This is a genomic window from Desulfogranum mediterraneum DSM 13871, assembly GCF_000429965.1.
Classification (GTDB): Bacteria; Desulfobacterota; Desulfobulbia; order Desulfobulbales; family Desulfobulbaceae; genus Desulfogranum; species Desulfogranum mediterraneum.
Map to the genome: position 1 here is coordinate 1,142 of NZ_KE387006.1, position 57,671 is coordinate 58,812.

Sequence of the window (57,671 nt, forward strand, 5' to 3'; positions counted from 1 at the left end):
GCACCGCTGAAATCGATGTTGCCTGTGATCACTGCAGCGTCGTCGACATTGGCCAGGGTAATGCTGACCACCTGGGTCGTGATGCCGCCCAGGTCATCGGTTACGGTGACGGTAAAGGCATCGCTGCCGAACCAGTCGCTGTCCGTCGGCGTGAATGTCCAGGCCCCGGTTTCAGCGTCAATCGCTGCTGTCCCCTTGCTGGCAGCAGAGCTAACCGTGAAGTAGCTGCTGTCGGTCAGACCGTCAACGTCGCTGGCATCAAGATCACCTGCCACGGAATCGCCCTCATTGCCTGAGTAGCTGATATCTCCGGTTATGCCTGCTGCATCGTCTACAGCATTAACTATAATACTGCTACTGGCCGTCGCTGTGCTCACAGAACTGGAACCGCCTAAACCGGTGCCGGTGTAGGCGATGTCAACGTTGTCAAAGTTGATATGCTGAGTTGTCCCAGCAAGGCCTTGAACGATGCGGAAACGCAGCTGCATATCAGCCGTCAGGGTAGTGAAACTTTCCAGGTTATAGCTCTTGCTGCCTCCATTGGTGATCCCAGAATCCTGAACCCTATCCAGTTCCGTCCATGTGCTGCCACCGTCACTGGATATCTCAAATGCGACAATATCCGTACCACCTTCTGAAAATCCGTCATAGTCAAAGGTCAGGATGGCGGTTGTGGCGCTCGACAGATCAACTGAGCGGCTGACATTTTCCTTTTCCCCGCCGTCAAGGCTATCGACTCGCAACATACCGTTCTCGATGCGCACGTTACCGCTTGCCGCCAGGTCGTTGTCGTTATATTCTACCCAGTCCGAGGTCCACACCGCAGTGCCGTCATTGTTGCTGTAGGAGACCGAGTCGAACTGATCGCGGACGTTGGCCGAGCCTGTGATATCCACACTGTCTCCACTGACGCCGCTGGTCTGATCCCAGGCGTGGAAGGTGATACCGTCGGTCACGCTCCCATTCCAGTTGGAATCAGGCACGAAACGAACGAAGGTATCCGCATTAGCTGCCAGAAGCAGGGCATCGGTTACAGTCGGCGTCCCAAAGGAGGTCCAGCTGGTACCGCTGTCGGTCGAGAATTCCCAGCTGCCATTGGTGTTGTCAACATCGACCACGGCTATACCGGCCAGTGCACCCGGATCCGTATCAGTGACCCACCCTGTAATCAGATCAGAGACGAGTGTGCCGCTATTTTCCGTCATATCCTCGTCGATTGCGGTAAGATCATTGGCCCCCGTGATCACAGGGGCGGCGTTGACGTCATTAATAATGATTGTCTTGGCGACCACTATGCTTGAACCGCCATCGCCGTCGGTGAGCGAGAACTCGACCGAACGCTGTGTGGTTGAGGGATCGGTTGAGATATTCTCGAAAGTGACGTTGCGCATCACTGCCTCGACAGAGGCACCATCGGCATTCGAATTGAACAGCACCGTAAGCGGATCACTACCATCGGTTCCGCCGGCAAAGGTACCTATGTCGATCCCACCATAGGTCACCGTTGTTCCACTGATTCCGACTTGACCCGCTGCGACGCCCTCATTGCGAACCGCAAGACGATCATCGATGGAACCGGTGGTACTCAGATCTACCCGAAGCAATCCACCCGAGAAGTTGAGCGAATCAGGATCGGTCAACACAGCAGCAGGGTCGATGAGCGTCGCCGGATCCGACTCGGTGTAGCTGATACTGCCTACAGCCAAAGTGATCATGGGATCGACATTATTGACGGCACTGATCTCTTCGATGATCGCAAGACTGCGGATTTTTTTCTGATTGTTGTTCAGGCCGACATCGCCCCCGTCAAACAACAGTGTCGCATCCGCCGCCGTGGTCCCTGACGATCCCATGGTGGTCGATGTCACCGTGAGGTAGAAAATCTCGTCTTCGTCGATAAAGATGGAATTATCACCAACCCCGACCTGGCCACCGGCCAGGGTCGTCACAATCGATCCGGCCGGGACCATGGCGCCGTCCAGGTAGAGGTCTTCGCTGATTACCATCACGCCGACGAAATTGTTGTAACTGACTCCGATGTCCACACTGCTGATCAGGGTCGAGACGGTCCCTGTGGTGGTGCCTGCACCGACATCATCCGCGGAAAAATGGTAGATGCTGCTCTCTTCGGCGATGCTTTCCTGGGTAAAAAGAAACGTCCCTGCCTGGAGCGTGACATCACCAATCAGCACATCGTTTTCTATGAGGGTAACACCCGTTGTTTTTGCTGTACCCGGCTGGTCAAGCAGGTGAATAAAGATGCCTGAGGAGTAGTCGTCTACAGCATTGGGACGAAAGACAATGACATCACCGCCATTGATGGCCAGGCTGTTGGTACTGGTCATGGTGTCATTGAGATCAGAAACAAACAACAGATCGCCGCGCTGCAGATCCACGCTGCTTGCACCGCCTACCGTGATATCGTTGCTGACAAAATGCAGACCGTTAATGGTCATGTCGGTGCTCGCGGCGAATGCCTCAAGATCCATGTAGGGCAGTATACTGCCGTCCGAGCCTACCGGTTCAAAAGACAGGTTCGGGTCGCCGATCCCCAGGACCTCACCGGCGTCCCAGTCTGCAATACCCGGCACCTTGCTGTTGCTCACATCGGACTGGGTGGTGAAAAGAATCCTGATTTCACGCGGCTGCACGGTTAAGGTTGCGGTTCCCTGGGCGATACCACCCTTGTCATCCTGGACCTCATAGACAAAGGAATCTGTGCCGTTGAAGTTATTGTTCGCCGTATAGGTAAAGGTTCCGTCACCATTCAGTTCCAGGCTGCCGTTGGCTGGCCCGGTCACAGGCGTTGTCTTAACCGACAGGGTATCTCCGTCAGGATCGGTATCATTGAGGAGCAGATCGTTCAATCCCAATTCGGCTGTAAAGGGAATACCCTCCACTGCTGTAAAACTTTCATCAACAGTAACAGGAGCCTCATTGACGTCTATGACGTTGACGGTGAAGCTTTCATCGTATGTCAAATCGCCGGAATCTGTGACCCGGATGGTAATGTTGTGTGAAGCTGCGGTTTCATAATCGAGAAGATCTCTGTTGGACAACGCAAGCTGTCCGGTTGCACTGTCTATTGCAAAACACCCGTCCGCACTGTCAACCAACGTATATTCAAAAATTTCATCACTGTCCGGATCAAGAGCAGCAACGCTTCCGACAACCGTCCCATTGGCAGCATCTTCTGCTATACGAAGCGTGAGCTCTGGAGTACTGGGAGTAAACCCGGCAACGTGCTGCTCGGTAAGATTGTTGCTACTCACTGTTTCCGTTACGATACCAGCCGTGGATAGATCGTTAAACGTCCAGTTCGCGATCATTCCGGATTCGGTATTCGACAAGGTCTGGTTAAAGTTATTTTCCACTTCGTTGGCAGTGCGGATATCGCTGAATATACGGATATCGTACAAAGAACCCGAGAAGACATCGATTGTTTTGAAACCACCGAGCACCGAGTCCTGGTCCTGACCAAAAACCAGTTGACCGCCGCCCGTTACGGGCTGATCCTGCTGATAACCGGTGAATGACTCGACCTGCTGCCCATCAATGTAAAACACCACCCCACCATTTGATGCATCCCAACTTACGGCCACATGATGCTTTTCTCCGTCAAAAAGTTGGGTATAGCTGCCGGTAGTGCTTTGAAGGTATGAGCCATTTGAATGTTCTCCAAACCAAATACGGCCATCATGTTTGAGAAAAAGCGCCAACTCTTCATCATTCGTCCCGGCTGCGTAAGATAACAGCGGAGAAAGGTCTGCTCCGGGTGTGTCTATCGAAAACGAAGCCTCAATGGTCAGGGCGGTTAATCCACCAAGCAGCCCAGAGCCGTCATCTGCAACAAAATACACATCGTTCCCACCATCAGTATTCAATTTCAATCCACCATCGGTGGTTGCAGTTACTTGCAAATCCACCGGGGCTTGGTTGGAGGCTGTGACTGTGATAGTTGTTGTCGCAATGTTGGCCAGGTTGGCATCGCTGTCATACGCTGAAAAGGTGAGTACCCGCTCAGTGGTGTCAGGACTCGGTGCCGTGTTGTTATAGCTGACGGTGCGTAAGACCTGTTCATAGTGGGCAATGGTATCCTCACCAGTAAGCCGCAGGACCGCCCCGTCAAGAAGAGCCGAGATGGTGGTCCCGGTGGTGTCCGCCGCGAGAATTTCGCTGGCACCATCCAGTGGATTGGTGATTTCGATTTGGCAGCCACCCAGATTCACACTGTCCAGGTCAGTTATAGCGAGATCGCTGTCAACAATGGCCACTGAGCCGCCGCCGACAGTCCAGATTGTGGCAAAATTCGCCCCGCCTGCTCCGGAACTGTTGTTGGCATCAAGGTCTACAACCGGTGCCTGCGAATTGCCGACTGCAATCTGGATGGTATCGGTATCGCTTAGGGCGTCACCAGAGCCTGTGTTACCCAGGTCATTGGTGGCCAAGGTGATGCTGGCATACCCGTTGTATCCGCTCTCAGGGGTGAAAACCAATCCATCCAGCGCTGTGTTTATCTCGGCAATGGTGCCTGTCAAGGTCATCGTGGTGTCATCCGTTCCGTCCCCGATCGTAAAGTTTAGGCTGCCGTTGCCACTGCCAAAGGTGCTCAGGAAGACGCCGTCCGTATCGCCTGTCCCCACCCCGCTGTACACTACGGCATAGCCGCCGGTAGGATTGACGGCGATGTCGCCGTTGGTCTGACTGCCGGTTATGCTCTCGCTGACCTGGGTAACCACTGAAGTGGGAGTACCGGTAGAATCGAACTCGCGAACAAACACGCCTGTTCCATCGCCGTCATCAGGCACTGTCCAGCTTACCGCAAAATCTCCGGATGCATCGACTGCAACCCGTGGCGCCGTATACACACCGTTTCCAGTGTTGTCCGCGACAAGGAAATCTCCGCCTAACGATGCGCCTGTAGCATCGTAGCTCCGACCCCAGATGTCATTGGTGCCCTGCCACACGACGACGAACTGGCCGCTGCTGTTCATGTCAACCGATTGGACAAATCCGCCGGTATAACTCTGGTTAATGCGGAACTCGGTTCCTACTTTATTGCCACTGGCATCAAAACGTTGACCGTAGGGGGTGTAGGTGTTGGCGGAAACCTGCTCATAACTCTGCCAGACGATGACAACATTACCAGCGTCGTCCATACCTGCCGAGCCGATGATCTGCTTGCCGCTGGTAAAGGTGTTGGCCAAGGTTTCACCGCCCTGGGCGACACCGTCACTGTTATACCGCTGGAAAAAAATGCCGTCCGCATCGCCGGTCCCGTTGCCTTCCCACACAACAACGAATTCACCGGAGGCATTCATGGCCAGATCTGGCCGCGTCTGGTCACCGGTGGTGAGTGTGTTGACCTGAAACTCGGTGTTCAAAGGAGTTCCGGATGAATCGTAGTGGCGACCGTAGACACCCCAAGTGCCGCTTTTATCCTGCGATAAGGATTTCCAGACCACCACGAAATTGCCGGACGCATCCATGGCAACATGTGGAGTTTGTTCGTCATAGGCCGCCTGGCTGACGAGAATTTCGCTGCCCACGGTGTTACCGATGGAGTCAACGCGCTGGGCGTAGATGTCGAAGCCCGTACCAGTGTCATGCTGCCACACCACCACCGAGCTGCCATCACCGGTATAGGCGATGTCAGCCGAAGATTGAATTCCGCCGGTGGTTGTATTCACCAGGGCTTCGTTGGTGCCTAAGTTGAGGCTCAGCGTACCGTTGGTAGCTGACAGGGTAACCTCGACGTCGTTTGCGCCGGCATCGTCACTGATGCTGATGGCATTCCCACTCGCAGACGACAAGAGCAGCGTCGTGTCTTGGGCGATGGTTTGCGTACCGGGCACCGTGTGGACCGGAGCACTGTTAATGCCATTGATGGTGAGCGTTGTCGTAGCCAGGTTGCTGTTTCCGTTACCGTCAGTAGCCACGAAGGTGATCTCGCGGGCACTGGTGTCAGATACGGTCGAGGTGTTGTCGTAGCTGATCGTCCGCAACACTTGCTGGTAGTTGGCTATGGTGTCTGGATTGAAGAGTGTAAGGATGTTGTTGTCGGCGTCGTAGCTGGCGGAGATGCTGGTGCCGGTAGTGTCGGCGGCCAGGAGCTCGGCAGCTCCGTCTGCTGGGTTGCTGATGGTGACGGTCAATGATTCCAGATGGGTGCTGTCGGCGTCGGTCAGCGCGGCGTCCAGGGCGTCCGTGATGCCCACCGGGCCATTACCCTCAATCCAGGCTGCTGCGAAATCGGCGCTCGTTGCTCCGGAGCTGTCGTCGCTATCCAGGTCGATTGCCGGTGGCGCGGAGCTGAGGAACTTGACCACGAAAGCGTCGGTGCTGCCGCCTGCTACGACGATGTTCGGGCTGGAGACATTGTCAAAGGTCACGTTTGTCGTTGTCCCTGCAATATAGATGTTTTCAGCGCTGTCCAACACGATACTGTTGCCGCTATCCGAGCCCATCCCGCCAATGTAGCTGGCGTAGTCGAGGTTAGCCCCGGCCGGGTCGAAGATCATGAGAAAGGCTTCATCGATGCTAGCATTGATCGTGCTGTCAAAGGCATCTCCTGTGGCGGTCAGAGCGGAGCTGGTCGTTCCGGTGACATGGGCTCGCCCGGAGCTGTCGACAGCGACCTCCTCGGCAGAATCGTCCTGGTCCCCCCCCAGGTAGGTTGCGTAAATTTGCGAATCCGCGCCGGATTGAGTGGGGTCGAGCTTCATCAAGAAGCCTTCGTAGCCGCCTGACAGGGTTGTCTGGTTGGCACCGGCTGTGGCCATCCCCGACGAGTTGGATTGGCCTACCAGGTAAAGGTTGTTGTTTCCATCCAGGGTGAGGCCCTTGACGTAATCGACCGCTGTTCCGCCGACGTAGGTCGAGTAAAGGATCGAGCTGGCTGTGGGGTTGAGTTTGGTGACAAAACCTTCCGTGCCGTTGCCGGTGGTGCGGAAACCATTGCTGGTCGCGAAGTCGGTCGAAGTGGTCCAGCCGCCGACGTAGGCGTTGCCCGAGGCGTCGACGGCAATGTCGGTTGCAGAGTCACTGCCGTCGCCGCCCAGGTAGGTCGCATATACCAGCGATCCGGTTCCGGAGAGGGTGGGATTGAACTTGGCGATAAAGGCTTCACTCGCGCCAGCAAAACTGCTGTCTACGACCCCGGAGGTGTCGGGAAACTTGTTGGCAGGAGTGTCTGTCTGACCTGTGATGTAGGCGTTGCCAGAAGGGTCGAGGGCAATGCCGTAACCCGTATCAGCGTCCCCGGTTCCCCCGAAATAGCTTGAGTAGAGCAGGGTGTCGCCCGCAGCGTTGAGCTTGGCGACAAAGGCGTCCTGAGCCCCGCCCAGGGCGCTAGCAGCTCCGCCGACAATCGCCAGATCAGCCGACTGGGTAGATCCTGAGAGGTAGACATTGCCGGACGAGTCAACCGCTATCGCATGGCTTTGATCATTGGAGGTGCCGCCAAGGTAGGTCGAGTAGAGGGTCGAACTACCGTCAGCCGACAGCTTGATGACAAAGACGTCCTGGTCGCTGCTCGCCTTGACCGCGCCGGTGCCGACCTCCGTACCCGGGAAATCGGTGGAGGTGGTGTGACCTGTAAGATAGATATTGCCGCTGGCATCGACCGCAATATCGGTGGCCTCATCGACCCCGGTGCCACCGAGGAAGGTGGCGTAATCCAGAATCGGGTCGATAACCAGTTCACGAGCGGCATCATATGCGCCCAGTTGGAAACCGATCGTTCCGTCGTCATGAACGCAATAGCTGCTGGCAACCTCTTCGCGGACACCGGCATCATTATATTGGTAGGAAACCGGGGCCTTGAAACTGATACTGTTTTCACCGGAGAGGGTGATGACCAGCTCGCCCTCTGCGTTGACGGTAATGGCTTCGGCGCCTTCAAAGTTCAACTGAATGTCTGAACTCTCTGCCCCGGCAGCGACGACAAAATCGTACTCAAGCTGTCGCTGGTTGCCGTAATAGCGCAGGTCAATTCCGTTATAGACCTCTTCGTATAGTACGCTGCCGAACTGCTCGACACCGGTCTGCCAGTTGGAGGAGTCACTGCCAAGGAGGTAATTGGAGCGGCTTGCCAGAACCGTTTCGCCCTGGGGGGAGACGGCGGGGCTTGCACCAACGACATTGAGGCGTACAACATGGCTGCTGTCTTGGCCGTCGAAGAGCAGAACAGCGTCAGCGTTGCTCAGAAAGACGGTGTAGCCGCTGCCCCGGGCGAGAAAATCAACCGCCTCATCAGTCTGGCCGTCATTCTCTTCAAAGGCAAGCGGGGAGGAGAGGTAACTGGCTTCCAGTGACGGCCTGTCAAGGGTATGCTGCCAATCACTGGCCGGATCGCCAGCTGTAAGGGCAGCGCTCTCTACGCTGCCATACCGTTTTTCAAGCTCCCAGTCCCCGCCCAGGAATTCGTGTCCGCTGACGTCATCGGAGGCGGCAACATCGCCACCAATAATCTCCGACAAGGTAGCCAGAAGGGCTTCCCCTTCGCCAGAGCCGGCAATGTTACTCCCGTAAAAAAGGATATCGCCGTCTTCATTCAGGGCATCACCCCAGGCGGAGAGCGTATCCCTGTTTTCCTGCAGGCTGGCGCTATCCAGCCAGGTACTGCCCATATTGATCTGACCATCGCTGCCATCGGAGATAAAGTGAATGGCATCGAGGTCTTGGTGCGCCTCCAGGACTTGGGTTACCTGGAATACACCGTCAACTTCCTCATCAAGAACCACCACCTCAAAGACAGGGTCACTGTCTCCTGGCTCCAGCAGCTCATCCACAAGGTGCTGCTTATCCGGGACATCTCCGTTGACAATGACGAGTTCGGTGGGTGCTGCTGTTTCGCTCGCCTGTTCTGTTGTTGCCGCAACCTCGGTCCCATCTGCCTGCTCCGTGACAATGAATACCCCGTCTACCTCGCCGCTCCCATCACCAGATGCCGCCATCTCATCCTCGGTCGCGGCTGTCGGGTCTGCTGCAGCGGGTTCGGCCTCGACTGTTTCTGCGGCACCAGCTGGTTCCTCTTCTGAAATTATTTCTGCCGGCAACTCCACTGCGATGGTTTCGATCTCGGCTATGGCCTCGATCTCGGCGACGATGACCGGTTCTTCTTCAAGTACCTGTTCCGCCGGTTCCACGGCAAGGGCTTCGGCTCCATCAGCGGAAAAGAGCAGGCGGGGTTCCAGTTCTTCACAGATCAGGGTATTGGTCGGTCGAGTTCGCTTTTTCATGGCTCTCTCTTCTAAGGTCCAGGGCAAAAAGTTTACTTCATCCAGATGGTCTCCCGGTTACTGCACCATCGTTGTCAGCAGAGCTTGCTGCTGCGCATCGATGGCGACCGTGTCTGTGTTTAAGGCCGGTTCAGGAGTTCCTGGTGCAGTAGTTGCCACATCCTCGACAAAGCGCACCGAACATTTAAGACCGCCAGGGAGACGATAGTCAGGATTGGGCAACTCCAACCGCACCCCAAAGGTACCGCTGGCCGCATCGATGACCCGGTCAACAATGGTCACGGTGGAGGTGTAACTTCCCTCGCCTTGGGATTCCGGGGTGACCTCGGCCTGCATGCCCGGTTTAATTCTACGAAACAACTCCGCAGGAAGAATCATCTCCACTCGGAGGGGATCCATCTGGGCTACCCTGACCAAAGGTTGACTGTCGACAAACTCACCTGGTGCAACGAAGCGTTCCACCACGATGCCGGAAATCGGGCTATTGATAGTCCGCCGTGCCAGCATGGCCTGGGCACGTTCCAGGTCCATCTTGGCTAGAATCCTGTTTTCCTGTGCCTTTTTGAGGCGTGCCAAAGCCAGAGACACCTCGGTATCGGCCTCATCTCGTTTTTCTGCTGAAATAGCCTCACTCCGGTACAGTTTATCGACACGTGCAAACATACGCCTGGCAAAGGCAAGGCGCTCTCTCTGCACCTCTATTTCTCCCTCTACAGTGGCCAGGGCCTGGGCCCGCTCGACCACTGCTGTTTCCACAGAAGACTCCAGCAACACCAGAGCTTCTCCCTTGGTGACCAGGGTGCTCCTCTGGACATTGACCTGGGCGACAATCCCCTCTACCGGGGTGCCGACATTGACCAGTTGGCTGGGTTCGATCAGCCCTTCGTATTCAATGGATTTTTCAACGGTTGCTGAATGGGCAGCAGGCAAGCAGAGGATCAGGGAGAGAATGGCGGAATGGAAGAGATGATGATTCATGGATACCAACCTCCTGTTGTGCTAGCATTAGTATCTGCCTTGCCCGGAGTGGTATGTCTGGTCTCAATCAAAAAAAGCCGGACTACCCCGTTAACAAGGCAACCCGGCTGTCCTGCTGTAGGACCCGTGGCTTTCCGTCCCCGCCTTACGACGGGTTTGGCTTTGTCTTTTTTTGACTTACGTATGCGAGAACTTTCTACATCACCAGTGGCCTACTCAGCCATATTGAGTGGTCACATCCTAGATGCAGCAAGAAAGCAGCCAAAACTAAAGAAAAACAAAAAACACCCAACAACAAGAAATTAGGATTCCCTCCAGGACAAGGGGGTATACTGACTTACAATTACGAGCCACCAGCTACCATTTCGTAATCAAACCGATACCAGAAAGGGTAAAGGGCTCCAGGTGAAGTGTATGTCCGCTGCGGCCGGTTAAAAAACAGCTTCAATGGGCAGAGAATCCGCTTAAAAACTGAGAAAAACTGTTAGGGGATGGAGCCAACTCGCCATGAAGGCGGGTACAAAAAGCAAACACAGCAAACCTGCGGATGCGACTGAAAACGTACCCGCAGAAAAGAGGGATGTGAACGAAACGGAAGGGCCAGAAAACAAAAAACCCGCTCACCATTGCTGGTTGCGGGTTTCAGGTCCAGGATGGATCATCCTGGATATATAACTGGTGCCGAAGGCGAGAGTCGAACTCGCACGACCGTGGGCCACTACCCCCTCAAGATAGCGTGTCTACCAATTCCACCACTTCGGCACAAGATTTTTACTGTACGTTTTCCTCCGCAGGAGCCGTTGCTTCCCCTTCAGCCTGTTTCTCAGGCATGGGGATGGTAACCTGCTCCGTTGACAGAGGTGCGGCCTCTTGCTCCACAGCAACCGGCAGATCGGTCATTACCGAGCTGGTGCTCTTGTTCATGGAGATATAGGCCAGAGACACTGAAGTTCCCATGAAGACGACGGCCGCCAAGGTGGTGATCTTGTTCAACAGAGGAAGAGGACCCTCTGTACCGAACAGGGACTGGTTCGAGCCACCAAAGGTTGCACCGACATCCGCTCCCTTGCCGTGCTGCAAGAGCACGATTCCGATCAGAAAGAAGCAGACGATGATATGGGTAATTATTAATAGTGTCGTCATTTAAAATTGATAATTCGAGCAAAAGACTCAAATTTCAGTGCTGCACCGCCCACAAGCGCGCCGTCAATATCGGCCTGCGCCATCAGGGCATCAACGTTGTCTGGTTTAACCGAACCACCATACACTATCCGTACAGCCTCGGCAACCTTTTTTTCATATTTTTGAAGCAAAAGTTGACGAATATAACCATGAACTTCCTGGGCCTGCTCCTTGGAGGCGGTCTTGCCGGTGCCGATGGCCCAGACCGGTTCATAGGCGATCACCATCCGGGCCACCATCTCTGCCGTACAGTCAGCCAAGCCGGCGGAAAGTTGGCCCTCCAGAACCTTGAAGGTCTGCTCTGCCTCGCGCTGTTCCAGGGTCTCGCCGATACAGAAGACCGGGATAATGCCACCGGCCAGGGCGCCATGGATGCGCCGATTGATCATGGCGTCATCCTCGCCAAAGATCTGGCGACGCTCGGAATGACCGATGATAGCCATGGCCACGCCCACATCCCTGAGCATGGGAGCCGAAACCTCCCCGGTAAAGGCTCCCTCCTCGGCCCAGGCGACATTCTGGGCCGCAAGGAAGGTCTTGGAGTCACTGATAGCCTTATGAACAGCATCCAGGGCAATAAAGGCCGGAGCGAGCATCACCTCCCGATCCTGGTGCTTATCGGCCTCAGCAGCAAGGCCTCTAGCCAACTCAACGGCCTGAGCCACGCTCAGGTGCATCTTCCAGTTGCCGGCAATCAACGGTTTTCTTGACATAGATTACTCCTTAAGATCAAACAAAAAAAATCGCTACAGTACTGCATCTAAGCCAGGGCCGCCACTCCGGGCAGCTCTTTGCCCTCCATCAGCATCAGGAAGGCGCCTCCGCCGGTGGACATATAGGAGATATTAGCCGCCTCGCCTGAGAGCTTGATAGCGGCATTGGAGTCTCCCCCGCCGGTGACGCTGAGGGCGTGGGAGGCGGCCACGCAGTGGGCAATGGCGGTGGTACCCCGGGAAAAGGCATCCATCTCAAAGGCGCCCATTGGTCCGTTCCAGACGATGGTCTTGGCATCTGCCAGGACCTCCTGAAAACAGAGCACCGAGGCCGGCCCGATGTCCAGGGCCATCCAACCGGGAGGAATATCCTGGATGGTCACCTGCTTGGCCACCGCATCCGGGGCAAAACGCTCCGCCGCAACCACATCAACGGGCAGGTAGACCTTGACCTGCTGACGCCGGGCCTCCTGAAGCAAGCGGTCGGCACTCTCCAGGAGATCCTCCTCCACCTTGGAGGCACCGACCTCATAGCCCTGGCTCTTCAAGAAGGTGTTGGCCATGGCCCCGCCCAGGATCAGGCGGTCCACCCGGGCCAGCATGTTTTCCAGGGCCTCCAGCTTACCCGAGACCTTGGCGCCGCCGACGATGGCCACCAGGGGGCGCTGGGGCTGATCACAGGAACGTTTAAAGTAGGCCAACTCCTTCTCCAGCAGGAGGCCGGCCGCCTTGGCCGTCATCAGCTTGGGAATACCCACCACCGAAGCGTGTGCCCGGTGGGAGACCGCAAAGGCATCGTTGACATAGAGCTCGGCCAGACTCGCCAGCTGGGCGGCAAAGTCGGGGTCGTTGTCCACCTCCTGTTGGTAATAGCGCAGATTCTCCAGCATCACCACCTCTCCGGGAGCCATGGCAGCCACCACGGCCTCGGCCTCGGGCCCGATGCAGTCCGGGGCCATGGTCACCGGCAGATCCAGCAGGGCGGCAAGATATTCGGCCACCGGGGCCAGGGAGTATTTAGGAATCTTCTCGCCCTTGGGCCGTCCCATGTGGGTGCAGATGATCACCTTGGCCTGGCGTTCCAGGAGCAGCTTGATCGTAGGCAGGGCCGTCTGGATGCGCAGATCATCAGCCACCTCTCCGGCCTCGGTCATGGGAACGTTAAAGTCCACCCGAACCAGTACTCTCTTTCCGCTCACCTCGAGTTCAACAAGGGTCTTCACGATTATTCTCCTTAATCACAGCTTAATCACAGCTAATTCTTTGGCCATCACTACGGCATCTTCCTGCGGGCAGCTATAGTAGGCCGGCCGGAGGCCGCACTCCTCAAAGCCCTCTCCCCGGTACAACTTCCGGGCGGCTCGATTGGAGGCGCGGACTTCAAGGAAACAGACCTCTCTACCAGCGGCTGCCAACAGCTGCAACCCCTGTTTGAGCAGGATGTGTCCCAGGCCCAGCCCACGCCGAGCCCGACAGACCACGATCCGGAACAACTCTGCCTCCGGCCCACAGCTGCGAAAGAAGGCATAGCCCGCCAACTGGCCACCATGGTCGAGACCAAGTTGGAGCCCAGCGGCCGCGTCAAACTCCGCTGCCAACTGCGCCCGGCTCCAGCCAGGCAGCATGTTCTCCTGTTCCAGGGCAACCAGGGCGTCCAGATCCGCCAGAGAGAGCGGCCGGACACTCACACCATCTTTTCTGCAACCGAGACGGTCAGGTCACCGAGCATGTTGGTATAGCTGCCCAACTCGTTGTCGTACCAGCCATAGATCACCGACTGGGTGACCGGCACCTGGAGCACCGGCGGTACCACGCCCTCATCAAAGGCCACCCCTTTAACATGCTGGAGGTTGACGTTGATGGAGGCGGTCCGGGTATGGATCTCGCTGGACTCGATCACCGCAGCGGCCTGGGGCATGCCGATGATATCCGAGGAGACATTCTGGTCCGTGGAGTGGATCAGGTAGGGGGTGTTGGCTGCATAATCGCGATAGATGGAGTTGATCAGATCGCGCTTGATGGGTTGTTCCAACTCATCCTGGAAGTTGAGCACCAGCACGATCAGGGAACCGGTGGAGGTGGGGATACGCACCGACTCGGCGATAAAGCCGATGTTTTTCATCTCCGGAATGACCAGCCCCAGGGCCTTGGCTGCACCGGTGGTGGTCAGGATGATGTTGTTGAAGATGGAGCGATTTTTCCTCAGATCGGTGGCTCCGGCAGCGGGCATCCGATCCAGGACCTGCTGACTGCCAGTGGCGGCATGGACCGTGACCATGGAGGCGGAGAGGATCCGATCGGCCCCAAAGTGATCCAGCAGGGGCTTCATCATGTAGGAGAGACAGGTGGTGGTACAGGAGGCTGCCGAGATCACACTGTGCTTGCCGGGATCATAGTCATCATCATTGATCCCCATCACCGTGGTGATGGCATCCTCGGGCATCTCCAGTCCCTTGGCCTTGATCTTGAAAGGTGCAGAGAGCATCACCTTTTCCGCACCAGCCTGAAGGTGACCCCGAATGGCGCCTCGGCCCTCGGCCGGATCTGCGGTGGGATCCTTGAAGACCCCGGTGGTATCCACCACCAGCCGAACCTGGTTGCCCTGCCAGTCGATGTCCTTGGGGTTACGGGCCTCACGCAGGATGGTCACCGGCACGCCGTTGACGGTCATGGTACCGGCGGCATCATTCAGATTTTCAATGACCCGGCCACCCCTGTGGCCATGGAGGTACATACTCAGGCGACCGTAGCTGGAATCTTTTTCAATGGAAGCGGCGATGTCTTCCAGGCCGGAGCCGACATTTCGGCCCAGATTTACTACGACTTCACTAAAATGCTGCCGTGACACATGGTGCCACAGTGATAACTTTCCAATCCGACCAAGGCCATTGAGTCCGAGCTTCATCAGCGTACTTTCCCCTCTGGTTGATTTCAAATATGGTAAGGAGGCTCCCCTTACGATGCCCCCACCCTCACAGGGCGTCTTCCATAATTCCGGGTTAAATTTTGGGACAAACTATAGTCCAAAACCGGCTCCAACGAAAGAATTACCTGATAAAAGCCCGCTTCTTTGCCTGAAATATCTCCAGCCAGCTCCAGGAACCGTTCCTATTATTAGACTTGCCTTCGCCCTCTGGGCCTTGTACAAACGAGCATACCTCCGTCCCAACAGACCCTGAACCCAAGGTACGCCATGCAGCTTCCTCCCAGACGATCAGCAGCCATTTTGCTCAAACGCTACAAACGTTTCCTGGCCGATGTCCGCCTTGCAGACGGCAGAGAACTCACCATCCACTGTCCAAACAGCGGCTCCATGCGGGGCTGCTCCGCCCCGGGCAGCCCCGTGATCATCTCCCACTCGGACAATCCCCGCCGAAAATACGCCTGGACCCTGGAAATGATCCAGGTGGACAACAGCTGGATCGGGGTTAACACCTCCCTGACCAACCGGCTGGTCCACGAGGCCCTGGCAAACGGCACCATCGACGATTTCGGAACGCTTAAGAGTATCAGGGCAGAGGTGAAGGTCTCGACAAAGAGTCGACTGGACTTCCTGCTTGAGGGGGACAGGGGACAGAGCTACCTGGAGGTGAAAAACTGTTCCCTGGCCGAAGAAGGGCTGGCGCTCTTTCCGGATGCGGTCACGGCGCGGGGCACCAGGCACCTGGAAGAGCTGATCACCCTGGTGGGCAGCGGATATGGGGCCGCGGTACTGTTCTGCATCCAGCGGCAGGACGCAGAAGCCTTTGCTCCGGCAGCAGCCATCGACCCCCTCTATGCCGCCACCCTGAGCAGGGCGGCCCAGGCAGGGGTACGGGTCCTGGCCTACCAGGCCCGGGTCGAGCCCGAGGAAATCTCCATCGTCCGGCACCTGCCGGTCAACCTGGTCGAGGGCCCCAGCCAAAAGAGGCTGCCTTGAAAAATTGCTTTTTCTTCCCGTCTCTGCGTTATGTCGAAATTTTTGCCCTCGGAATATCGACTATATGCCTGCGGCAATTTTTTTCATGCCTTGATCTTGATCGAAAAATCTTATTTTTCAAAGTACCCATAAGCGTATACCGGCTCATCCGCGGCGGCGCAGCGGAGGCGGGAGCGACTAGCGGGCCTGCCGGGAAAATTTCAGCTCACCAGCCACCATGGTCAGTTGGGCCCGTCCCTCCAGGGTCCGGTCCAGAAAGGGGGTATTATGACTCTTGGAGACGATCGCAGCCGCAGTGTAGACAAAACGGTCGTCCGGCTTGATAATGGTCAGGTCGGCAACCGCTCCCGGACTGAGTGAACCGCCCTCCACCCCGAGGATCCGGGCAGGATTGACGGCCAGGAGTTCCACCAGCCGGGACTCGCTGATCACTCCCTGCCGGACCAACTCCAGGCTCAGAGGCAGGGCGGTTTCCAGACCGATGATCCCAAAGGCGGCCGCATCGAACTCGGTCTCCTTCTCCAGGCTTGAGTGGGGGGCATGGTCGGTGGCAATGGCGTCCAGGGTGCCATCCTGCAGGCCCTGGATAACGGCCTGACGATCCGCCTCGCTGCGCAGGGGGGGATTCATCTTGGCATTGGTCTGGTAGCCGTCCACGGCCTGATCGGTCAGGGTGAAGTAGTGGGGTGCCGTCTCTGCACTCACCGCCACTCCCCTGGCCTTGGCCGCCCGAATCAAATCCACGGACATGGCGGTGCTCACATGGGCGATATGCACCCGCTTGCCGGTAAACTCGGCCAGGGCAATCTCCCGGTAGACCATAATCGACTCTGCAGCCGTGGGGATGCCCTTCAGCCCCAGGCGGGTGGCCACCTCGCCCTCGTTCATCACCCCGCTGGCGAGGGCGGGATCTTCACAGTGGGCGATAACCGCCAGCCCGAAGTCACTGGCATACTCCATGGCTCTGCGCATCAGCTGACTATCGTGGACCGGCAGGCCGTCGTCGGAGACCGCCACGGCTCCGGCATCACGCAGCTCCCCAAATTCGGCGAGCTCCTCCCCCCTGCTGCCCTTACTGATGGCAGCCACCGGATAGACCCGGGCAGCGGCGCCCCTGGCCTGCTGGCGAATCATGGCACAGACCGCACTGGAATCGTTGACCGGCCGGGTATTGGGCATACAGGCCACTGCGGTAAAACCGCCGCTGGCCGCAGCCCTGGCTCCGGAGACAATATCTTCCTTATACTCCTGGCCCGGTTCGCGGAGATGGACGTGCATATCGATCAGGCCGGGGGTGACCAGACAGCCTGCGGCATCGATCACCTCCAGCTGCGCCCTATCCACCTCGCTGTCTGGAGGACAGATCCTGCCGTCGACAATATAGAGATCGCCCTGATCATCCACCTTGTTGGCAGGATCGATCAGTCGACCATTTTTAATCCACCATGATCTATTCATCGGGAGTTCACCTTAATTTGGGTTGGGTCCGAGCAAAGAGGGCCGACAAAGATCAGGATCAGCCATTGCCCATCACCAGATAGAGCAGGGCCATCCGTACGGCCACGCCGTTGGTCACCTGATTGAGGATCACGGACTGGCTGCTGTCGGCCACCTCGGGCATGAGCTCCACCCCCCGGTTGACCGGCCCGGGATGCATCACCAGGGCATCGGGCTTGGCCAGACCCATCAGCTGCTTGGTAACCCCAAACTGTCGGGAATACTCGCGAAACGAGGGCAAGAGGGGATCGTTCTGCCGTTCCTTCTGGATACGCAGGGTCATGACGATATCGGCATCCCGCACCACCTCTTCCAGACTGGTGCAAACCCTTGCCCCCAGCTGTTCCAGCCCCTTGGGGATCAGGGTGGACGGTCCATAGACCTGGACCGAGGAGCCCATCCGGGTAAATCCCTGGATAGCGGAGTGGGCCACCCGACTGTGGAGGATATCGCCGACAATGGCCACCTTAAGATCATGGAGTCGCCCCTTGTGCTCCTTGACCGTCATCATATCCAGAAGCCCCTGGGAGGGATGCTCATGGGCGCCATCTCCGGCATTGATCACCGCTGCGTCCACATAGCGGGCCAGCATATGGGGGGCCCCGGAAAAGGAGTGGCGAATGATGATGATGTCCGGATGCATGGCCGAGATGTTCCTGGCCGTGTCGATCAGGGTCTCCCCCTTGGTAGCGCTGCTGGTGGAGGCGGAGATGTTAAAGGTATCGGCACTCATCCGCTTGGCCGCCACCTCAAAGGAGAGGCGGGTTCGGGTGGAGGGCTCAAAGAAGAGATTGATGATGGTGTGGCCCCGCAGGGTCGGCACCTTCTTGATCGGCCGGGCAGAGATCTCCTTAAAGGACTCGGCGGTATCGAGAATGTAGAGGATATCTTCCCTGGAGAGGTGATCTATCCCCAGGATATGACGATGCGGGAAAAAATAGCCGGTGTTCATGGTCACTCCAGTGCTCAATGAATGATGTCCCCGAATCGACTCCAACGAATGGAAGCGAGACGATCAAGAGAAAAAAGCGGCTTTTGCACATCCCAGGACCAGTAGACCAGAAAGGCCTTGCCCCGCACGGCCTCAAGATCCACAAATCCCCAGAATCGGCCGTCAAAGGAGTTGTCCCGATTGTCCCCCATCACCAGCAACTTACCCGGCGGCACGGTCTTGGGGCCGTAATTGTCCCGTGGGCCGGCCAGGGCAGACAAAACATTGACATCACGAAAGACGCCATGACTATCCACATAGGGCTGACCATTGACAAAGACCTTCTTGTTCCTGATCTCAACGGTATCCCCGGCCACGCCGATCACCCGCTTGATATAATCGAGCTTAGGATCTTTCGGATACTTAAACACTATGATATCATCCTGTTGCGGATCTTTCACCGGCACCAGCACCTTACCACTGAACGGCACCTTTACCCCATAGATAAACTTGTTGACCAAAATGTGGTCCCCGATTTGCAACGTGGGCAACATGGATCCGGATGGGATCTTAAAGGCCTGGACAATGAAAGTCCGGATAAAGAGGGCCAGGATAACGGCAATGACAATTGCTTCCAGGTTCTCTCTGAACCCTGATTTCTTTTTAACGGTCTTTTGATATGCCACAGGAGGTGCCTATATATGATAGATATGGTGGAGGGAGCGGACGTAAATCAGCGCAAAACTACCCCACCGGGGGTGAAAATTCAAGAACGATTTCCCGAACTTCCGCCCACATCTAACAAAGCATAGGATTTCAAGACCTTAGAAAAAAAAGCCCTGCCGGACATGTCGAACGACCACCTGCTATCTAGCTGTTATTTAAACGATAAAGCAAAGGATAAAACTAAGAAAAATAGCTCCTTTACTTGACAAAGCCCCAGCTTTATGGGCTTAATATTATGAGGTGAAGGCGACACACCTGTTTTTACCGTCAAGTCAAGCTTATGCCGTAACCCAACCCAAGAGAACACCATGGCAAAAAAAGAACAGCTCATCACCGGGGTCGATATCGGCTCCCACGCCGTGAAAATCTGCCAGCTCCAGAAGGCCGGCAAAGGCTATAAACTGCTTGCCGTGGGCAGCAGCACCCTTCCCCCCGGGGTGGTCGAGGACGGGGTCCTGCAGGAACCGGAGGTGGTTGGCAAGGTCATCGCTGCACTCTTCAAGAACCTGAAAATCAAAAACCCCAAGGTGGGGATCTCCATCTCAGGATATTCGGTCATCGTCAAGAAGATCAACCTGGAGTACATGAGTGACGAGGAGCTCAGCGAATACATCAGCGCTGAAGCCGAGCAGTATATCCCCTTTGATATCCATGACGTCTATCTCGATTTCCAAAAGCTCCCCAGCTCCAGTCAAGAAAATGACAGAAGCGATATCATGCTGGTGGCCGCCAAGAAGGAGGTCATTGATGATTACCTGCTGATGCTCAAGGAACAGAAGCTCAAGCCGGTGCTGGTGGATGTGGACGGCTTTGCCCTGGAAAATATCTGGGAGGAGATGTCAGGGAATGGGGAGAATATCGCCCTGGTTGATATCGGGGCATCCAAGATGAACATCAACATCATCTCCGAAGGGGTCAGTGTCCTGGCCAGAGACATCGTGGTGGGCAGTAACCAGCTCACCGATCAACTGGTCAATGCCCTGGATATCGAAGAGGAAGAGGCCGAAAAAATTAAACTGGGCATGACATCTGCAGAAGAGCACCAGGAGACGGTGGAAGAGATCTTCACCCAGACCTGCACCCAGTGGGTCCTGGAGATCAAGAAGGCCATCGACCTTTACCAGGCCAACAATCCGGACAAACCGCTCAAGGCCCTGATCCTCAGCGGGGGCGGTGCCAAGGTGAAAGGTTTAACAGCATATATCGGCAGGGAAACAGGATTGGATGTGATCCTGTTCAATCCCTTTGAAGCGATGATCGTGGATGAGAAAAAAATCGATCGTCAATATCTTGACTCAATTGCCCCTGAGATGGCCATTGCCGCCGGCCTGGCCATCCGACAGGCAGCCTTCTAAGCAGCCATGATCTATATCAATCTCTTACCTGTTCGAGAAATCAGGCGACGCAATGCAGCCAAAAGACAGATCTTTAGCCTGGCCGCTGCCCTGCTGGCGCTCCTTGGAATCCTGGCCCTGTTTGCCGTGCTCCAGGCCACAACCATCAGCCAACGTGAAGACAGCCTGAACGACCTGCAGAAAAAAAGGCAGGAGTACAACAAGGAACTCAACAAGATCAAACAGATAGAGCGGGACAAGAAGGTGCTCGAGACCAGGATCAAGGTGATCGACAACCTGAAGAACTCCTCCTCGCTGACCGTGCATGCCCTGGACGAGGTGGCCAACATCACCCCTTCCAAGCGCCTCTGGCTGACCAGCCTCACCCAGAGCGGGACCAGCCTCAAGCTGGCGGGTATAGCCCTGGACAACAGGACCATCGCCAAATATATGGACGACCTCAAGGGTTCTCCCTATATTCAGCAGGTGAGCCTGGCAAGTTCTTCCCTGAAGGCCTTTGCAGGCAGAAATCTGAAGGCTTTTTCTATTTCCTGTTCCGTTGCCGTACCCAAGGCTAAGGCTAAGGCTAAGGCTACTCCACCGAAAACGAAATAATCACAGGCTCGAGCTATGGCTGCTGGTACGATCACGACCCAATTCACGACCTTTGTTGATGAAAAATACATCCCCCTTGAATCCAAGGTCAAGGTTGGCATAGCGGTGGCCCTGTTGGCGCTGCCCCTGGCCCTCTGTTATTTTCTCCTCTTTCAGCCCAACAGTGAAGCCATTGCCGGCCTGGAGCAAAAGATTACCAGGGCGGAGCAGGATCTGGCCAAGGCCAGGAAAGTCGCCAGCGACCTGCCCAGATATCAGAAGGAACTGGAACAGATCCGAGCGAAATTTGACGAGACCGCAGTAATCCTACCCAAGAGCCAGGAGATACCGGAGCTGTTACGAAATATTTCCGACCGCGGCAGGAGTGCGGGGCTGGACTTTCTCTCCTTTAAACCGGGTGCTGAAACGCCCAGGGACTTTTATGCAGAGATCCCCATCGATATCTCCACCAAGGGACCCTATCACAACATGGGTTTTTTCCTGGACCAGGTCAGCAAGCTGGAACGACTGGTCACGGTGAACAACATCAAGATGGGAGCGCCTAAAAAGGAGGGGGGTGAGATGCTGCTCAACTCGACCTGCCGGCTGATCACCTACCGCTTCACCAACACCAAGCTTCCCTCGGAGAAGGACAACAAGGGCAAGAAGAAACGACGATAACAACCTCAGAGAACCCCGACACCATGCAGCTAACAAAAAACGGCATATATACGACCTGCTCGCCGCTCTTCCTGGCCCTGTTGCTCGCTTTTTTCCAGGGTGCCCCCCCCTGTCAGGCCCAGGAGGTGCTTGAGCCTGCCGCCCCCCTGGAGGTGGACTCCAAAGAAACGGTCAAGACCTTCGAATACACCATAGAAGGCCGACCCGATCCGTTCGTCCCCTTTATCTCCCCGAAGGCGACCACTGCCAAGCCTCTGGACCCCAATGAAATCGTTGAAGAGGATGTGGTGCTCAGCGGGATGCAGCTCTTTGAGCCCGGCCAGCTCACCCTGGTGGCCATCATGATGACCGAGGGGACCCCCCTGGCCATGGTGGAAGATGTGACCGGCAAGGGCTATATCCTCCGGCAGGGCATCCTCATCGGCAGAAGGGGGGTGGTCAGCGAGATCCTGCCCACGGCCGTACAGATCACCGAAACAGCCCAAACCAGGGCTGGCAAAAAGGTTTACTCTACGATTACGATGAAATTAAATAAAGAGGGAGACGAATAAACATGTACCATTTTTCTTTCCCAGCCCAAGGACGCCTTGGTGTACGCAGGATCAGCCGCTTGGCATGCCTTTGTCTCATGGGCCTCTCCTTGCTGGCAGCTCAGGCCATGGCTGCCGAAGAGCCGTCCACCCAGATCACCGAAGTGAGTGGCAACAGAGACAACTCGGCCATTGCCATCCGGATCTCCGCCGATGCGCCTCCAACCTTTACCAGCTACGAGTTGTTTAACCCGGCCCGCATTGTCCTGGATATCGCCGAGGCCGTTCTCAGCCCGGGGTTACAGCCGAAACTGGCCCCAGAGCTGGGCCTGGAACTCAGCACCCGCCAACTCAGCGACGCCAACCCGGCCATGCTCCGCTTCGAGTTCACCCTCGCCCGGTCGCTCCCCTTCAGCACCCGTCAGCACGGCAATGACATTATCCTGACCATAGGCCAGGGGGCAGACAGCGCAGCCGGGACGCCCACTGCGAGCGCAGCTCCGGAACTCCTGCTCAACGACATCAGCGTCACCACCAGCCCCGGGAAGACCACGGTTCGCCTCCAGGCCAACGGTGAGCTCAAGGAGTACAGCTACGATGTCCTGGACAGCGAGGGAACCACCCCGGCCAGGATGTATATCGATATCAACAACATCTCCGGCGACAGCCTGCTCCAGGAGCAGATCGTCGGCACCACCCTGACTCGTATCCGGGTGGCCCGAAGAGGCTCCGGCCTGCGCCTGGTCTTTGACTCTGCCTCAGACCAGCTCTTCCCCTTTACGGTGCAACCGGTGGCCAATGGCCTGGAGATCGTCATCGACGAGCCCCAGGAGGTGGATCAGGTATCCAGCCTGATCAGCGAACAGAGCTCCATCGAAAGCCAGCTACCCGATGTGGATCCCCTGGCCAGGAGACTCTCCCCCCAGGCCACGGCCAAGCAGATGGAAGATGCCTTCAACTTCTCCGGCTACAACAAGGAACGGATCACGGTGGACTTCTACAAGATCGACCTCCACAACGTCTTCCGCCTCTTTCGTGAGGTCAGCGGGATCAACATCGTGGTGGACGAGGGGGTCTCCGGCTCCCTCACCCTGGCCCTGGACGATGTGCCCTGGGACTTTGCCCTGGACATCATCCTCAACCTCAAAGACCTAACCAAGGAAGAACGGTTCAATACCCTGGTGATCCTGCCCAAGAGCAAGTCCTTTGCCTGGCCCAAGCAGGCGGAGAACAACATCACCTTTGAAACCAACATCGAGGTCGCCGAACAGGAGGCCCTGATTATCCGCCAGCAAAAGAGCCTCTCCAAGGAAGTGATCCAGGCCAAGCAGCTGATCGCCGAGGCCAGAAAGGCGGAAAAGAGTGAAAACTATGAGATAGCGGTCTCCATGTATGAACAGGCCCTGGTCAAATGGCCGGAAAACAGTAACCTGGCCAACCGGATCGCCTCGACCTACCTGGTTCGCCTCCGCCAGAATGCCAAGGCCGCCTTTTATGCCAGAAAGGCCCTGGCCGCAGACCCGGAAAACAGTGGTGCCGCCCTGAACGCTGCCATTGCCCTGGCCAACATGCAGGAGAAAAAGCAGGCCGTGGAATACTTTGACCAGAGTATCAGCACCGACCAGCCCAGCCGCGAGGCACTCCTGAGCTATGCGGTCTTCAGTGAAGAGCAGGAGGAGTTTGCCGGCGCCCTGGTCCTGCTGAGTCGCCATGATGAGCTGTATGGCCAGACCCTCAACTCCATGATCGCCACGGCCCGCATCTTCGACAAGATGGGAGACCATGCCTTGGCCACGGACAAGTATCAGGCCATCCTCTTTGCCGGCTTTCGCATCCCGCCGGACCTGGCCAAATATATCAAGACTCGTATAACTCTCAAACCGACCATGTAAACGGGCTGTAGACTGAATCTGAGGAAAAACCCTATGAAGTTAGTGAAATGTTCATTGGCACTGGTTCTGTTGTTATCGATCATTGCTCTCTCCGCCTGTGCCAACAAGGACACGGCTGAGCAGATGCCTCCAGCGGAGGCCCCTCCTGCAGTTGAGGCAGCGGTTCCACCGCCGCCCCCTCAGCCGGAGCAGCTCCCGGTCAGGTTTCAGACCCCTGGCTACATCACCGCAGAGCAACAGGCCGGCGAGGCCCTGGAAGAAGAGCTGGATGAGTACCAGCTCAAGGTGGGCGCCACCATCAGGTCCTCTGCCGGTCCCCAGCCCCTGTGGGATATCCTCAACCGTCTGGCCGGGCTCAAGGGCATGAGCGTCAGCTGGGCCAGTGATGTGGACCAGAATGTGCTGGTGGATGTCAACATCGCGGCTGAGGATGACTTCTTCACCGCCATCGACAACCTGCTCCGCCAAGTGGACTACTTCCAGGAGGTAGAGCACAACACCATTGTCGTCCGGTACCGGGAGACCAAGAAGTTTTACATCTCCATCCCCTACATGAAGGGGACCTACACCTCCACCGTGGGCGGCAACTATCTCACCGACCGGGACGCGGCCTCCGGCACCGAGGGTACGGTGAAGATCACCAGCGACGAGAACGAGTTCGATGTCTGGGAAAATGTTCAGGCCAACCTGCAGATGATCATGCAGCAGTGGGCCACGGTGACCAACGAGCCCGAGGCCGAAGAGGCTGAAGCGGCTGCCGAGGATGAGGCAGCCCCGACTGCCCAGGCCACCCGGCGGATGGCCAGCGGCGGCTCCTACTATACCGTGGACAGATCCGTTGGCCTGATCACGGTCACCGCCCCGCGCCCCCTGTTGGAGAAAATGGAGCTCTATATCGACAACCTCAAGAAGGAACTCTATCGCCAGGTGGTGATCGAGGCCAAGATCATCGAGGTCTTTCTCCAGGACAACTCCCGGATCGGCCTGGACTGGAGCCAGGTGCTGAAGAACTTCAGCGTCGGCGGGACCACCTTTTTCGGCACCTCCGGCAGCGGCGGCGACGGCCAGGTCTACCCCTGGATCCCGGCGGTGGGCGATGCCGACTCGGTGACCACCTTTGTCAGCAAGATCACCCTCACCCCGGCCAACTTCACGGTAATGCTCAACGCCCTCAACGAACAGGGCGATGCCAACGTGCTCTCCAACCCCAAACTGACCGTGCTCAACGGCCAGCCGGCCCTGATCAGCGTTGGCCGTGATATCGCCTACATCAAGACCGTATCCAGGAACGTGGACTCAGGCAGCGGCTCCACCCTGACCACGGTGACCTATACCGCCGAGGTGGACAACGTGGTCGAAGGCGTGGCCCTGGGCGTGGTAGCCTCCATTGTGGACGATCACAAGGTGATCCTCCACCTCACCCCGGTGACCACGGACCTGATCGAAGATCCCATCGAGTACCGCACCTTTGGAGAGGGGCTTGAAGTGGGCCTGCCCCGGGTGGGTATCCGGGAGATGTCCACCATGGTCGAGGTGGACAACGGCGAGATGCTGGTCATCGGCGGCCTCATCGATGAGGTGGAACGGACCGAAGGAAGCTTTGCCCCCATCGTCGGAGAGATTCCGGTGATCAAGTACCTCTTCGGGGTGGAAGAGAAGATCAAGGAAAAACGAGAGCTGGTCATCCTGCTCACCCCCAAGATCATATGAACCCAGTGCATATACAATCTATCCAGAACAACAGGAGAAATGGAATGAAGTACAGTCGCTATCTGCTGATTGGTTTGCTTGCGCTTCTTCTCGGAGGTTGCGGAACAACCGTGAAAGAATCGTTAAAGGTGCAGCCGGCGCTCAAGAGCCCGGTCGGTGCCGACAAAACCGTAGTCATCCTTCCATTTGCTGACTATTCCTATGCCGACAACCTGGACAGTGCCTACCGGCGCAGCCTCTATGTCACCGAGAACCTCACCGACCAGCTGGTCCAGAACAGCTTCCACCTGCCGGTACAGGAGGACGTCTTCCTCTACCTGGTCAACCAGAACATCATCGATGTGGTGGCCTACGAGAAGAAGAAGACCTCCATGCTGGAAGATGAGCTGCAAGATGAGTGGTCTGCCGAGATGAAGCAGCACCTCCAACACTACATCGACCTCACCAAGCGACGGAGCAACAACGCTCCGGTGCTGGAGAGCCCGGGCACCCATGGCCTCAGCCAGCAGGAGGTGGTCAAGATCGGTCGTCACTTCTCCGCCGACTACATCCTCAGGGGGCGGATCATCCAGTTCAAGGAGCGCCAGGACCCCTCCTGGGCGCCCTGGAAAAAGGGTGTGATCGGTTTTGTCACCGGGGTAACCAACCAGATCGCCTTTGGCCAGGCCGATGCCGACAAGTATGACAACTGGGGCAACATGATCGCCGGCGGTACCTACGGGGCCCTGTTCGGCGACCGTTCCGCCAACTGGCCCTATACCGGCGATGCAGACCAGAGCATCTTCGGGGTCTCCGGCGGCCAGATGGGCAACACCATCGTCTGGGGCGCCATCGGCGCCGGCCTGGGCCACATGGCCCACAAGACCGGCAAGATTCCCCAGGCCGTGGTCCAGCTGCGGGTCTGGGTCCAGGATGCCTATAACGGTGACGTGGTCTGGACCAACCGGATCGATGTCAAGGTCTCTCCGGAAACCGTGCTGGCCGACTACCAGTATGATGCCCTCTTTGAGGAGGCCACGGAAAAGGCGGTCTCCACCCTGATCGGAGACTTCACCGCCACCCTCTAAGCGCTGCTCCTGCAGGAGCCGTCTTGGATAAAAAAAAGGGTTGCCCTTCAGGGCAACCCTTTTTTTGTTTGCTGCTGATCAGCCCCTCCTCCCTCAGGAGTCCTTCTGCTGACGCTGGGCATTGTCGTAGAGGGCCACGAAGTTGATGGGCTCCATCAGAAAGGGCATAAAGCCACCATCCACCGAGACCTGACTGACGATCTGGCGGGTAAAGGGAAAGAGCATCAGGGGACAGTCCACGGCCAGGACCCTGGGCAGGTGCTCCTCGGGGATATTCTTGAGCAGAAAGACGGCGGCATGCTCGATCTCGATGATGAACATCACCTTGTCATCGCTCTTCTTATCCAGCACCTTGGCGGTGATGGCCAGGGCGACCTCGTGGTGATCGTCATCGATCTTGGTATTCTTGATCTGCATGTTGAAATCCACCTTGGGCTCCTGGCCCTGCTCCAGAAAGATACCGGGCGCATTGGGGCTTTCAAAGGAGAGATCCTTGATGTACATCTTCTGCATCCGAAAGACCGGTGCATCCTGCTGGTTGTTCTCTTGCTCTGCCATGTTCTGTCCTTGTTAATTGAAAGTAAAAGGAAACCCTGCAAGGGGCTCCCCTGGAATTGTTCCTCTGCCTCCCCAGGCTTTGGGGAGGCGTATCCAGATGCTATCCCCCTACCTTAACAGGGAAAGGGGCTGGGGCAAATTGAAAAAATCAGCCCCCGTTGAAGGGCTCACCAAGGGTCTGCTTCAAAAAGCGGCCGGTATAGGAGGCCTCCACCCCGGCAACCTCTTCCGGGCTGCCGCAGGCGACCAGGCAGCCTCCCCCGTCTCCACCCTCCGGGCCCATGTCGATGATATAGTCGGCGGTCTTGGCCACATCCAGGTTATGTTCGATCACCACCACCGTGTTGCCGCTGTCCACCAGGCGACTCAATACCCGGAGCAGATGCTGGATATCTGCCGGGTGGAGGCCGGTGGTGGGCTCATCCAGGATATAGAGGGTCTTGCCCGTTGATCGCCGGCTCAGTTCCTTGGCCAGCTTCACCCGCTGGGCCTCCCCTCCGGAGAGGGTGACCGAGGACTGGCCAAGGCGGATATAACCCAGGCCCACATCCAGGACGGTCTGGAGCCGATTGGCAATGGGAGGAATGTGCTGGAAAAACTCCAGGCTCTCCTCCACGGTCATCTCCAGGATATCGGCGATATTTTTGCCCCGATAGCGGATATCCAGGGTCTCCTGGTTGTAGCGTTTCCCCAGGCAGCGCTCACAGGTGACATAGATATCCGGGAGAAAGTGCATGGCGATCCGGATCACGCCGTCGCCCTCACAGGTCTCACAGCGGCCCCCCTTGAGGTTGAAGCTGAAACGGCCGGGCTTATAGCCCCGGGCCCGCGACTCGGGCAGCCGGGCCAACAGCTCCCGGATCGGGGTGAAGACGCCGGTATAGGTGGCAGGATTGGAGCGGGGAGTCCGGCCGATGGGGCTCTGGTCGATATCGATGACCTTATCGATCTGCTCAATCCCGCTGATCAGGCCGTGGCCCGCCTCATCGCCGCCGTCTGCGAGCAGTCGCTGGGCCTCCTTGTAGAGGGTCTCGATCACCAGGGAACTCTTACCCGAGCCCGAGACCCCGGTCACACAGGTCATCACCCCCAGGGGGATCCTGACCTTGAGCTGGCGCAAGTTATTGGCCGTGGCGCCCTGGATCTGGAGGCCATACTCTCTGCCCTTGCGGATCCTGCGCCGCCGGGCCGGCACCGGAATCTCCAGACGGCCGGAGAGGTACCCACCGGTCAGGGACTGTTCGCAGTCCAGCAGGCCGGCAACCGGGCCGGAGTAGAGGATCTCGCCGCCGTGCACCCCGGCCCCGGGCCCGATATCGAGGACATGGTCGGCGGCCGCGATGGTATCGGTGTCGTGCTCCACCACGATCACGCTGTTGCCCAGGTCGCGCAGGTTGAGCAGGGTCTTGATCAGCTTATGGTTATCCCGCTGGTGGAGGCCGATGGAGGGCTCGTCCAGGATATAGAGTACCCCGGCCAGGCCCGAACCGATCTGGGAGGCCAGCCTGATCCGCTGGGCCTCGCCCCCGGAGAGGGTGCCCGCCTTACGGTCCAGGGAGAGGTAGCCCAGGCCCACCCCCTGGAGGAAGGAGAGCCGTTCATGGACCTCCTTGAGGATGGGAGCGGCAATGAATTTTCGCCGGGCGTCAAAGGAGATGGTCGCAAGCCGGCTGATCAGCTGCTCGATGGAGAACCCGGTCAGGTCCATGATGGACCACTCCCCCACCTTGACGGCCAGGGCCTCGGGCTTCAGGCGCAGCCCCTTACAAGCGGGACAGGCCTGCTCATTCATGAACCTGGCGATTTCTTCCCGGACGCGAGCCGAGGAGGTCTCCCGAAAGAGCCGGTTCAGGCGGGGGATGACCCCTTCAAAGGGGAGCTGGGAGACCAGGGCCCGCTTGCCGCGGCGGTGATGAAACTCCAGTTTCTCCTTGCCGCTGCCATGGAGCAGGGCCTGCTGTACCCTGGCCGGCAGTTTGCTGAAGGGGCTATGGAGATCGATCCCATAGTGGCGGCTGAAGGCCTCCAGCCACTGGGAGGCATAGGCGGCAAGCTTACGCCGACGCCAGGGGGCGATGGCACCCTCCTCCAGGCTGAGCTGCGGGTCCGGGACGATCAGGGACTCATCCAGGAACTGGTTGGCACCCAGACCGCTGCAGGCCGGACAGGCACCCTGGGGGTTGTTAAAGGAAAAGAGCTGGGTGGAGAGTTCGGGCACCGAGACCGAGCAGCGATGACAGGCGGCGGACTCGCTGAAGAGGAGTTCTTCACCGCTGTCGGGAAAGAGGGCGATCATCGAGCCCTCGGCCAGTTGGACCGCGGTGGAGACCGACTCATCCAAGCGCCTGCGGATGGAGGGTTTGATCACCAGTCGATCCACCACCGCCTCGATGAAGTGGTGTTTATTCTTCTCCAGGACCAGCTCTTCGCTGAGCTGGTGCAACTCGCCGTCCACCCGCACCCGAACATAGCCCTCCTTGCGCAGACGGAGAAAGACCTGCTCGTGCAGCCCTTTCTTCTGGCGGACCAGGGGGGCCAGGAGGACCACCTTCTCGCCCTCCTGGCGATGGAGCAGGTTGGAGACCATGTCCTCGATGGACTGGGAGCGGATGGGATCACCGCACTGGGGACAGTGGGGTTGTCCGGCCCGGGCATAGAGCAGGCGGAGATGATCGTAGATCTCGGTCACCGTGCCCACGGTGGAGCGGGGATTCTTGGAGGTGGTCTTCTGTTCGATGGAGACCGCTGGCGACAAGCCCTCCAGCAGGTCCACCTCGGGCTTGCTCATCTGACCGAGAAACTGGCGGGCATAGGTGGAGAGCGACTCCACATAACGTCGCTGACCTTCGGCGTAGAGGGTATCAAAGGCCAGGGTTGACTTGCCGGAACCGGAGAGGCCGGTGAAGACCACCAGCTGGTTGCGGGGCAGATCAACGGAGATATTCTTCAAGTTATGCATCCGCGCACCACGGATGCGTAAGAACTGTGGTTCCATAGTTATCCTCTCATCCCCCACCGAAGGCGGAGTGCACCGACCGGCATCCGGCATAAGGTCTGCGTCCCGAGGACGAAGCCCCCGGAGCAGCGCTTTCCCTCTCTCCCGGTCGCCGTCCGCTTCCCCAACAATTTCATATCCTGTGGAAACAGAGGGACAATTTCAATTGCCACCTGCGGCCACTGTGGTAGATTGTAGCGTTACAGTAGCCATCATTTGCCAACAATCAATACAGGAAATATCTCTCAGCCATGTATTTTCAAGACATCATTGGGACGCTGAACTCTTACTGGGCCTCTAAAGGTTGTGTCGTTCTTCAACCGTATGACATGGAAGTGGGTGCAGGGACCTTCCACCCCGCCACCCTGCTCCGGGCCCTGGGACCCGAGCCCTGGAAAACCGCCTATGTGCAGCCCTCCCGCCGTCCCACCGATGGTCGATATGGCGAGAACCCCAATCGGCTCCAGCACTACTACCAGTACCAGGTGATCATCAAGCCTTCACCTCCCAACTCCCAGGAACTCTACCTGGAGAGCCTCCAGCAGTTTGGCCTGGATCTCCTGGAGCATGACATCCGCTTTGTCGAGGATGACTGGGAGTCGCCCACCCTGGGTGCCTGGGGACTGGGCTGGGAGGTCTGGCTGGACGGCATGGAGATCACCCAGTTCACCTACTTCCAACAGGCCGGCTCCATCGACCTGAAACCGATCACCGTGGAGATCACCTACGGCCTTGAGCGGATCGCCATGTACCTCCAGAAAGTGGACTCGGTCTATGACATCATGTGGAACAAGGAGGTCAGCTACGGCCAGATCTTCCACCAGGCCGAGAAAGAATTTTCCACCTTCAACTTTGAAGAGGCCAACATCGGCGACATGATCACCGCCTTTGACAACTATGAGCGGGAGGCCCTGAAGCTGGTGGAAAAGGACCTGATCCTGCCAGCCTATGACTTCTGCCTCAAGTGTTCCCACACCTTCAACCTGCTGGATGCACGCAAGGCCATCAGCGTGGCCGAACGCACCCGCTATATCGGCCGCATCCGCCAGATCGCCCGCCAGGTTGCCCAGAAGTACGTCCAGCAACGCAGCGACCTGGGCCACCCCCTGCTCCGGCAGGCAGGCCAGTAGTTCCCGCCGCTCAGCCGCCACAGGCGTCAGTCTGCAGCTGCAGACTGACACCTGCCGGTGTCTGTCAGGGTCAGATCTCCACGCTCCCGCCAACCTCCAGGACACAGGGCTCGGCCTCGGTCTGCTCCCGTACCCGTTGGGCCCAGGCCTGGGGATCCTGACGGATCAGGTCAAAGGTGTTGTAGTGGATGGGCACCACCTGCTTAGGCCGAAGCAGCGACACCGCCCGCAGGGCATCGTCGGGTCCCATGGTAAAGTTATCGCCAATGGGCAGGATAGCCAGATCCAGCCCCTCCTCGCCGATGAGCACCATGTCGTAAAACAGACCGGTATCACAGGCATGGTAGATCTTCTTCTCCCCGATGGTGAGGAGAAAACCGCAGGGAGCGCCACCATAGGAGCCATCCGGGAGTTGAGAGCCGTGGTGGGCGATGGTGAGCTTGACCCGGCCCCAGGGATAGTCATAGCCGCCGCCGATATGCTGGGGATGGACCCGCTCCAAGCCCTGGGCTCCCAGCCAGTTACAGATCTCAAAGTTGGCCACCACCGTGGCCCCGGTGCGCTGGGCAATGGCCAGGGTATCACCGATATGATCGCCGTGGCCGTGGGAGACCAGGATATAATCGGCCTCCACCTCGTCGGCCTCCACCGGACTGAGTGGATTTCCTGAAATAAACGGATCAATCAAGATCTTGGTCCCAGCGCTCTCCAGCAGAAAGGCCGAATGGCTGAGCCAGGTAAGGTGTAGTGTCATAGAGACCTCCTTAGGGACACCCTAGAGAACAATGAGGTTCATTATCCATGATGCCCTCGATAGTTTGGGAAAAAGCAAAGAGAACAGTCCCAGGTACTGAGCCGACCCGGGTGCTCCTTACAAAAAAATAGCAGATAGCAGCCCTCTTGACCAGTGGTTGGACGAACAATCGCCAGCAGCGGCTGCAGGCGATTGACGGGACCAGAGGAGCCGACCGCCTGTGTACTCCTCGACAAGATCCCACCAGAGGAACCTTAAAGCTTAAAGGCCACCTTGAGGTGAGCTTGAATATCTTCTCCCCTCTACCGCACCCAGGACCACACCATGAAATCAGCCCGCCTGCTCTATGAATATCGCGACTTCTTGAAGGAGCGCTACGGAGAGGTGCTCCAGCGGGTCCCCCTGGATCCCGGCTTTGGCTGCCCCCATCGCAAGCGGAGCGGAGGGGGCTGCAGTTTCTGCCCGGAAGATGGGGCCAGGGCGGTCCAACTGGGCACCCTCAGCGATATCCGGGAACAGATCCGGGCCGGAGTGGCCTTTGCCAAAAAACGCTACCAGGCACAGGCCTTCATGGCCTATCTCCAGGCCTTTACCAACACCTTCACCTCTGTCCAGCGCCTGGAGGAACTGGTGGCGCTGATCCTGGAGCAGGAGAACTTTCGGGCCATCAGCATCGGTACCCGGCCCGACTGTCTTCCCGAAGCGACCCTGGCCTACCTGTCCCGGCTCCAGCGCTCCCTTGATGTCTGGGTGGAGCTGGGTGTCCAGACCAGCCACGATGCCACCCTGGAGCGGATCAACCGGGGCCATGACTGGGCCGCCAGCCGCCGGGCCATCCGCCAGCTCCATCGGGCCGGGGTCTCTGTGGCGGTTCACCTGATCATCGGCCTGCCCGGGGAGACACGGACCCACTTTCGCCAGACCATGGAGGCCCTGGCAGAGCTGCCGGTGGATGCGATCAAGCTCCACAACCTCCACATCATCGCCGGTACCGCCCTGGCCCGGGAGCACAAGAGGCAGCCCCTTCCCCTGCTGGGCGAATATGGCTATGGGGAGATTCTCCTCGAGCTCCTGCCCTATATCCCGGCAGACCGAGCCATCATCCGCCTGAGTACCGATACCCCGAAAGAGCAACTCATTGGCCCCTGTTGGACCATGAACAAGGGCCAGTTTCGCAACTACCTGATCAAACAGATGCAGCAACGACAGATCTCCCAGGGCATGGCCCTGACATCACCGCCCGAACAGCCCGCTGCCGACATGAAGCAACCGTCCCCTCCCCAGCCGGTGGAAACCGAGGACGGCAGCTTCACCTTCTGGAACCCGAAGCTGAAGGAGCATTACCATACCCTTGCCGGGGCCCGTTCCGAGGCCCGGGAAAAATACTGCCGCCCCGGCGCCCTCAAGGAACGCCTGAAGCGGGGAAGGGTCAGGGTCCTCGATATCTGCTTTGGCCTGGGCTACAACAGCCTCACCGCCTGCAGCCAGGCCCTGGCCGAAAACCGCTCCCTGGAGATCACGGCCCTGGAGATGGATCGGGGGGTGGTCGCAGCTGCGGCAGCCACACTCAGGGAAGACAACAGCCGACTTGACTGGAATGATTGCCTCGCCCGACTCTGCAGCCAGGGCAGTTGGTCCCAGGACGGCTGTTCCATCCGGTTACTCTGGGGGGACGCCCGCCATACCATCGGCCAGGCAGAGGGCCCCTTTGAACTGATCTGGCTGGATGCCTTCTCCACCCAGCGCAACAGTGAACTCTGGACCGTGGATTTCTTTCGTGCCCTGCGACCCCTGCTGGCCCCGGATGGGGCCCTGCTGACCTACTGCGCAGCCATTCCGGTGCGTGCCGGCCTGCGGGAGGCAGGCTTTATGGTGGGCGAGACCCAGGCCTTTGGCCGCTCGCGGGGCGGCACCATTGCCGCCTGTTCGCCCCTGGCCACTGCTCTGCCCCTGCCCGAGCGGGACCTCTTTCTGATGACTACCGTCCGCGGCACCCCCTACCGTGACCCCAACGCGACCCGGACCAACAGGGAGATTCTCCGAGCCAGGGAGGAGGAGATCCTCCAGCGGAAACAGCGAGAGGGGGCCCAGGGAGCCGCAGTTTAAGCAGGGCAACAGCGATACAGGGTAAACGGTAACACGTTTTTCGATTTCGTGTTGACAGCCACCGCCAAAGCGAGATATAGGAGTGTTACGTTTTAAAAAAACATCACACTCTCTCCCGTATCTGGAGGTCCTATCAATGCTCCGTCCCATCGCCTTAGCCGTAGCCTGCCTCTCCTGCCTTAGCCTGGTCCCTGGACCCAGCCTGGCCCACTTCGGTGCCGTCATCCCCTCCGATGATATCATCACTAAAGGTGATCCTGCCCAGCTGAGCCTGCGGCTCAGCTTCCTCCATCCCCAGGAGGGACAGGCCATGGAACTGGCCCGACCTGAACAGATCGGCATGCTCCACCGCGGAGTACGCACCGACCTGGGCAGCGCCTTTCAGGCGAACAAAGAACAGGGCTTCACCAGCTGGCAGGGAAGCGTAACCATCAGCAGGCCCGGAGACTATACCTTCTTCATGGTACCGACACCCTACTGGGAGCCCAGCGAGGATGTCTTTATCATCCACTCCACTAAGGTCTGCGTCAATGCCTTTGGCCTGGAACAGGGTTGGGACCAGCCCGTGGGCCTGGAGACCGAGATCATCCCCCTGAGCCGCCCCTACGGCCTCTGGACCAACAACCTCTTCACCGGCCAGGTCCTGCTCAAGGGCAAACCAGTGCCCTTTGCCGAGGTAGAGGTGGAATACCTCAACGCCTCTGCCCCACCGGCCCCTCCGATCACCCCTCCCAGCAGCCCCTTTATCACCCAGGTGGTCAAGGCCGATGGCAAGGGGGTTTTTTCCTATGCCATGGTCAAGGCCGGCTGGTGGGGATTTGCCGCCTTAAGCGAGGATGACCGGCTGCTGGAGCACGATGGGGTCAAGAAGAAGGTGGAGCTGGGCGCCGTCTACTGGGTGCACGCCACCGATCTGACCACCGGCGACGCTCCCCGCTGAGATGCAGCACTCCTCACTCAAGCCCTTCACCAACCGACTCCAGGCTCCCAGGCTCCTCCTCCTGCTGCTGCTCTCCGTCTGCTGGCAGGTCACAACGGTGCAGGCCCACAACCTCCATGTCTTTGCCTACCGTGACCAGGGAACCATCTATACCGAGAGTTACTTCAGCGATGGCCGGGCGGTGCGTGGCGGCCGGATAGAGGTGCGTCAGGCCGACGACCGGTTATTGCTCAGCGGCAGCACCGACGAACAGGGAGGCTTCTTTTTTCCGGAGCCGACGCAGGAAGCACTGACCATCGTGATTGATGCCGGCATGGGCCATCGCAATCAGTTCACCCTGAAGGGTGACCTTCAACCAGACCGCCGCTAGCGACTCACAGAATTCAGGAACGTGACCCTTATGCCACTTTGGATCTGCCCTGCCCGTCTGCCGGGCCCCTCTCCCCTCTTGGTGACGCTCCTGCTGACGACCACCCTCCTGCTCCTGCCGGGTTCGCTCACAGCCGACGACACCCTGCCGCTCAGCAACCCCTGCCAGGAACAAGGCCGGCTGCTGGAGCAACAGGCGGCCCTGGGCCGGGAGTTACGCGCCATCAAGCGGGAGCTTGCCGCCCTGCGTGCAGAGCAGAGCGGCCCGGGCGTAGACGATATCATCACCGGCATCGGCTTCATCCTCGCACTGTTCGGAACCGCCGCCCTGGTGAGGTCCCGCCGCCCCCAGGCCGGCCCGGAGCGACGCTCCGGAGGAGGGGCATAAGCCATGCATATTGCCGACGGCGTCCTGCCCCTCTCCGTGTCCCTGGCCACCTCTGCCCTCTCTGTCGCCGCTGTCGCCGTCAGCCTGCGCCGCCTGAATCAGGATGAGCTGCCCAAGATCGCCGTGGTCACCGCCTCATTCTTTGTGGCCTCCCTGATCCACCTGCCCCTGGGCACCACCAGTGTTCACCTCCTCCTCCCGGGCCTGGTGGGCGCCCTGTTGGGACCGGCAGCAGCCTTTGTCTCCATCACCATCGGCCTGGTGCTCCAGTCGATCCTCTTCCAGTTCGGCGGCCTCACCGCCCTGGGGGCCAACGGGGTGATCATGGGGATCCCGGCAATACTCTGTGCCCTGCTCTTCCGCAGCCTTGCCGCCGCACCCTGGTGCAGCATCACCCTGGCCGGCGCCGTGGCAGGCGGCCTGGGTACCGTGCTGGCGGCGGTCTTCCTGGCCGCCCTCCTGGCCACCGGCGGCGAAGCCTTTTGGGGAGTGGCCCGGATTGCCCTGATCGCGCACCTGCCGGTGATCCTGATCGAGGCCCTGGTCTCCGGGGCCAGCCTGGGCTTCATCGCCCGGGTCAAGCCGGAGATGCTCCACAGCGCAGCCCGGTTCGGGAGCCGCCATGGCTGAGCCTGCTCAGATCATCCAGGTTCCCCTGGCCGTGGCCCTGGTCATCCTGATTTCGGCAAGCCTGCTGCCCATAGGGCTGTTGGCCCTTACCAGGGCCGAGAGCTCGAACAGGGACCGACCCACCCAGGGGCCGGACTGGTCCATCCCCACCCTGGCGCCGGGCACCAGCCCCAGCTCGCTGTTTCACCGCTGGGACGCCCGGCTCAAGCTGGCCTGCCTGCTGCCCGGCTGTTTTCTGATCGCCGCCCTCAACCGGCTCCCCAGCTGCCTGGCAGCACTGGCCCTTGCCCTGCTGGCGGTCCACTGCTGTCGGCTGCCCTGGAAACAGGTAGGGCAACGGCTGCTGGCCATGTCCGGCTTCCTGGGGATGCTGCTGCTCTTGCTCCCCTTCACCGCTCCGGCCAGGCCCGGGGAAACCCTCCTCCTCTTTCCCCTGCTCTCGGCCCTGCCCTTTCACCTGGACGGCCTGCTGCTGGCCCTGATCATCATGCTCAAGGCCTGCAGCGTGGCCCTGTTGATGGAGCCGATGTTCGCCACAGCCCCCCTGAGCACCAGCCTCCAGGCCCTCCAACAGCTGGGTCTGCCTCCGGCCATCGGCCAGATGATCCTCTTGAGCCATCGTTATATCTTTCTCTTTGTCCATGAATCCAAACGGATGTACCGCTCCATGCGGGTCCGGGGCTTTGCCCCGGGCACCAACCTGGCCACCATGCGGACCATGGGCCACTTTCTGGGCATGCTCTTTATCCGCTCCTATGAACGGACCCAGCAGGTCTACGAGGCCATGGTGAGCCGGGGCTATCAGGGAGTGTTTCCCAGCCAGGTACGCTTCCAGCTCAAACCCGCTGACCTGCTCTTGGCGACGATGGTGGTCCTGGCGATGCTGGGCCTCCTGCTGCTGGACCGATTTGCTCCGGACCTGTGGCCGGCCTTATCATCCTGCCTGGTTCGCTAAGCCCTCCCGGCGAAACCGCCCCCTGGCCGGTTCGTTCCCAGACCTTCAACCCGGATCACCTGCCCCATGACCGCACCCCAATCACCCTCCCAGGATGCAGCCACAACCCGGAAAAGAACCAGTGACCGCTCCCGGACACCGCTGTTTAAGCTCAACGGGCTCTCCTACAGCTATGCCAACGCCACCATGGCCCTCAGGGGCATCAACCTGGAGATCCATCACCAGGACCGGCTGGCACTGGTCGGCCGAAACGGTTCCGGAAAATCAACCCTGGTCCGTCACCTCAACGGCCTGCTGCCCGTCCAGCAGGGCAGCCTGCTCTACCAGGGCGCCCCCCTCTCAGCAACAGAACAGGCCCTCCTCCACCGGCGGGTGGGAGTACTCTTCCAGGATCCGGACAACCAGCTTTTCTCCAACAGCCTCTACGAAGACGTGGCCTTTGGGCCGCTGAACCAGGGCCAGAAGCCACCACGGGTGGAACAGCTGGTTCACGAGAGCCTGGCGGCCGTGGGTCTGGAGCAGCTGGCCTACAAACCGGCCCATAACCTCAGTTACGGCCAGAAAAAGAGGGCCGCCTTTGCCGCCATCCTGGCCATGGAGCCGGAGATCCTGATCCTAGATGAACCCACGGCCAACCTTGACCCCTGCCAGGAGCGGATCTTCAGGGAGCTGTTACGCTCCTTCAGCGGCACCATGATCATCATCGACCATGACCTGCTCTTCCTCTACGAGATCTGTGACCGGGCCGTGGTCCTGGCCGACGGCCTGATCCAGCATGACCTCTCCATGACCGAGCTGATGGCCAGCCAGAAAGAACTCCACGAGCATGGCCTTGATTTCACCTTCCGTTTCGCCTGCTGCGGCCACCAGAGCCACGCTCAGCAGTCAGCCGCTCACCACCATCACCACCAGCACAGCCATGACCACCCTGGCCTGGAGGGTCATCACCCCCCCCCTGCCCACACCGGCTCCCCCCTGCTGGAGCTCCAGCATTGCAGCTTCCACTATCCCGATCACTCACCGGGGATCATCGACCTCAACCTCGCTATCCACCCCGGAGAGCACATCGCCCTGGTCGGAGAAAACGGCGCCGGTAAATCGACCCTGGCCTCCTGCCTCCTGGGCCTGCACCAGGCTGAGGGCTATCTCTTCTTCCAGGGGACCCAGCTGGACGGTGGTGACTGCCGAAAGCTGTGGCAGGAGGTGGGGATGGTCTTTCAAGATGCGGCTGATCAACTGTTCTGTTCCTCCTGCTGGGATGAGGTGGCCTTTGGCCTCCAGCAACAGCAACCGCTGCCCGGGGATATCGGCCCACGGGTGGAGCAGGCCCTGGCCCAGGTCGGCCTGGCCGGATACGAGGAGCGAATCCCCCTGCAGATGAGCGGCGGGGAGCGGAAACGGCTGGCCCTGGCCACGGCCCTGGTCCTGGAACCGAAGCTGCTGATCCTGGATGAGCCCACCCCGGGACTGGATCCTGCCAGCGAGCAACTGCTGCTCACTCTCCTGGAGGAACTGCCCATGGCCACACTGCTGATCAGCCATGATCTCTTCTTTATCCAGAGGCTCTGCAGCCGGACCGTGGTCCTCCACCAGGGGCAGGTCGTCCGGGACTATTCCACCGCAGAGTTCCTGGAGGATGAGGGCTTGCAGGCGCTGAATGGTCTGGATTATCAGTATAAGAACGCCTGCTACCAGCAGATCCAAACCCTGCAGCGAGACGAGCGCTCCGGAGCTTCCTGGCAGCCGGAACGGTGAAGCACAACAGCGCCGACAAGCGATAACCACCACTGTTTCAATTTATTCTGTTTACAGCCCTGCTATTAGGGGGTATCAGGAAATGATAGAGTATCGTTTCTTCGCCAACGTATCCCTTGGAAAAATGCACCCGAGAAACACGCTCCAACCATCACTCCTGCTGATGCTCTGCCTGCTCCTCGCCCTGCCGGCCTGTCGCCGGCAGCCACCTCCTCTGCCGATTCTCGGCAGCGTGCAGCTGGATTTTGCCCTCCAGGACCAGGACGGCCAGACCGTCACCCCGGCAACCTTCCAAGACAGCATCTATGTAACGGACTTCTTCTTTACCACCTGCCCCACCATCTGCCCCATCATGAAATCCCAAATGGTTCGGGTCTATGAGGCCTTCCGTAACCAGCCCCGGGTCCTGCTCCTCTCCCATACCATCGATCCGGAGCATGATACCGTGTCCGTGCTCCAGAGCTATGCCCAGGGCCTGGAGATAGACGCCAGCCGCTGGCACCTGGTGACCGGCCCCAAGAGGGCCATCTATGGACTGGCCAAGCACTACATGCTGGGGGTGGTGGAGTCCCCGCAGGCCCCAGGCGGCTACCTCCACAGCGGCTCCTTCTGTCTCATCGACCGACATCGCCGGATTCGCGGCTACTACGACGGCACCGATGGCGCTGAGGTGGATCGACTCATCGCAGATATCCGCCGCCTGCTGGAGGAGCCCTGAGATGAGCCGCCGAACCGGCCCCGGCCGGCTGCTGCTCGGAGTGCTGTTCGGCCTGATCAGCGGGCTCAGCGTCTGCCTGGATGGGGCCCAGGCCTCCCCGGAAACGGAAGAGGTGACTCGCCTGGGCCGACAACTCTACCTTCGTCACTGCAGTCAGTGCCACGGCGCAGAGGGTCAGGGGTTCCGCAAACTCTACCCTCCCCTGCAGGGCTCCCCCTACTTTAGCCGGCTCCGTGCCAGGCTTCCCTGCCTGATCCGCCGCGGCCTCCAGGGGACCATCCGGCTGGCTGACGGCCGCTTCAACCAGACCATGCCGGCCAATCCAGGACTCGGGGCGGCAGAGCTCACCGCCCTGCTCCGCTACAGCGGCAGATTTGCCGGCAGAGCCGCTCAAACACCAGGCAGCGAGGAGGAGATTCGCGCCTGGCTGGAGCGCTGTCCATGAACGATCACCTGCACCCACCTCAAAACCAAGGAGGTCTCGCCATGCAACCTCGTCCCATCTTCCCTCTGCTGGTCGTGCTCCTGGCCCTGCTCCTCTCCAGCGGCTGCCAAAACAACGATCGCCAGCAGGCCAAACAGCTCAAGGCCGAGGTCATGGCCATCCACGATGAGGCCATGGCCAAGACCGGTTATATGCACGAACTCTCCCTCAAGCTGGAACAACTGGCCGAAAAAAAGGGTCTCCAAGCAAAGCAACAGCAGCAGGCCCGGGAAGCCAGCCAACAGCTGGAACAGGCCCAAGCCGCCATGATGCGCTGGATGCACCAGTACGCCCCGGCGGAAGAGAGGACCTACAGCAAACAGCTGCACTATTTCCAAGAACAGAAGAAGCTGATTCTCCAGGTCCAACAGCACACCGACCAGGCCATCGCCAGGGGAGAGGCCTTGATCCAGGGCCCCTGAGACGCTCAGCCGCTCCCCGAACCGGGGGACGAGGCGACAGGGTCTGCCCTGAACCAGGCCATTACCCCCAGGGTCAGGGCGATAAAGGCTGCTCCAGAGGCGGAGAGGAGCAGCAGATCGGCTCCCTCCAGGGCTACGACCCCGAACACCAGGTTGAGCGGTGAATAGACCACCAGCCCCTGGAACAGTACGGACAGGACCACGGCCCACCAGAGCCAGGGGTTGGAACGCCAGGGCACCCCGTAGCTCCTCCGGATCACAAAGACCAGCACCATCTCAAAGAGGACCACATAGCTGAAGGCCAGGGTCTGGGCCCGTTGCAGCTGAGCCGGATCCGCACTGTTGCCGCCGGCAAGGGCAAAGCAGATCAGGCCGATCAGGGCTCCTCCGCTGCCCAGGGCCAGAAGGAGGCGCAGCCGTGCTGCGGGCAGCACGCCCTGATCATGTGCCTGGGGTGGGCGCTGCATGATCTGACGCCCATAGGGATCGACACTGTAGGCCAGGGCCGGGGCCCCATCGGTGACAAAGTTGATCCAGAGCAACATCAGGGCGGTCAGCGGCAGATTAAAGCCTACCAGCACGGCCACCACCACCAGGAGCACTTCCATCAGATTCCCCGAGAGCAGCAGCATGATCGACTTCTGGATATTATCATAGATGCCCCTGCCCTCTTCCACAGCAGCAACGATATTGGCAAAGGAATCGTTGCAGAGCACAAAGTCTGCGGCCTCCTTGGCCACATCGGTTCCACTGCCCACGGCAATGCCGATATCCGCCTTCTTCAGGGCCGGGGCATCATTCACCCCGTCTCCGGTCATGGCCACCACATGGCCGGCCTGCTGTAATGCCTTAACCAGACGCAACTTATGCGCCGGCACCACCCTGGCAAAGATATTGACCTCTGCCAGGGCGGCCTCCAGTTCCTGGTCATCCAGCGCATCAAGCTCTTTTCCGCTGAGGACCCGGCCGCTGATCCCAACCTGCTCACCGATGGCCCGGGCGGTCTCCCGGTGGTCACCGGTGATCATGATCGGTCGAATATGGGCCTCCCTGGCCCGCTGGATGGAGTCCCTCACATCGGGACGGGGCGGATCCTCCATGGCCTGGAGACCGACAAAGATCAAGCCCTCCTCCACGATGCCGCTGGCCGCATCAGAGGGAGCATAGGCACAGGCGATCACCCGAAGCGCGGCCCCGGCAAAGTCATGGATGAGGGCCTCTATCTGCCGGCGCTGCCGCTCATCCAGGACTTCGACCCCCTCTTGGCGCTGGATCCGGCTGCAGCGGGCCAGGACCACCCCAGGGGCCCCCTTGGTATAGACCCGCAGCCCCTGCTCCCCACGCACCAGCACACTCATTCGTTTGCGCAGGGAATCAAAGGGCAGCTCGCCCAAGCGCTCAGCAGCAAACTCCACCCCGGCCTGCCGGCCACTGAGGAGCAGGGCCTGCTCCGTGGGCGTCCCCCTGCCGCTGTCGCTCTCGCCTGCAAGCTGACCATTGTTGCAGCCCTGGCCGATCATAAACAACAGCCGCTCGGCGGTGGAGACCGGCCCCCGTTCCCGCAGCTCTGCCATCTCAAACAGTCCGCCGCTGGTCCAGCCCCGGACCACGTTCATGGTGTTCATGGTCAGGGTGCCGGTCTTGTCGGTACAGATGACATCACAGCTGCCCAGGGTTTCCACCGAGGTCAGCCGCCTGACCAGCACCTCCCTCTTCAGCAATCGCCTGGTCCCCACCGACAGGGAGATGGTCACCACCGCAGGCAGCGCCGTGGGCACGGCAGCCACGGCCAGACTGATGGCCACAAAGGCGAAATCGATAAACAGGCTGGTGGTCAGCTCCCGTTCACCGGCCAGAACCCGGCCCAGCAGGAGCAAAAAAACCAGGATACAGAGCCCGCCGATGATCCGTCCCAGGCGACGACCAAAGCGATCCAGACGTCGCTGCAGAGGGGTCTCTTCACTGGGAGTGGCGCTGAGCATGGCTGAGATCTTGCCGATCTCGGTTTCCATGGCCGTGGCCGTGACCACGGCCACTCCCCGACCGCCCACCACCGCGGTGGAGGCAAAGACCATGTTCCGCTGGTCCCCGGGCGACAGCCCCGGAGCCAGGACAGAGGTACTTTTCGCCACGCTCATGCTTTCACCGGTGAGGCTGGCCTCCTCCAGCTGCAGTGCCAGCGACTCCAGCAGACGGGCATCGGCTGGAACCCGGTCTCCCGGCTCCAGCAGGATGATGTCGCCGGGAACCAGTTCGGCAGCATCGAGCCGGGACTCCTGCCCCCCCCTGCGCACCCGGGCGGTAATGGTGACCAGTTGAAGCAGGGCCTCCAGTGAGCGGTTGGCCTTCAGCTCCTGGATAAAACCGATACAGCCGTTCATCACCAGCATGGCCACTATCACCAGGGCATCGGTGTATTCGCCGATGAGCAGCGAAAAACAGACGGCAAAGAGCAGCAGCTGGATGATAAAGCCTGAGAACTGGTTGCAGAAGATCCGCCAGGCGCTGATGGGGGGACGAGGCAGGAGGATGTTGGCCCCAGAACGGTGCCGGCGGCGGACCACCTCCTGGGAGGAGAGCCCCTGGAGAGAGCTCTGCAGTTGCCTGAGGACCTGGGAACTGGTCGTTGAAGAGGGGTTATCCATGGTGATCGTTCCGACATGGGGGTTTACGGGTGCATCTGCCTCTATCATAGACCATCCCTTGGCCTGCACCAAGATTTTCTCCCCAGACCTTAAAGGGGAGGCGGAGTTGGTCGTCCCCTGGCCCGTCTCTGGCCAGATTGGATTTGCCTTCATGGAAGCGATGATCTACACTTGCGGTACCATCCCGATCAAATTCAACCAGCCCAAGGAGGTTTGCCATGAAAATCCTGTATACCGTCCTGATCCTGGCCCTCACGGCCACCGCCGCCCTGGCCCTGACCGCCGAAGAAAAACGGATCAAAGAGACCTATGGCCATAAGTATAATGCCGGGGCCGTGATCAGGAGCACCAACGCCTGTGTTGACCAGTATATGCTGCTCAGTGACAATCCCGACGTCACAACCCTCAAACCCTGGTGCGAACAGAAGGTGATCGACGGCTGGAGACCACTCTCCAAGGCTGAGCTGGAGCGACGGATCAAGGCCAGGAAGAAAGAGACCAGGGTTATTATTGTCAAGTAGCCCGTCAGTACAAGGGAACGCTGCAGGCTCAGAGCAGGACCTGGCGCAGGGGGAAGGACAGGCGCCGCTGACAGCGACGCTGGGGAGAGGGAAAGCACGAACTTCAGGGGACCGGCCGTGCAGGCTGCGGCCCCCTGGATCGTGAAGAGACGCGTTGGCCGCCTAGAGGGTCAGCAGCGGCTGGATCTTTTCCAGCAGCCCGCCATCGATGCCCTCCACCTGCAGCAGGTCGCCAAGACTCTTGAAGGCACCATGGTTCTCCCGGTAGGCGGCAATGGCCTCGCCGATCTTCGGCCCTATCCCCGGGACCTTGGCCAGGGCGTCCACACTGGCGGTATTGATATTCAACTGCTCCACCATGGTGGCGGCCTTGGCCGCCATATCCTTGGCAGAACCGACAGCCTGAGCGCTATCCATGGCCCACAGGGATGCGGGCGTGCTCAACAGAATGGCTCCAGCCACCAGACTCGCTCCAACTCTACTCTTCTTGGTTTTCATCGGGATCGTCCTCTCTTTTTTTAAGGTTACACCGCGGCAGACACCGCTTTTTCCAGCCACTGGCCAGCCAACGCTGCCTGGGCCATTGGCATACTGTTGGCCATACACTACGAAAAAAAAACATAACATCAAGTAAACATCTGGTAAGATCAACCTTCCCTGCCCGGGACAGGGCGGACCCCGAGTCCATGTCTTGACGTCCCCGCTCAAACCGACTAAGAGAACAGCATACCCTCCGCCATCACCCCTGCCAGGAAGACCGCCATGGATGATCTCCGCCTTGACATGGAAGCATTGCAAAAGGAACTGAACCGGGCCCTCAGCGAGTTGGCCGCCTCTACCAGCCTGGCAGAACGACTCCAACTCAGCGAGCTGATCCGTAACCTGGCCCAGGCCATGGAGGTCTACTACGGTTTTGCCGCCGAAATGCTGGCCACAGAGATGGTCGGGTTGGACGGTGACGATGACCATGCCGCGCCCGAGCCTTTCTGAGAACCCCAGCCCGAGAAGATGACCATGCCTGTTACCCTGCCCCTTGCCACCGGTGGAAGCTACACCCTCACACCCAGCAAGATCATTGCCCTGGGCCTCAATTACCTGGAGCATATCCAGGAGAGTCAGTCCGTTGATGTCCAGAACTTCACCAACGAGATCCCCACCGAGCCGATCCTCTTTGCCAAGACCCCCAATGTCCTGATCGGCCCGGGGGAGGCCATCCTCCTGCCCCGACTGATCGAGGGCTACGATTTCGCCGCAGCCCGAACCGACTATGAGGCGGAGCTGGCCCTGATCGTCAAGGATCGCTGCAAAGACCTGAGCCCTGAAGAGGGACTGAAGCATGTCCTGGGCTATACCTGCTTCAACGATATCAGCCAGCGCAACTTCCAGAAACAGGACAAGGGAGGTTGGTTTCGGGGCAAGTCCCTGGACACCTTTGGCCCCATCGGTCCGGTCATTGTCCCCCCTGAGGCCATCGCCGATCCCCAGAACCTGGAGATCAGCTGCCGCCTGAACGGTCGGCTGGTCCAGCATTCCAATACCTCCCGGATGATCTTTCCCCTGGCGGAGATCATGGCCTTTGTCTCCAAAAACTTCACCCTGGAGCCGGGAGACATCATCATCACCGGCACCCCCAGCGGGGTTGGCCAGCTGGCTCCCGGAGACGTGGTGGAGGTGGAGATCGAACAGATAGGCACCCTGCGCAACCCGGTCCGGGCCGAGTAGCGGGAAGAAGGCGCCTATCTCCAGCCACGGCCGGCCCAACAGCAGCAGCCCCACGCTCATCCCGCCCACCCCCTGCCCCCTCTGTGGATCGAGGGGGGTTCAGCCTTTTTTTGAGGATCGCCAGCGTCCATACCTGCGCTGTAGCACCTGTCTGCTGGTCTTTGTTCCTCGACACTATTGGCTGCAGCCGACTCAGGAGAAGGCCACCTATGATCTCCACGAGAACAATCCCCTTGACCCGGGGTACAGGCGCTTTCTCTCCCGGCTGTCCGCACCGCTTTTAAAAAGACTCACACCCGGCCAACAGGGGCTGGATTTCGGCTGCGGCCCTGCTCCGGCCCTGGCCCTGATGCTGGAGGAGCAGGGCTATGCCATGGAGCGCTACGACCCATGGTACGCAGACGATCCCCGGCTCCTGCAACAGGAGTACGACTTTATCTGCGCCACCGAGGTGGTGGAACATTTCCACCACCCTGCCCGGGAATTTACCACCCTCTTTCGCCTGCTCCGGCCGCAGGGACAGCTGGCCATCATGACCAAACTGGTTATCGACCGGCAAGCCTTTAGCGGCTGGCACTATATCCGCGACCTGACTCACCTCTGCTTCTACTGCCGCCCCACCTTCCACCATATCGCCCAAGAGTATGGGGCAGAGCTTTCCTGGAGCGGCCCAGATGTACTCTTTCTCCAAAAGCACTAACCAAGCTTGTCTCTTGCTGCCCTGGTCATCCCCTGGACCCAAGACAGGTCTTTAAATTTTTCTGGTTTTTATATCAATTTTATAGCCTTACAGCACACGGCCCGCATCCCTATGGCCTGGTTCCGAACTCCTCGGCTCCGGTGACCAGGCCCAAGGCCTTCTACGCGCTACCTTTTTTCAAGAGAACTTTTGCAGAGAGGGTTGCTGAAGATGTCAGACCAGAGGAGAGTGTCTCCACTCTGTCATTTATGGGTACCTTGAAAAATGAGATTTTTCGATCAAGGTCAAGGCGCGCGATAAATTTTACCGCAGGCATATATTTGATATTCCGAGGATAAAATTTTGAGTGCAACGCCGAGATTGGAAGAAAAAGCAATTTTTCAAGGTGGCCTTATTTGAGCCGCGACTGCTGAGCTGCAGCCTCGTTTTTGCGGGCATCAGCCAGGGGCACTGGGTTATCAAGCACCACGCCCTCAGGGAAATCTGCTGGCGCTGGCCCCTGGGGAGTCTGCTGGCGGCCGTGGTGTTTGGTCTGCTCAGCCATCTCCATCACCGCTTTGGCCACCGCCTCTTCCCGCGCTCCCGACTGGATGTCTTCTTCCTGGTGGTGGCCCTGCTCCCTGTCAGTCATCTCCTCCACTCCGCTCTCACCAGAGCCCTCCTCTCCCCCCTGCTGCTCCTCAGCGCAGTGGCCCTGCTCCTGCCGGTTCAGCTGAGGCAGAGAACAAAGACCATTCTCCTGATCCTGGGCTTTGGCCTGGTCAGCGGGCTGCTGCTGGCCACAAGCCCGCTCAGTCCTGACGGAGTGCACCTGGAGGTGGAGAGCATTCCCCTCAACAACGAGTATGGGGTCTTCCGGGTCAACAAGGGACGCATCGATTACGCCAGTAATCACCCCACCCCCGTGCTCCCCAGTACCAGCCGCAAGCAGGTGGACCTGGCCATCAATGGTGCTCCAGAGGATCTGGACATCCGCTTCGGTGGCCGAGCCATTCCCCTGACCATCTCCAGGCTCAGCTATACGGCCAGCTTTCTCTTTTTCCACTTCCCGCTCCAGACCTGGACCGGCAGGGAACTCCAGCCCCTGATTTCCCTGCCCGATCCCGAGGTAACCGGGGTCCGCTTCAGCGACCAGGGGGTGGAGATCTCCCCCAAAAAATATCCCCATCCCCCCTGGATCATCCTGCCCCTGGCAAGGGTGCAGCCCTGCTAACGACCGCCGCCCGCCGGCTCAAGCTGATGGTCTGGCTGATCGGTCTGGGCGGCTGGGTCGCCCTCCTGCGACTGGCCCCCTTCCGTAGCCGCTGGCTGGAACTCGGTCGGAGGTGGCTGGCAGCGGACCTCACCCCTTCCCTCCCAGCGCCTCCGCCCGGGGATTTCTTTCGTCGCAACGCGCTCCTCCTGCTCTCCGCCACCCTGCTGCTGGTTGCTGCGGTCTGGCTCCGCTCCTGGGAAAACCTCAGTGTACCGGCCCTGTACGTAGAAGATGCCGGCAAACACTTCAGCCGCTTCTTCCAGGAAAACGGCAACCCCGCAAAGATCTTCCTCCAACCCAACGGCTATCCGGCCCTGATCACCTACAGCCTTGCCTACCTGGTGGGAAAGACAGCGGTAACCCTCCAGCCCTGGTTGTACCTGGCAGTGGCCATGGTCACGGTGGTGGCCACCCTGATGGCCCTGCCCCTGTCCGGGCTGCTCTACCCGCCGCCCCGGCACAGCAGCGGCTACCTCCTGCGCATGGGGCTGATCACCCTCTGCACCTGGGCCGGCCCCTACAGTGTGCTGGCCATCCCGCTCAGCCTGCTCCTCTGGCTGCTGGGCTACTACCGGGCCAATCGCATCATCTACCTCTGGACCATCATCAACGGCCTCCTCTATTACAGCGCGGTCCAGGCCCAGGCCACGGCTCTGAAGGAGGCCCTGCTGGACCCCCAACGCTACCTTGAACTATTCCAGGGACTCTTTGGCCAGGTCTTTCTCCTGGATAGCCTGCCCCTCACCTCGGCCACGGTGGGCTGCTGCTGGTCCTCAGCCTGATGATACTGCTCCGCCGGGACCCCACCTACCTGCGCCTGAGCACGGCCCTCTTTGTTGTCATCCTGCTCAATCTGGTGATCTACTTTATCTCCACCAAGTACATCCCGGCCGCCTCCAACCAAACCATCTGTTGATCTCTCAATACTTCTACCTGGCCTGGTGGCTGCTCACCCTGGATCAGCTCCTGAGCAGATACCAAGCCGGACCGCAGCTCCAGGCCTTGGTGCTGGCCGGGCTGGCACTGTTCATCCTGGTGGACAACCAGCAGCACCCCCAGAAGTGGCGGACCCAGCGGATGGCGGAGTTGCCCCATTTTTTACAGTCAGTAGCCGCCTGCTCGGCCACCCGGGGAGCAGCCCTCCGCCGGAGCAATCATTACCTGGTCATGACTTCCCTATCCTCATGGGGCAGCTACGCAGCCGGCCCCAGGGTGCGCATCGGCAGCACTGCAGCCGATGCCGCCCGGATCTGCAGGCAGGAGTATACCTTAAGTCTGGGCAGAGAGTTTGTGGCAGAGTAACGTTAAAGTGGACCCCTTGTTTGCTCGCCACGATGTAATGTAGAGCCAAGAACGGTTCATCCACGCCTCCAAGGCCGGATTCCAGGCTGCGCAGCAATGACCACCAAAAAAGAGTGACTGAGAGCAAAGAGCCCCCGCAGCTCATGCCTTGGCAGATTCGGAGAGCCCCCCATTAATGATCTGGCTCCCGAGCGGGAACAGCTGGACGATGAATCATTGCGCCGTCCGTTCTGAGTCCAGCGCCACTCCTTTCTTTTAGAAACCAGGCAGTACTTGCCTCCTGCCCCTCCCATCTTCTCCCGCCCATGGACCATCCCCATGGGCCACCTCCTGTCGAGGGATCGGCAAGGTCCGACGCCAACCGCTCTCGCCATCAAAATTCAAGAACTCCGCTCCGGCTCAGCTCCATCAAACTGGACTTGGAGCCTTGCAGCTAACCACCCACGACCCTGTACACATCAGGCCACTCAACGCCAACAGTGAAAACAGCCCGGTGCAGGATAGGGGCCCCATGGCCTCCAGCTGCGCCCCTTGCCGGCGGTCTGAGCTGAAGCGAAATCGTTTGATCTACATAGAAATTTTCGATAAAATCATACTATACACAGAGCGATTCATTTCAAGGGGACGCTTGCTTGCCACTCTTACAACCGCGAAGCCTCCTCTTCACTTTGAGCAGTATTTTTCAAACTGTTTGCTCAACTTCAAGATCAAACAATCTGATCAATACGACAACCTGGCCGGATATACTGCTAACATGAACCTACGAAAGACCATCCTTCTCTTTGCCTCTTTGATATTGTTCTTAACTCTACTCATAGGCTACTTCTACTTTGCATCCAGCCTCAAGCATGCAGTTCACCTGGAACAGGATAAGGCCAACAAATACATCAGCAGCTTAAGCATTACCCTCCCCAGCCATATCAGTGCCTTTCAGCAGGATGCCAAGCTCCTCGCCGACCATGACCTGATCCGGGAGGCATTCCTCAACAACAATCAAAAAGCACTGATCACTGCCAACACCACCCTAGATTACTTTAAAAAAAATCTTGATGCGGATGTATGCTATCTGATGGACCTGAACGGGAATACCATTGCCTCCTCAAACAGAAACTCTACTGAAAACTTTGTGGGGAAAAACTATAGCTTCCGCCCATACTTCAAAGAGGCCATCCAGGGAAATCCCTACGTATACCTTGCACTGGGCGCCACCTCCAAGGAAAGGGGAATCTACTGCAGCCAACCGGTTTACGGGAAGAACAGAGAGATATTGCAGGGCGTTGCGGTCATAAAGACATCAATACAATTCCTGCAGATAGAGAGTAGCGACATCAAAAACAACATTATCGCCCTATCCAATCCGGACGGACTTGTATTTTCCTCAAATCGCCAAGACCTGCTCTATAAACTTTTATGGAAACCGGCAGCTGGTGTTTTAGAGAGCTTACGAGAGAACCAACAGTTCGGCCCTGGCCCATGGAGTTGGATCGGCATGGCCCAAGAGGATGAAGACCACGCCATTGACGCAGAGAAAAACCGTTACTTCATTCACCTGGAAAGAGTTGAAAAACTACCAGGATGGGATTTGATCTTTTTCCACAACACCCAAAGCATATCCAACGACATCTACAACCCTCTATTCAAGTCCTCAAGCGTAATCATCCTCAGCACCTTAACGCTCTTCGGAGCCCTCATAATACTCCTTTACCTACGATCCATTCATGATCTGCACAAAAAAGAAGCAGCAGAAAACGCACTTATTGAAAGCGAACAACGGTTTCGCTCATTATCCGAGGCTTCTTTTGAAGGAATAGTTATCCATGACAACGGATCAATACTGGAGACAAATCAATTATTTGCAGCCATGTTTGGATACGACCGACCGGAGCTTACGAACAGGAACCTACTGGAACTGTCGGCACCTGAATCCAGAGATGAGGTCAGGAAAAGGATTGCATCCAGGCCGGAATCACCCTACGAGCTCGTCGGATTAAGAAAAGATGGATCAACCTTCATGGCCGAGATCAACGGCAAGACCATCCCATACAAAGGCCAGCCTCAAAGGGTGGTCGCCATAAGGGATATTACCGAACAGAAACAGGCAGCGATAGAACGGGAGGGATTAATAACGAAACTGCAAAAGGCACTCGAGGAGATCAACACCTTACGTGGGGTGCTGCCCATATGTGCCTCCTGCAAAAAGATCAGGGATGACGGCGGATACTGGAATCAAATTGAGTCATATATTAAAAATCACACAGAGGCAGAGTTCACCCATGGTATCTGCCCTGATTGTGTAAAAAAATTATATCCTGATTTTACCCAAAACAACGGTGACAAAAAAAATCATTAAGATGGTCAGCAACGACCAGGGGGAAGGCTGCTCTTTTCTCCATGCAAGGACAATACAGTCTGATTGGAACAGCCAGGGGCGATGAAATCGATCCCTACAGTTCTCTGCCCCATATCCTTGAGACCCTGGCCCTGACAAAAGCGACCGTGGCCCATAGGGTACTCTGAAGAATCAGCACCAGCTCGCTCCTGGTGGATGAGCTACGGTTGATCCGGCAGTTACGAGGCAGTTACTATTCAGCCCGCACAGCGTCCAGCACGGAACGCACATTTTGGGAGAGGGTGCTCAAATTATATGGTTTCTGCATGAAGCCATTGCAGCCCTGTTTCATCAAGCCCACCGCCTGTTCACTGAGGGCGTAACCGCTTGAGACGATAATCGGCATCTGCGGAAAGATATCCCGAATCCTGTAAAAAAGAGTTTCCCCGTTCATCTCCGGCATGATCATATCAAGGATCACCAGATCAATGTTGCTTCCGGATTCGGCGATGGCAGCCAATGCCGCCCTGCCACTCTCTGCAACCAGTACCCGGTAGCCCAAGGTCTTGAGCATCTCGCGCCCCACCTCAATAATGACCGCCTCATCATCGACCAGTAAAACCGTCTCTTTGCCCTGGACAGGCTCTGCCTCCTGAAAACTCTCTGTGGCCGCCTCTCTCCCGGAGATGGGCAGATAGACGCTGAAGGTGGTGCCCTGACCAGGTTGACTCTTGACCCTGATCATTCCTCCGTGATTTTTTACAATCCCAAAGGCCGAGGCAAGCCCAAGACCTGTACCGCGCCCCATCTCCTTGGTGGTAAAGAAGGGGTCAAATATCCTCTGACACGTTGCCTCATCCATTCCCATGCCGGTGTCACGAATGGAGATATGCGCATATGTTCCGGCTTCTATCCCATGCAAGCTGCACAGTTCACGGCTCAGCTCTGCCGCGCTTGTCTGTAGATGGAGTTCACCTCCGCCTGGCATAGCCTGCCAGGCGTTCACGTAGATGTTGAGCAGAACCTGCTCTATCTGACGTTTGTCCCCATCCACCACCACCGGGGTGGGATTGGCTGTAGACACTATCCTGATCTCTTTCTTGGTTCTCCCGAACATTGATGCCGTCTGGGCAACCAACTCTCTGAGATCGACAGGCTTGGGATCATATTTCCCCCCCCGGGTGATCCCAAGCATCTGACTGGTGAGATCTGTTGCGCTTCGAATATACTCCTCAATGGCCTTAAAATGCTCCTGGTTGCGGTGCGTTGCGTCCAGCCTGGCAGACATCATCGAAATACGTCCTTGAATCCCGACAAGCAGGTTATTGAAATCATGGGCTATACCACCTGCCAAGGTGGCGATGGCGTCCATTTTCTGGGCCTGAACCAGGGCCGCTTCAAGCTTCTTCTGTTCGGTGATGTCGCGGACAAAGCTGAGGCTTGCCGGCTCTCCCTGCCATTCAATCACGACAGCACTCAGCTGAACCGTCCGCTCGCTGTTATCCTTGTTACAGATCCTGAAGGTATAGGTTGGAGGTATATCCTGATCGCCTTTCACTCTTTTGAGATATCGCCTGGCCACCATGGACCGATCATCCGGGTGAATGATATTTTGATAGGAAAAGGTCCCCAGCTCCTCGCAGGTGAAGCCAGTAAGCTCTTCGGTCTGCTGATTGGCGAAGATGATTCGCTCCCCTTGAACAATAAAGATGGCATCATGGGCATTTTCGATGAGCTGTCGATATTGACATTCACTCTTCTGCAACTCTTCCAAGACCCGTTTCTGCCTGCTCATATCTCGCACAAAGGCGACGACTTCCCTCCTCTCATCCCCTTCTCCGAAATATTTGAGCCTGACCTCGGCATCAAAGGTTCTGCCGTCCAGAGTCTGATGAATCCATTCAAAGGTCTGGAGGCTGATCTCAGCTGCCTTCCTTATCCGCACTTCAGCCAGTTGGCCGGAATCTGTGCCGTCGGCCTGTGCAGGGGGGGAGAGCGCAGCAATGGTCTTACCGACAATATGCTCCCTATCGCCTCCAAACAGAACAAGGGTTGAGGGGTTACAGTCAATGATGGTCTCTCCTTTGAGAAAAAAGATGGCATCAGGACTGGTTTCAAAAAGATTGAGGTATCGCTGCCGTTCTTTTTTCAGCTCCCTGTTCTGACGCTCTATCAAGAGAAGAAAGCTGTTAAATTCCCCGGCAAGCCGGCCAAGCTCATCTTGAGCATAGATCGGTAAAGGATCATGGGTTCCCAGACGTGCGTTTTGATCCAACTGCTCCATCATGGCATCGATGGGATTACTCAGCCGTCCGCTGAGATAATAACTTGCCGCAGCTGCACTGATAAACATGAGCAGGGCGGCAAGGTAGGCGATTATCCGGACCGCCTTTACCGGATTAAGGATCTCCTGGAGATAGGCCGAGGAGACCACCAGCCAGCCATAGTCAGGGATACTCTCATAGGCTGCTATTTTTTTGCGTGTTTCCTTATCAGCCGGATTGCGCCACTCATACTCTATACTGCCGGCGCCTGTGGAGAGCATGGTCGAGGCAAAGCCGGAGGGAAGATCCCTCTGCAGCAGGATATTGTAATTATCAAGCTGCGGATGGATGAGTAAATCACCGCTGCGGTCCATGACATAGGCATAACCGCTCTCGCCGAAACGCAGCGCCGAAACCGCACCCCGGAAATCTTCCACGCTGAGCAGCTCATTGAACTCGGCCCGATAACTGGAGACCGAAATTATCCAGTCCAGAGGTTGGAAATAGACCATATAGAGAGCCTTTTGCCGGGAAGATGACTCTCCTGGATTTTTCCAGTCATATTCAAGGTAGCCTTCCTTAAGCCGCAGTTGTTCCCGGACAAAGGGGTGGCGAGAGATATCGCTGCCCTCCAGGCCCTCTTTCGGATGAACATCAAGAATGCCGCTGGAGTTGAGGCAGTAGATATAGCCAGAGGAACCAATCTGCTGACTGAGCAGAATGGTTCGCAGCCTGGTGACGGCTTCCGCTCGACTCACAAGGCCCTGTTCTGCCAGGGCCAGGTAATGACTGGCTATATCAAGATTTTTTTCAGCGATACCCTTCAGGTGGTTTCTGATGGCCACCGAGGCACCGGCACGAATGGAATTGGTCAACACCCGGGTGGCGTTGGTAAGCTCCTGCTTGGCCTGTCGTTCAAATGCCGGTACCAGCAAGAGCTCCACCCCGACTCCGGTGAGGATCAAGATGGGCAGCAGGGCCCAAAAAAAGGACGTAATAAAGCGAAAGCGTAAGGAATCGACGAATTGATGCCTGCTCATAAGCCCTCGACCTTAACAGGTCTCAACCTCAACAGTTCAGCCATAAAAGAAGAGCTGCTGCTCACTTAATTTTAAAGGTGCCGATGATGGACTGCAGCTCTGTTGCCATGGACAACAGCTGTTCGGCCCGCTCACTGAGCTCCATACTTGACTGCTTAATATTGCCTGCGGCACTGCTCACCTTGGTAATATCAACCGTGATTTCTCCGGAAACGGTTGAACTCTGGCCCACGTTCTCGTTCACCTCCTGCAGACCCAGGGATGCCTGGGCGATGTTGCTGGCGATTTCGTTGGTTGCCGCACTCTGCTCATCCACGGCGGTGCTGATAGTGGCGACAATGGAGCTGACCTGGTTGATGACAGCGGAGATCTGCTCTATTTCGTCAATGGAGGCCCTGGTGGTGGCCTGCATCCTCTCAATCTGTCCCTTGATATTCAGGGTCGCCTCTGATGTCTGCTTGGCCAGTTCCTTGATCTCATTGGCAACCACGGCAAAACCCTTGCCTGCCTCTCCTGCCCTGGCGGCCTCAATGGTTGCATTGAGGGCCAGCAGATTGGTCTGTTCAGATATCTCGGTAATGGCCTCGGTAACCTTACCGATGGCAAGGGCCGCACTGCCGAGCTCTGCCATCTTCTCTGCAGCTTCCTGGGCCTGCGCCACCGCCTTGGTGGAAATCGTGTCCGCCTGCTCTGCATTTGCCGCTATTCCGATGATGGTTGAGGTCATCTCCTCGGAAGCGGCGGCGACCATGGAGGTGTTGGTTGAGGACTCCTCCATGGCAGCGGCAACAGCTGAGAGATTCGTGGCCATCTGTTCGGAGCCGGCAGCGACATTGTTGGCAACCTGTGCCGTTTCCTCTGCCTGCCCGCTTAAATCTCTGGAGATCCCAGTAAGCTGGTCTGCAGAGCCGTTCACCTGGGCGCTATTTGCCGCGATCCGTGTCACCATCTCCTGAAGTCGTTCCAGAAAGGTGTTGAACAGTTGGGCCAATTCACCGAGTTCATCCCTGGAACGCACCACAATGCGCCGGGTCAGATCACCCTCACCCTCTGCAACCTCCCTGAAACTGACAATCAGCTGCTTGAGTCCGGAGCTGATGCCGATGACAATGACAAGCGTCAGGACAACGATGAGCAGACAGATCGTCCCTGCCACCAGCAGCATCCGGACAATCACCCTCCGGGAGAGCTGCTCCATATCTCCCTGAAGGGAGGCCGTGGCCCGCTCGATATTGTCGACATAGACACCGGTGCCGATCCACATGTCAAGGCCGGGGATCATCTCTGCATAGCTGAGCTTAGGGGTGTCACCGCTTCCCGGCTTGGGCCAGATATAGTTGACAAAACCCCCACCTGCCTCGGCCTTTGCCCTCAACTCCCTGATCACAGCGACCCCGTTCTTGTCCTGCACACTGCCAAGATCTTTGCCCTGACTGGCCTTTTTCACGGGAAAAGCCACATTGGTCGTCTGCTGGTAGACAAAAAAATAGCCGGACCCATCCTCTTCAAAGCGGATGGGATCCAGCATGGTACGGATCAGGGCGATCTTGTCCTCGGCTGCTGTATATCCGGCCTTATCGATGGCCTGCTTCACTGCCAGGGCCATGGCATGACTCGCCACCTTGATCTTTGCCCTCTGCTCCGCCATCATCACCTCTCCGGTCTTGCCCAGACCAAGATCCCGAATCTGGCCGGAGATGTTGAGAATAAAAAAAGTCATAACCGCAAAAAGGGTTATGACTCCCAAGAGAATCAACAGCATCCGCAACTTAACACTCATCCCGGTCAACATGCGACCTCCTCCAAGCCTTGCTCGGCTCGCAACAGGATCCTAAAAAAAACCTGCTTCAGCCGAGATACCCCATCCAAGCCCACCTCCACCTCTACTTCTATTTAAGCACAAAGCAGGCTGACCACAAACAGGAACAGGTATGTCTACCTATTATTTGCCGGGTAAACATACCGTACCACAGGGTGTTACTCCAAGATACCGATACGATACCTGGCAGCAAGGCATACAACTCATCCACCCAGCCCTGCCCCGGGCTCGTTCGACACCGCTACCAGGTCCGAGAGACAAGCTTTCACCCTGCCCTAAAGGCTGAGTTATCGACACCCCCTTTAAACAGGACAGGGAGCGACCCGGAACGAATTGCCCTTGTACAAAAAACTGAGCTAGCTGATATTGAATGAAAAGAAGCAGGCTCTGGCGGCAAAGGGAGAGTGCAGGATCAAAAAAAGAGCTCAGACCAGCAGGCTGAGCTAAAATAAGAAAAAGAAGCATCGGTCAGGGCTGGCCTGCCCAGGGAAAAGAGTTGCCCTGCGGACCGGCAGGAGAGAACAGCTGTTGTAGAGAAAGAGTAGTCTGCAGCTGCACGGGCAGGGCCATGCAAGAGGGGAAGGTCGCTTTCGAGATGGCACTCCTCAAGATCTGATCATCACAGACCAGACCATGCCGAATATGACTGGAGCAGAGCTGGCTCGAGCCAAAAAAAACCCAGCCGGATATGCCTATCATTCTCTGCAGCGGTTTCAGCGAGCTCATCGATGAAAAAACCATCGACGCATTGGGGATCAGCACATTCCAGAGAAAACCTGCAACCCGGCAGGAACTGGCGAAAGCTGTCCGAAAAGCCCTGAACAAAAGCGGAGCCTCAGACAGATACCCCTCTGCAGGATGAGAGCTTCTGGGC

Annotated in this window: 46 protein-coding genes, 1 tRNA gene and 1 riboswitch; of the genes, 29 read left to right on the top strand and 18 right to left on the bottom strand. The window is 58.1% G+C overall.

Features of this window, described 5'->3' with window-relative positions:
• From G494_RS24355 to G494_RS0118175, 8 genes are all read right to left on the bottom strand, one after another.
• On the bottom strand, positions 1-9,242 hold a 9,242-nt coding region (locus G494_RS24355; RefSeq protein ID WP_035247523.1), incomplete at its 3' end, for a DUF7948 domain-containing protein.
• Positions 9,243-9,299: 57 nt separating this feature from the next.
• Positions 9,300-10,220, bottom strand: a complete 921-nt coding sequence (locus G494_RS24360; protein WP_051305851.1) for an efflux RND transporter periplasmic adaptor subunit — start codon at positions 10,218-10,220, stop codon at positions 9,300-9,302.
• 94 nt (positions 10,221-10,314) lie between these two features.
• Positions 10,315-10,391: riboswitch (cyclic di-GMP riboswitch) on the bottom strand.
• A gap of 505 nt (positions 10,392-10,896) precedes the next feature.
• Positions 10,897-10,982: transfer RNA gene (locus G494_RS0118150), tRNA-Leu, on the bottom strand.
• A 9-nt stretch (positions 10,983-10,991) separates the two neighbouring features.
• Positions 10,992-11,363, bottom strand: coding sequence for a preprotein translocase subunit SecG (gene secG, locus G494_RS0118155; RefSeq protein WP_028585661.1), 372 nt, complete (start codon positions 11,361-11,363; stop codon positions 10,992-10,994).
• Positions 11,360-12,115 carry a triose-phosphate isomerase gene (tpiA, locus tag G494_RS0118160; protein ID WP_028585662.1) on the bottom strand — a complete coding sequence of 252 codons (756 nt, stop codon included), beginning with the start codon at positions 12,113-12,115 and terminating at the stop codon, positions 11,360-11,362. Before tpiA ends, secG begins: the two co-directional genes overlap by 4 nt.
• 47 nt (positions 12,116-12,162) lie before the next feature.
• Positions 12,163-13,338 carry a phosphoglycerate kinase gene (locus G494_RS0118165; RefSeq protein ID WP_153305944.1) on the bottom strand — a complete coding sequence of 392 codons (1,176 nt, stop codon included), beginning with the start codon at positions 13,336-13,338 and terminating at the stop codon, positions 12,163-12,165.
• 15 nt (positions 13,339-13,353) lie between these two features.
• Positions 13,354-13,803: a ribosomal protein S18-alanine N-acetyltransferase gene (gene rimI, locus G494_RS24365; protein WP_035247526.1), complete on the bottom strand. Its 450-nt coding sequence runs from the start codon at positions 13,801-13,803 to the stop codon at positions 13,354-13,356.
• Positions 13,800-15,020 (bottom strand): type I glyceraldehyde-3-phosphate dehydrogenase, encoded by a 1,221-nt coding sequence (locus G494_RS0118175; protein WP_028585664.1) that lies wholly within the window; start codon positions 15,018-15,020, stop codon positions 13,800-13,802. Before G494_RS0118175 ends, rimI begins: the two co-directional genes overlap by 4 nt.
• Positions 15,021-15,308: 288 nt before the next feature.
• On the opposite strand from G494_RS0118175, the gene sfsA reads away from it, so the two are divergent.
• Positions 15,309-16,034 carry a DNA/RNA nuclease SfsA gene (gene sfsA / locus G494_RS0118180; protein WP_028585665.1) on the top strand — a complete coding sequence of 242 codons (726 nt, stop codon included), beginning with the start codon at positions 15,309-15,311 and terminating at the stop codon, positions 16,032-16,034.
• 177 nt (positions 16,035-16,211) lie between these two features.
• Here sfsA and G494_RS0118185 read toward each other — a convergent pair whose 3' ends face one another.
• The 3 genes from G494_RS0118185 to lepB are packed head-to-tail and all read right to left on the bottom strand — an operon-like array spanning position 16,212 to position 19,148.
• Positions 16,212-17,492 (bottom strand): dihydroorotase, encoded by a 1,281-nt coding sequence (locus G494_RS0118185; RefSeq protein WP_028585666.1) that lies wholly within the window; start codon positions 17,490-17,492, stop codon positions 16,212-16,214.
• A 58-nt stretch (positions 17,493-17,550) separates the two neighbouring features.
• Positions 17,551-18,483 carry an aspartate carbamoyltransferase catalytic subunit gene (locus G494_RS0118190; protein ID WP_028585667.1) on the bottom strand — a complete coding sequence of 311 codons (933 nt, stop codon included), beginning with the start codon at positions 18,481-18,483 and terminating at the stop codon, positions 17,551-17,553.
• 14 nt (positions 18,484-18,497) lie between these two features.
• A complete protein-coding gene (gene lepB / locus G494_RS0118195; RefSeq protein ID WP_028585668.1) occupies positions 18,498-19,148 on the bottom strand; it encodes a signal peptidase I in 651 nt (216 codons plus the stop codon).
• A gap of 348 nt (positions 19,149-19,496) precedes the next feature.
• Between lepB and pilM the strand changes: the two genes are divergently transcribed.
• From pilM to G494_RS24370, 7 genes are read left to right on the top strand one after another with little or no spacing between them, the layout of a single operon-like run.
• Entirely contained in the window at positions 19,497-20,543 is a 1,047-nt protein-coding gene (pilM, locus tag G494_RS0118200; protein WP_028585669.1) for a type IV pilus biogenesis protein PilM, read from the top strand.
• 6 nt (positions 20,544-20,549) lie between these two features.
• On the top strand, positions 20,550-21,137 hold the full coding sequence (locus G494_RS0118205) for a PilN domain-containing protein (protein WP_028585670.1): 588 nt from the start codon (positions 20,550-20,552) through the stop codon (positions 21,135-21,137).
• 15 nt (positions 21,138-21,152) lie between these two features.
• Positions 21,153-21,797 carry a type IV pilus inner membrane component PilO gene (locus G494_RS0118210; RefSeq protein ID WP_028585671.1) on the top strand — a complete coding sequence of 215 codons (645 nt, stop codon included), beginning with the start codon at positions 21,153-21,155 and terminating at the stop codon, positions 21,795-21,797.
• 23 nt (positions 21,798-21,820) lie between these two features.
• Positions 21,821-22,348: a pilus assembly protein PilP gene (locus G494_RS0118215; RefSeq protein WP_028585672.1), complete on the top strand. Its 528-nt coding sequence runs from the start codon at positions 21,821-21,823 to the stop codon at positions 22,346-22,348.
• A gap of 59 nt (positions 22,349-22,407) precedes the next feature.
• Entirely contained in the window at positions 22,408-24,219 is a 1,812-nt protein-coding gene (locus tag G494_RS0118220; protein WP_161630015.1) for an AMIN domain-containing protein, read from the top strand.
• 33 nt (positions 24,220-24,252) lie between these two features.
• On the top strand, positions 24,253-25,929 hold the full coding sequence (mshL, locus tag G494_RS0118225) for a pilus (MSHA type) biogenesis protein MshL (protein WP_035247530.1): 1,677 nt from the start codon (positions 24,253-24,255) through the stop codon (positions 25,927-25,929).
• A gap of 44 nt (positions 25,930-25,973) precedes the next feature.
• Positions 25,974-26,996, top strand: a complete 1,023-nt coding sequence (locus G494_RS24370) for a hypothetical protein (RefSeq protein ID WP_035247532.1) — start codon at positions 25,974-25,976, stop codon at positions 26,994-26,996.
• A gap of 93 nt (positions 26,997-27,089) precedes the next feature.
• On the opposite strand, the gene secB is transcribed toward G494_RS24370, so the two are convergent.
• Both secB and uvrA read right to left on the bottom strand, forming a co-directional pair.
• Positions 27,090-27,554 carry a protein-export chaperone SecB gene (gene secB, locus G494_RS0118235; protein WP_028585675.1) on the bottom strand — a complete coding sequence of 155 codons (465 nt, stop codon included), beginning with the start codon at positions 27,552-27,554 and terminating at the stop codon, positions 27,090-27,092.
• A 148-nt stretch (positions 27,555-27,702) separates the two neighbouring features.
• Entirely contained in the window at positions 27,703-30,549 is a 2,847-nt protein-coding gene (uvrA, locus tag G494_RS24375; protein ID WP_035247536.1) for an excinuclease ABC subunit UvrA, read from the bottom strand.
• 251 nt (positions 30,550-30,800) lie between these two features.
• Here uvrA and glyQ point away from each other — a divergent pair, with 251 nt between their 5' ends.
• Positions 30,801-31,679 carry a glycine--tRNA ligase subunit alpha gene (gene glyQ, locus G494_RS0118245; RefSeq protein WP_028585676.1) on the top strand — a complete coding sequence of 293 codons (879 nt, stop codon included), beginning with the start codon at positions 30,801-30,803 and terminating at the stop codon, positions 31,677-31,679.
• A gap of 70 nt (positions 31,680-31,749) precedes the next feature.
• Here glyQ and G494_RS0118250 read toward each other — a convergent pair whose 3' ends face one another.
• Positions 31,750-32,433, bottom strand: a complete 684-nt coding sequence (locus G494_RS0118250; RefSeq protein ID WP_028585677.1) for a metal-dependent hydrolase — start codon at positions 32,431-32,433, stop codon at positions 31,750-31,752.
• A 324-nt stretch (positions 32,434-32,757) separates the two neighbouring features.
• Between G494_RS0118250 and G494_RS25785 the strand changes: the two genes are divergently transcribed.
• The 10 genes from G494_RS25785 to G494_RS0118300 all read left to right on the top strand — a co-directional run bounded on the left by G494_RS25785 (position 32,758) and on the right by G494_RS0118300 (position 41,200).
• Positions 32,758-34,539 (top strand): TIGR01212 family radical SAM protein, encoded by a 1,782-nt coding sequence (locus tag G494_RS25785; protein ID WP_051305853.1) that lies wholly within the window; start codon positions 32,758-32,760, stop codon positions 34,537-34,539.
• Positions 34,540-34,675: 136 nt separating this feature from the next.
• Positions 34,676-35,479, top strand: a complete 804-nt coding sequence (locus G494_RS0118260) for a DUF4198 domain-containing protein (protein WP_028585678.1) — start codon at positions 34,676-34,678, stop codon at positions 35,477-35,479.
• A 1-nt stretch (position 35,480) separates the two neighbouring features.
• Positions 35,481-35,849 (top strand): hypothetical protein, encoded by a 369-nt coding sequence (locus G494_RS0118265; RefSeq protein ID WP_051305854.1) that lies wholly within the window; start codon positions 35,481-35,483, stop codon positions 35,847-35,849.
• Positions 35,850-35,879: 30 nt separating this feature from the next.
• Positions 35,880-36,236 (top strand): hypothetical protein, encoded by a 357-nt coding sequence (locus G494_RS0118270; protein ID WP_028585680.1) that lies wholly within the window; start codon positions 35,880-35,882, stop codon positions 36,234-36,236.
• Positions 36,237-36,239: 3 nt separating this feature from the next.
• The gene (gene cbiM, locus G494_RS0118275) at positions 36,240-36,866 is read left to right on the top strand and encodes a cobalt transporter CbiM (RefSeq protein ID WP_028585681.1); all 627 of its coding nucleotides are present in this window, start codon (positions 36,240-36,242) and stop codon (positions 36,864-36,866) included.
• Positions 36,859-37,821: a cobalt ECF transporter T component CbiQ gene (gene cbiQ / locus G494_RS24385; RefSeq protein ID WP_051305855.1), complete on the top strand. Its 963-nt coding sequence runs from the start codon at positions 36,859-36,861 to the stop codon at positions 37,819-37,821. Before cbiM ends, cbiQ begins: the two co-directional genes overlap by 8 nt.
• A 66-nt stretch (positions 37,822-37,887) precedes the next feature.
• Complete coding sequence (locus tag G494_RS25790) at positions 37,888-39,576, top strand: ABC transporter ATP-binding protein (RefSeq protein WP_051305856.1); 1,689 nt, start codon at positions 37,888-37,890, stop codon at positions 39,574-39,576.
• Between the two features lie 124 nt (positions 39,577-39,700).
• A complete protein-coding gene (locus tag G494_RS0118290; protein WP_028585682.1) occupies positions 39,701-40,294 on the top strand; it encodes an SCO family protein in 594 nt (197 codons plus the stop codon).
• 1 nt (position 40,295) lies between these two features.
• Positions 40,296-40,739, top strand: coding sequence for a c-type cytochrome (locus tag G494_RS25795; protein ID WP_051305858.1), 444 nt, complete (start codon positions 40,296-40,298; stop codon positions 40,737-40,739).
• A 41-nt stretch (positions 40,740-40,780) separates the two neighbouring features.
• A complete protein-coding gene (locus tag G494_RS0118300; protein WP_028585683.1) occupies positions 40,781-41,200 on the top strand; it encodes a hypothetical protein in 420 nt (139 codons plus the stop codon).
• 5 nt (positions 41,201-41,205) lie between these two features.
• Here G494_RS0118300 and G494_RS24400 read toward each other — a convergent pair whose 3' ends face one another.
• Positions 41,206-43,893, bottom strand: a complete 2,688-nt coding sequence (locus G494_RS24400) for a cation-translocating P-type ATPase (RefSeq protein WP_161630016.1) — start codon at positions 43,891-43,893, stop codon at positions 41,206-41,208.
• Positions 43,894-44,063: 170 nt separating this feature from the next.
• On the opposite strand from G494_RS24400, the gene G494_RS0118310 reads away from it, so the two are divergent.
• Positions 44,064-44,366, top strand: coding sequence for a hypothetical protein (locus G494_RS0118310; RefSeq protein ID WP_028585684.1), 303 nt, complete (start codon positions 44,064-44,066; stop codon positions 44,364-44,366).
• A gap of 162 nt (positions 44,367-44,528) precedes the next feature.
• Here the strand turns inward: G494_RS0118310 and G494_RS27190 are convergent, their stop codons facing one another.
• Positions 44,529-44,864 carry a ComEA family DNA-binding protein gene (locus tag G494_RS27190; RefSeq protein WP_161630017.1) on the bottom strand — a complete coding sequence of 112 codons (336 nt, stop codon included), beginning with the start codon at positions 44,862-44,864 and terminating at the stop codon, positions 44,529-44,531.
• A 264-nt stretch (positions 44,865-45,128) separates the two neighbouring features.
• Here G494_RS27190 and G494_RS27195 point away from each other — a divergent pair, with 264 nt between their 5' ends.
• The 9 genes from G494_RS27195 (at position 45,129) to G494_RS27990 (ending at position 51,862) form a co-directional block, all read left to right on the top strand.
• Positions 45,129-45,356, top strand: coding sequence for a hypothetical protein (locus G494_RS27195; protein WP_028585685.1), 228 nt, complete (start codon positions 45,129-45,131; stop codon positions 45,354-45,356).
• Positions 45,357-45,374: 18 nt separating this feature from the next.
• Complete coding sequence (locus G494_RS0118325; RefSeq protein WP_153305948.1) at positions 45,375-46,088, top strand: fumarylacetoacetate hydrolase family protein; 714 nt, start codon at positions 45,375-45,377, stop codon at positions 46,086-46,088.
• A gap of 58 nt (positions 46,089-46,146) precedes the next feature.
• Positions 46,147-46,788, top strand: coding sequence for a class I SAM-dependent methyltransferase (locus G494_RS0118330; protein WP_028585687.1), 642 nt, complete (start codon positions 46,147-46,149; stop codon positions 46,786-46,788).
• 346 nt (positions 46,789-47,134) lie between these two features.
• The gene (locus G494_RS0118335) at positions 47,135-48,001 is read left to right on the top strand and encodes a hypothetical protein (RefSeq protein WP_028585688.1); all 867 of its coding nucleotides are present in this window, start codon (positions 47,135-47,137) and stop codon (positions 47,999-48,001) included.
• Positions 48,002-48,027: 26 nt separating this feature from the next.
• On the top strand, positions 48,028-48,825 hold the full coding sequence (locus tag G494_RS0118340; RefSeq protein ID WP_028585689.1) for a hypothetical protein: 798 nt from the start codon (positions 48,028-48,030) through the stop codon (positions 48,823-48,825).
• Positions 48,825-48,959, top strand: a complete 135-nt coding sequence (locus G494_RS27985) for a hypothetical protein (RefSeq protein ID WP_269746619.1) — start codon at positions 48,825-48,827, stop codon at positions 48,957-48,959. The genes G494_RS0118340 and G494_RS27985 overlap by 1 nt, the downstream gene beginning before the upstream one ends.
• Positions 48,956-49,345 carry a hypothetical protein gene (locus tag G494_RS0118350; RefSeq protein ID WP_028585690.1) on the top strand — a complete coding sequence of 130 codons (390 nt, stop codon included), beginning with the start codon at positions 48,956-48,958 and terminating at the stop codon, positions 49,343-49,345. The genes G494_RS27985 and G494_RS0118350 overlap by 4 nt, the downstream gene beginning before the upstream one ends.
• A gap of 562 nt (positions 49,346-49,907) precedes the next feature.
• Positions 49,908-51,695 carry a PAS domain-containing protein gene (locus G494_RS0118355; RefSeq protein WP_161630018.1) on the top strand — a complete coding sequence of 596 codons (1,788 nt, stop codon included), beginning with the start codon at positions 49,908-49,910 and terminating at the stop codon, positions 51,693-51,695.
• A 41-nt stretch (positions 51,696-51,736) separates the two neighbouring features.
• Positions 51,737-51,862 carry a hypothetical protein gene (locus tag G494_RS27990; protein ID WP_269746620.1) on the top strand — a complete coding sequence of 42 codons (126 nt, stop codon included), beginning with the start codon at positions 51,737-51,739 and terminating at the stop codon, positions 51,860-51,862.
• Positions 51,863-51,927: 65 nt separating this feature from the next.
• Here G494_RS27990 and G494_RS25800 read toward each other — a convergent pair whose 3' ends face one another.
• Together G494_RS25800 and G494_RS0118365 are read right to left on the bottom strand one after the other, a co-directional pair.
• Entirely contained in the window at positions 51,928-54,978 is a 3,051-nt protein-coding gene (locus G494_RS25800; RefSeq protein WP_051305860.1) for a cache domain-containing protein, read from the bottom strand.
• 61 nt (positions 54,979-55,039) lie between these two features.
• Positions 55,040-56,770 (bottom strand): methyl-accepting chemotaxis protein, encoded by a 1,731-nt coding sequence (locus G494_RS0118365; RefSeq protein ID WP_028585692.1) that lies wholly within the window; start codon positions 56,768-56,770, stop codon positions 55,040-55,042.
• Between the last annotated feature and the right edge of the window lie 901 nt (positions 56,771-57,671).

What these genes read in the sequence shown, in the direction of transcription:
- uvrA (WP_035247536.1), bottom strand. Translation starts at nt 30,549, where the DNA reads ATGGAACCACAGTTCTTACGCATCCGTGGTGCGCGGATGCATAACTTG.
- G494_RS0118250 (WP_028585677.1), bottom strand. Translation starts at nt 32,433, where the DNA reads ATGACACTACACCTTACCTGGCTCAGCCATTCGGCCTTTCTGCTGGAG.
- G494_RS0118215 (WP_028585672.1), top strand. Translation starts at nt 21,821, where the DNA reads ATGCAGCTAACAAAAAACGGCATATATACGACCTGCTCGCCGCTCTTC.
- G494_RS0118365 (WP_028585692.1), bottom strand. Translation starts at nt 56,770, where the DNA reads ATGTTGACCGGGATGAGTGTTAAGTTGCGGATGCTGTTGATTCTCTTG.
- secG (WP_028585661.1), bottom strand. Translation starts at nt 11,363, where the DNA reads ATGACGACACTATTAATAATTACCCATATCATCGTCTGCTTCTTTCTG.
- G494_RS0118190 (WP_028585667.1), bottom strand. Translation starts at nt 18,483, where the DNA reads ATGAACACCGGCTATTTTTTCCCGCATCGTCATATCCTGGGGATAGAT.
- G494_RS25785 (WP_051305853.1), top strand. Translation starts at nt 32,758, where the DNA reads ATGAAATCAGCCCGCCTGCTCTATGAATATCGCGACTTCTTGAAGGAG.
- sfsA (WP_028585665.1), top strand. Translation starts at nt 15,309, where the DNA reads ATGCAGCTTCCTCCCAGACGATCAGCAGCCATTTTGCTCAAACGCTAC.
- G494_RS0118265 (WP_051305854.1), top strand. Translation starts at nt 35,481, where the DNA reads ATGCAGCACTCCTCACTCAAGCCCTTCACCAACCGACTCCAGGCTCCC.
- G494_RS0118325 (WP_153305948.1), top strand. Translation starts at nt 45,375, where the DNA reads ATGACCATGCCTGTTACCCTGCCCCTTGCCACCGGTGGAAGCTACACC.
- G494_RS0118340 (WP_028585689.1), top strand. Translation starts at nt 48,028, where the DNA reads ATGGTCTGGCTGATCGGTCTGGGCGGCTGGGTCGCCCTCCTGCGACTG.
- G494_RS27195 (WP_028585685.1), top strand. Translation starts at nt 45,129, where the DNA reads ATGGATGATCTCCGCCTTGACATGGAAGCATTGCAAAAGGAACTGAAC.
- secB (WP_028585675.1), bottom strand. Translation starts at nt 27,554, where the DNA reads ATGGCAGAGCAAGAGAACAACCAGCAGGATGCACCGGTCTTTCGGATG.
- pilM (WP_028585669.1), top strand. Translation starts at nt 19,497, where the DNA reads ATGGCAAAAAAAGAACAGCTCATCACCGGGGTCGATATCGGCTCCCAC.
- glyQ (WP_028585676.1), top strand. Translation starts at nt 30,801, where the DNA reads ATGTATTTTCAAGACATCATTGGGACGCTGAACTCTTACTGGGCCTCT.
- G494_RS0118290 (WP_028585682.1), top strand. Translation starts at nt 39,701, where the DNA reads ATGCACCCGAGAAACACGCTCCAACCATCACTCCTGCTGATGCTCTGC.
- G494_RS0118300 (WP_028585683.1), top strand. Translation starts at nt 40,781, where the DNA reads ATGCAACCTCGTCCCATCTTCCCTCTGCTGGTCGTGCTCCTGGCCCTG.
- G494_RS0118270 (WP_028585680.1), top strand. Translation starts at nt 35,880, where the DNA reads ATGCCACTTTGGATCTGCCCTGCCCGTCTGCCGGGCCCCTCTCCCCTC.
- G494_RS27990 (WP_269746620.1), top strand. Translation starts at nt 51,737, where the DNA reads ATGCAAGGACAATACAGTCTGATTGGAACAGCCAGGGGCGATGAAATC.
- G494_RS25800 (WP_051305860.1), bottom strand. Translation starts at nt 54,978, where the DNA reads ATGAGCAGGCATCAATTCGTCGATTCCTTACGCTTTCGCTTTATTACG.
- G494_RS0118210 (WP_028585671.1), top strand. Translation starts at nt 21,153, where the DNA reads ATGGCTGCTGGTACGATCACGACCCAATTCACGACCTTTGTTGATGAA.
- G494_RS25795 (WP_051305858.1), top strand. Translation starts at nt 40,296, where the DNA reads ATGAGCCGCCGAACCGGCCCCGGCCGGCTGCTGCTCGGAGTGCTGTTC.
- mshL (WP_035247530.1), top strand. Translation starts at nt 24,253, where the DNA reads ATGAAGTTAGTGAAATGTTCATTGGCACTGGTTCTGTTGTTATCGATC.
- cbiM (WP_028585681.1), top strand. Translation starts at nt 36,240, where the DNA reads ATGCATATTGCCGACGGCGTCCTGCCCCTCTCCGTGTCCCTGGCCACC.
- G494_RS0118310 (WP_028585684.1), top strand. Translation starts at nt 44,064, where the DNA reads ATGAAAATCCTGTATACCGTCCTGATCCTGGCCCTCACGGCCACCGCC.
- G494_RS0118205 (WP_028585670.1), top strand. Translation starts at nt 20,550, where the DNA reads ATGATCTATATCAATCTCTTACCTGTTCGAGAAATCAGGCGACGCAAT.
- cbiQ (WP_051305855.1), top strand. Translation starts at nt 36,859, where the DNA reads ATGGCTGAGCCTGCTCAGATCATCCAGGTTCCCCTGGCCGTGGCCCTG.
- tpiA (WP_028585662.1), bottom strand. Translation starts at nt 12,115, where the DNA reads ATGTCAAGAAAACCGTTGATTGCCGGCAACTGGAAGATGCACCTGAGC.
- G494_RS0118175 (WP_028585664.1), bottom strand. Translation starts at nt 15,020, where the DNA reads ATGAAGCTCGGACTCAATGGCCTTGGTCGGATTGGAAAGTTATCACTG.
- G494_RS0118260 (WP_028585678.1), top strand. Translation starts at nt 34,676, where the DNA reads ATGCTCCGTCCCATCGCCTTAGCCGTAGCCTGCCTCTCCTGCCTTAGC.
- G494_RS27985 (WP_269746619.1), top strand. Translation starts at nt 48,825, where the DNA reads ATGATACTGCTCCGCCGGGACCCCACCTACCTGCGCCTGAGCACGGCC.
- G494_RS24360 (WP_051305851.1), bottom strand. Translation starts at nt 10,220, where the DNA reads ATGAATCATCATCTCTTCCATTCCGCCATTCTCTCCCTGATCCTCTGC.
- G494_RS27190 (WP_161630017.1), bottom strand. Translation starts at nt 44,864, where the DNA reads ATGAAAACCAAGAAGAGTAGAGTTGGAGCGAGTCTGGTGGCTGGAGCC.
- G494_RS0118185 (WP_028585666.1), bottom strand. Translation starts at nt 17,492, where the DNA reads ATGAATAGATCATGGTGGATTAAAAATGGTCGACTGATCGATCCTGCC.
- G494_RS24400 (WP_161630016.1), bottom strand. Translation starts at nt 43,893, where the DNA reads ATGATAGAGGCAGATGCACCCGTAAACCCCCATGTCGGAACGATCACC.
- G494_RS25790 (WP_051305856.1), top strand. Translation starts at nt 37,888, where the DNA reads ATGACCGCACCCCAATCACCCTCCCAGGATGCAGCCACAACCCGGAAA.
- G494_RS24370 (WP_035247532.1), top strand. Translation starts at nt 25,974, where the DNA reads ATGAAGTACAGTCGCTATCTGCTGATTGGTTTGCTTGCGCTTCTTCTC.